General features: G+C 68.2%; 56 protein-coding genes (2 of these 56 running past the window's edge). 22 read left to right on the top strand and 34 right to left on the bottom strand.

Going from position 1 to position 55,344, the window contains the following annotated elements; all coding sequences use genetic code 11:
• The 3 genes from ACV22V_RS02915 to ACV22V_RS02905 all read left to right on the top strand — a co-directional run.
• Positions 1-2 carry a 2-nt sliver of a BPSS1780 family membrane protein gene (locus ACV22V_RS02915; RefSeq protein WP_059531507.1) on the top strand. 808 nt of this gene lie to the left of the window's left edge, so only 2 of the gene's 810 nt are visible here; its start codon lies off the left edge, out of view; its stop codon straddles the left edge of the window (only 2 of its three bases are visible, at positions 1-2).
• Positions 3-166: 164 nt separating this feature from the next.
• On the top strand, positions 167-619 hold the full coding sequence (locus ACV22V_RS02910; RefSeq protein WP_448012940.1) for a MarR family winged helix-turn-helix transcriptional regulator: 453 nt from the start codon (positions 167-169) through the stop codon (positions 617-619).
• A 155-nt stretch (positions 620-774) separates the two neighbouring features.
• Positions 775-1,194, top strand: coding sequence for an organic hydroperoxide resistance protein (locus tag ACV22V_RS02905; RefSeq protein WP_031399791.1), 420 nt, complete (start codon positions 775-777; stop codon positions 1,192-1,194).
• Between the two features lie 108 nt (positions 1,195-1,302).
• On the opposite strand, the gene ACV22V_RS02900 is transcribed toward ACV22V_RS02905, so the two are convergent.
• Together ACV22V_RS02900 and ACV22V_RS02895 are read right to left on the bottom strand one after the other, a co-directional pair.
• Complete coding sequence (locus tag ACV22V_RS02900) at positions 1,303-1,479, bottom strand: DUF3563 family protein (protein WP_006753395.1); 177 nt, start codon at positions 1,477-1,479, stop codon at positions 1,303-1,305.
• An 81-nt stretch (positions 1,480-1,560) separates the two neighbouring features.
• Positions 1,561-2,670 (bottom strand): extracellular catalytic domain type 1 short-chain-length polyhydroxyalkanoate depolymerase, encoded by a 1,110-nt coding sequence (locus tag ACV22V_RS02895; protein WP_059689613.1) that lies wholly within the window; start codon positions 2,668-2,670, stop codon positions 1,561-1,563.
• 249 nt (positions 2,671-2,919) lie between these two features.
• Between ACV22V_RS02895 and ACV22V_RS02890 the strand changes: the two genes are divergently transcribed.
• The 4 genes from ACV22V_RS02890 (at position 2,920) to ACV22V_RS02875 (ending at position 6,052) form a co-directional block, all read left to right on the top strand.
• Entirely contained in the window at positions 2,920-3,618 is a 699-nt protein-coding gene (locus ACV22V_RS02890) for a phosphatase PAP2 family protein (RefSeq protein ID WP_059531515.1), read from the top strand.
• Positions 3,619-3,758: 140 nt separating this feature from the next.
• Entirely contained in the window at positions 3,759-4,556 is a 798-nt protein-coding gene (modA, locus tag ACV22V_RS02885; RefSeq protein WP_059531518.1) for a molybdate ABC transporter substrate-binding protein, read from the top strand.
• A 10-nt stretch (positions 4,557-4,566) separates the two neighbouring features.
• The gene (gene modB / locus ACV22V_RS02880) at positions 4,567-5,244 is read left to right on the top strand and encodes a molybdate ABC transporter permease subunit (RefSeq protein WP_059700565.1); all 678 of its coding nucleotides are present in this window, start codon (positions 4,567-4,569) and stop codon (positions 5,242-5,244) included.
• Positions 5,245-5,350: 106 nt separating this feature from the next.
• Positions 5,351-6,052, top strand: a complete 702-nt coding sequence (locus ACV22V_RS02875) for a sulfate/molybdate ABC transporter ATP-binding protein (RefSeq protein WP_059531521.1) — start codon at positions 5,351-5,353, stop codon at positions 6,050-6,052.
• A gap of 173 nt (positions 6,053-6,225) precedes the next feature.
• Here the strand turns inward: ACV22V_RS02875 and ACV22V_RS02870 are convergent, their stop codons facing one another.
• The 3 genes from ACV22V_RS02870 to ACV22V_RS02860 all read right to left on the bottom strand — a co-directional run bounded on the left by ACV22V_RS02870 (position 6,226) and on the right by ACV22V_RS02860 (position 9,271).
• Positions 6,226-7,071, bottom strand: coding sequence for a TOBE domain-containing protein (locus ACV22V_RS02870; RefSeq protein WP_059531524.1), 846 nt, complete (start codon positions 7,069-7,071; stop codon positions 6,226-6,228).
• 48 nt (positions 7,072-7,119) lie between these two features.
• A complete protein-coding gene (locus ACV22V_RS02865) occupies positions 7,120-8,748 on the bottom strand; it encodes a CHAD domain-containing protein (protein WP_448012939.1) in 1,629 nt (542 codons plus the stop codon).
• 139 nt (positions 8,749-8,887) lie between these two features.
• Positions 8,888-9,271, bottom strand: a complete 384-nt coding sequence (locus ACV22V_RS02860) for a tautomerase family protein (RefSeq protein WP_448012938.1) — start codon at positions 9,269-9,271, stop codon at positions 8,888-8,890.
• A 108-nt stretch (positions 9,272-9,379) separates the two neighbouring features.
• Here ACV22V_RS02860 and ACV22V_RS02855 point away from each other — a divergent pair, with 108 nt between their 5' ends.
• The 5 genes from ACV22V_RS02855 (at position 9,380) to ACV22V_RS02835 (ending at position 14,072) form a co-directional block, all read left to right on the top strand.
• Entirely contained in the window at positions 9,380-10,237 is an 858-nt protein-coding gene (locus tag ACV22V_RS02855; protein WP_448012937.1) for a LysR family transcriptional regulator, read from the top strand.
• A gap of 41 nt (positions 10,238-10,278) precedes the next feature.
• On the top strand, positions 10,279-11,202 hold the full coding sequence (locus ACV22V_RS02850) for a DMT family transporter (protein WP_448012936.1): 924 nt from the start codon (positions 10,279-10,281) through the stop codon (positions 11,200-11,202).
• Between the two features lie 67 nt (positions 11,203-11,269).
• Positions 11,270-12,049: a sensor histidine kinase gene (locus ACV22V_RS02845; protein WP_059531540.1), complete on the top strand. Its 780-nt coding sequence runs from the start codon at positions 11,270-11,272 to the stop codon at positions 12,047-12,049.
• Between the two features lie 75 nt (positions 12,050-12,124).
• The gene (locus ACV22V_RS02840) at positions 12,125-13,465 is read left to right on the top strand and encodes a hemolysin family protein (protein WP_059689595.1); all 1,341 of its coding nucleotides are present in this window, start codon (positions 12,125-12,127) and stop codon (positions 13,463-13,465) included.
• Between the two features lie 22 nt (positions 13,466-13,487).
• Positions 13,488-14,072: a thiamine phosphate synthase gene (locus tag ACV22V_RS02835; protein WP_448012935.1), complete on the top strand. Its 585-nt coding sequence runs from the start codon at positions 13,488-13,490 to the stop codon at positions 14,070-14,072.
• Positions 14,073-14,109: 37 nt separating this feature from the next.
• Here ACV22V_RS02835 and ACV22V_RS02830 read toward each other — a convergent pair whose 3' ends face one another.
• A complete protein-coding gene (locus ACV22V_RS02830) occupies positions 14,110-15,759 on the bottom strand; it encodes a DUF3459 domain-containing protein (RefSeq protein WP_448013015.1) in 1,650 nt (549 codons plus the stop codon).
• A 302-nt stretch (positions 15,760-16,061) separates the two neighbouring features.
• Here ACV22V_RS02830 and ACV22V_RS02825 point away from each other — a divergent pair, with 302 nt between their 5' ends.
• Entirely contained in the window at positions 16,062-16,772 is a 711-nt protein-coding gene (locus ACV22V_RS02825; RefSeq protein WP_448012934.1) for a class I SAM-dependent methyltransferase, read from the top strand.
• 54 nt (positions 16,773-16,826) lie between these two features.
• Here ACV22V_RS02825 and ACV22V_RS02820 read toward each other — a convergent pair whose 3' ends face one another.
• Positions 16,827-17,480, bottom strand: a complete 654-nt coding sequence (locus ACV22V_RS02820; protein WP_059531549.1) for a DUF1345 domain-containing protein — start codon at positions 17,478-17,480, stop codon at positions 16,827-16,829.
• A gap of 136 nt (positions 17,481-17,616) precedes the next feature.
• Here ACV22V_RS02820 and ACV22V_RS02815 point away from each other — a divergent pair, with 136 nt between their 5' ends.
• A complete protein-coding gene (locus tag ACV22V_RS02815) occupies positions 17,617-18,342 on the top strand; it encodes a metallophosphoesterase (protein ID WP_059531552.1) in 726 nt (241 codons plus the stop codon).
• 90 nt (positions 18,343-18,432) lie between these two features.
• Here the strand turns inward: ACV22V_RS02815 and ACV22V_RS02810 are convergent, their stop codons facing one another.
• Together ACV22V_RS02810 and ACV22V_RS02805 are read right to left on the bottom strand one after the other, a co-directional pair.
• Complete coding sequence (locus ACV22V_RS02810; RefSeq protein ID WP_059818752.1) at positions 18,433-19,131, bottom strand: RES family NAD+ phosphorylase; 699 nt, start codon at positions 19,129-19,131, stop codon at positions 18,433-18,435.
• Between the two features lie 2 nt (positions 19,132-19,133).
• Positions 19,134-19,553: an MbcA/ParS/Xre antitoxin family protein gene (locus tag ACV22V_RS02805; protein WP_059531557.1), complete on the bottom strand. Its 420-nt coding sequence runs from the start codon at positions 19,551-19,553 to the stop codon at positions 19,134-19,136.
• Positions 19,554-19,788: 235 nt separating this feature from the next.
• Here ACV22V_RS02805 and ACV22V_RS02800 point away from each other — a divergent pair, with 235 nt between their 5' ends.
• Complete coding sequence (locus ACV22V_RS02800) at positions 19,789-20,571, top strand: ABC transporter substrate-binding protein (RefSeq protein WP_059689542.1); 783 nt, start codon at positions 19,789-19,791, stop codon at positions 20,569-20,571.
• 978 nt (positions 20,572-21,549) lie between these two features.
• Here ACV22V_RS02800 and ACV22V_RS02795 read toward each other — a convergent pair.
• Both ACV22V_RS02795 and ACV22V_RS02790 read right to left on the bottom strand, forming a co-directional pair.
• On the bottom strand, positions 21,550-23,022 hold the full coding sequence (locus ACV22V_RS02795; protein ID WP_059531561.1) for a sigma-54 dependent transcriptional regulator: 1,473 nt from the start codon (positions 23,020-23,022) through the stop codon (positions 21,550-21,552).
• 438 nt (positions 23,023-23,460) lie between these two features.
• Positions 23,461-24,378, bottom strand: a complete 918-nt coding sequence (locus ACV22V_RS02790; protein WP_059690183.1) for a metal-dependent hydrolase — start codon at positions 24,376-24,378, stop codon at positions 23,461-23,463.
• A 582-nt stretch (positions 24,379-24,960) separates the two neighbouring features.
• Between ACV22V_RS02790 and ACV22V_RS02785 the strand changes: the two genes are divergently transcribed.
• On the top strand, positions 24,961-25,302 hold the full coding sequence (locus tag ACV22V_RS02785; RefSeq protein ID WP_059531564.1) for an FKBP-type peptidyl-prolyl cis-trans isomerase: 342 nt from the start codon (positions 24,961-24,963) through the stop codon (positions 25,300-25,302).
• Positions 25,303-25,328: 26 nt separating this feature from the next.
• Positions 25,329-26,096 (top strand): helix-turn-helix domain-containing protein, encoded by a 768-nt coding sequence (locus ACV22V_RS02780; RefSeq protein WP_448012933.1) that lies wholly within the window; start codon positions 25,329-25,331, stop codon positions 26,094-26,096.
• A gap of 4 nt (positions 26,097-26,100) precedes the next feature.
• Here ACV22V_RS02780 and ACV22V_RS02775 read toward each other — a convergent pair whose 3' ends face one another.
• Positions 26,101-26,571: a winged helix-turn-helix transcriptional regulator gene (locus tag ACV22V_RS02775; protein WP_059532386.1), complete on the bottom strand. Its 471-nt coding sequence runs from the start codon at positions 26,569-26,571 to the stop codon at positions 26,101-26,103.
• Positions 26,572-26,727: 156 nt separating this feature from the next.
• Here ACV22V_RS02775 and ACV22V_RS02770 point away from each other — a divergent pair, with 156 nt between their 5' ends.
• Complete coding sequence (locus tag ACV22V_RS02770) at positions 26,728-27,960, top strand: MFS transporter (RefSeq protein WP_448012932.1); 1,233 nt, start codon at positions 26,728-26,730, stop codon at positions 27,958-27,960.
• Positions 27,961-28,105: 145 nt separating this feature from the next.
• Here ACV22V_RS02770 and ACV22V_RS02765 read toward each other — a convergent pair whose 3' ends face one another.
• The 10 genes from ACV22V_RS02765 to ACV22V_RS02720 all read right to left on the bottom strand — a co-directional run bounded on the left by ACV22V_RS02765 (position 28,106) and on the right by ACV22V_RS02720 (position 41,008).
• Positions 28,106-29,272, bottom strand: a complete 1,167-nt coding sequence (locus ACV22V_RS02765) for a glycosyltransferase family 4 protein (protein ID WP_059531574.1) — start codon at positions 29,270-29,272, stop codon at positions 28,106-28,108.
• The gene (locus ACV22V_RS02760) at positions 29,272-30,456 is read right to left on the bottom strand and encodes a glycosyltransferase family 4 protein (RefSeq protein WP_448012931.1); all 1,185 of its coding nucleotides are present in this window, start codon (positions 30,454-30,456) and stop codon (positions 29,272-29,274) included. Before ACV22V_RS02760 ends, ACV22V_RS02765 begins: the two co-directional genes overlap by 1 nt.
• Positions 30,453-31,919, bottom strand: coding sequence for an O-antigen ligase family protein (locus ACV22V_RS02755; RefSeq protein ID WP_059531583.1), 1,467 nt, complete (start codon positions 31,917-31,919; stop codon positions 30,453-30,455). The genes ACV22V_RS02760 and ACV22V_RS02755 overlap by 4 nt, the downstream gene beginning before the upstream one ends.
• Positions 31,920-31,929: 10 nt before the next feature.
• Entirely contained in the window at positions 31,930-33,066 is a 1,137-nt protein-coding gene (locus tag ACV22V_RS02750) for a glycosyltransferase family 4 protein (protein WP_448012930.1), read from the bottom strand.
• A gap of 127 nt (positions 33,067-33,193) precedes the next feature.
• Positions 33,194-34,153 carry a glycosyltransferase family 2 protein gene (locus ACV22V_RS02745; RefSeq protein ID WP_059531589.1) on the bottom strand — a complete coding sequence of 320 codons (960 nt, stop codon included), beginning with the start codon at positions 34,151-34,153 and terminating at the stop codon, positions 33,194-33,196.
• A gap of 62 nt (positions 34,154-34,215) precedes the next feature.
• Complete coding sequence (locus ACV22V_RS02740) at positions 34,216-36,441, bottom strand: polysaccharide biosynthesis tyrosine autokinase (protein ID WP_059531592.1); 2,226 nt, start codon at positions 36,439-36,441, stop codon at positions 34,216-34,218.
• Positions 36,442-36,491: 50 nt separating this feature from the next.
• Positions 36,492-37,670 (bottom strand): polysaccharide biosynthesis/export family protein, encoded by a 1,179-nt coding sequence (locus ACV22V_RS02735; RefSeq protein ID WP_059531595.1) that lies wholly within the window; start codon positions 37,668-37,670, stop codon positions 36,492-36,494.
• Complete coding sequence (locus tag ACV22V_RS02730; protein WP_059531598.1) at positions 37,664-38,107, bottom strand: low molecular weight protein-tyrosine-phosphatase; 444 nt, start codon at positions 38,105-38,107, stop codon at positions 37,664-37,666. The genes ACV22V_RS02735 and ACV22V_RS02730 overlap by 7 nt, the downstream gene beginning before the upstream one ends.
• Before the next feature lie 40 nt (positions 38,108-38,147).
• Complete coding sequence (locus ACV22V_RS02725; protein ID WP_059531601.1) at positions 38,148-39,563, bottom strand: UDP-glucose dehydrogenase family protein; 1,416 nt, start codon at positions 39,561-39,563, stop codon at positions 38,148-38,150.
• 71 nt (positions 39,564-39,634) lie between these two features.
• The gene (locus ACV22V_RS02720; protein WP_059532388.1) at positions 39,635-41,008 is read right to left on the bottom strand and encodes an undecaprenyl-phosphate glucose phosphotransferase; all 1,374 of its coding nucleotides are present in this window, start codon (positions 41,006-41,008) and stop codon (positions 39,635-39,637) included.
• A gap of 427 nt (positions 41,009-41,435) precedes the next feature.
• Between ACV22V_RS02720 and ACV22V_RS02715 the strand changes: the two genes are divergently transcribed.
• Complete coding sequence (locus ACV22V_RS02715; protein WP_448012929.1) at positions 41,436-42,962, top strand: mannose-1-phosphate guanylyltransferase/mannose-6-phosphate isomerase; 1,527 nt, start codon at positions 41,436-41,438, stop codon at positions 42,960-42,962.
• Between the two features lie 120 nt (positions 42,963-43,082).
• Here the strand turns inward: ACV22V_RS02715 and ACV22V_RS02710 are convergent, their stop codons facing one another.
• The 9 genes from ACV22V_RS02710 to ACV22V_RS02670 form a co-directional block, all read right to left on the bottom strand.
• Positions 43,083-44,024: a transposase gene (locus ACV22V_RS02710; protein WP_448012928.1), complete on the bottom strand. Its 942-nt coding sequence runs from the start codon at positions 44,022-44,024 to the stop codon at positions 43,083-43,085.
• 723 nt (positions 44,025-44,747) lie between these two features.
• A complete protein-coding gene (locus tag ACV22V_RS02705; protein ID WP_448012927.1) occupies positions 44,748-45,329 on the bottom strand; it encodes a DUF3501 family protein in 582 nt (193 codons plus the stop codon).
• Positions 45,330-45,373: 44 nt separating this feature from the next.
• Positions 45,374-46,711: a heterodisulfide reductase-related iron-sulfur binding cluster gene (locus ACV22V_RS02700; RefSeq protein ID WP_059532391.1), complete on the bottom strand. Its 1,338-nt coding sequence runs from the start codon at positions 46,709-46,711 to the stop codon at positions 45,374-45,376.
• Positions 46,712-46,834: 123 nt separating this feature from the next.
• Positions 46,835-47,257, bottom strand: coding sequence for a rubrerythrin family protein (locus ACV22V_RS02695; protein ID WP_059466550.1), 423 nt, complete (start codon positions 47,255-47,257; stop codon positions 46,835-46,837).
• A 303-nt stretch (positions 47,258-47,560) separates the two neighbouring features.
• Positions 47,561-48,829: an RNA polymerase sigma factor gene (locus tag ACV22V_RS02690; protein WP_059531613.1), complete on the bottom strand. Its 1,269-nt coding sequence runs from the start codon at positions 48,827-48,829 to the stop codon at positions 47,561-47,563.
• Positions 48,826-49,242 carry a VOC family protein gene (locus ACV22V_RS02685; protein WP_448012926.1) on the bottom strand — a complete coding sequence of 139 codons (417 nt, stop codon included), beginning with the start codon at positions 49,240-49,242 and terminating at the stop codon, positions 48,826-48,828. Before ACV22V_RS02685 ends, ACV22V_RS02690 begins: the two co-directional genes overlap by 4 nt.
• A gap of 35 nt (positions 49,243-49,277) precedes the next feature.
• Complete coding sequence (locus ACV22V_RS02680) at positions 49,278-49,697, bottom strand: YciI family protein (protein WP_448012925.1); 420 nt, start codon at positions 49,695-49,697, stop codon at positions 49,278-49,280.
• A 125-nt stretch (positions 49,698-49,822) separates the two neighbouring features.
• Positions 49,823-50,176: a YciI family protein gene (locus ACV22V_RS02675; RefSeq protein ID WP_059689518.1), complete on the bottom strand. Its 354-nt coding sequence runs from the start codon at positions 50,174-50,176 to the stop codon at positions 49,823-49,825.
• A 584-nt stretch (positions 50,177-50,760) separates the two neighbouring features.
• Positions 50,761-50,970, bottom strand: a complete 210-nt coding sequence (locus ACV22V_RS02670) for a hypothetical protein (RefSeq protein ID WP_448012924.1) — start codon at positions 50,968-50,970, stop codon at positions 50,761-50,763.
• Here ACV22V_RS02670 and ACV22V_RS02665 point away from each other — a divergent pair.
• From ACV22V_RS02665 to ACV22V_RS02655, 3 genes are all read left to right on the top strand, one after another.
• Positions 50,969-51,355 (top strand): DUF883 family protein, encoded by a 387-nt coding sequence (locus ACV22V_RS02665; RefSeq protein ID WP_059531622.1) that lies wholly within the window; start codon positions 50,969-50,971, stop codon positions 51,353-51,355. The genes ACV22V_RS02670 and ACV22V_RS02665 overlap by 2 nt on opposite strands.
• Positions 51,356-51,419: 64 nt before the next feature.
• The gene (locus tag ACV22V_RS02660; RefSeq protein WP_448012923.1) at positions 51,420-52,004 is read left to right on the top strand and encodes a BPSL1445 family SYLF domain-containing lipoprotein; all 585 of its coding nucleotides are present in this window, start codon (positions 51,420-51,422) and stop codon (positions 52,002-52,004) included.
• 231 nt (positions 52,005-52,235) lie between these two features.
• Positions 52,236-53,288 (top strand): AI-2E family transporter, encoded by a 1,053-nt coding sequence (locus ACV22V_RS02655; RefSeq protein ID WP_059531628.1) that lies wholly within the window; start codon positions 52,236-52,238, stop codon positions 53,286-53,288.
• Positions 53,289-53,297: 9 nt separating this feature from the next.
• Here ACV22V_RS02655 and ACV22V_RS02650 read toward each other — a convergent pair whose 3' ends face one another.
• From ACV22V_RS02650 to ACV22V_RS02640, 3 genes are all read right to left on the bottom strand, one after another.
• Entirely contained in the window at positions 53,298-53,801 is a 504-nt protein-coding gene (locus tag ACV22V_RS02650) for a thioesterase (protein WP_448012922.1), read from the bottom strand.
• Positions 53,802-53,967: 166 nt separating this feature from the next.
• Positions 53,968-54,984 (bottom strand): NADP-dependent oxidoreductase, encoded by a 1,017-nt coding sequence (locus ACV22V_RS02645; protein ID WP_448012921.1) that lies wholly within the window; start codon positions 54,982-54,984, stop codon positions 53,968-53,970.
• A gap of 34 nt (positions 54,985-55,018) precedes the next feature.
• Positions 55,019-55,344 carry the final stretch of an SDR family oxidoreductase gene (locus ACV22V_RS02640; RefSeq protein ID WP_448012920.1) on the bottom strand. The gene runs 463 nt beyond the window's last position, so only the last 326 of its 789 coding nucleotides appear in the window; its start codon lies off the right edge, out of view — the gene reads right to left on this strand; the stop codon is at positions 55,019-55,021.

The raw sequence follows: 55,344 nt of genomic DNA, 5'->3' as shown, positions 1-55,344 counted from the left end.
GAGTCGGGCCGTTGACGCAGACTCGGCCGGCGCACGCCGCCGGCCGTCCATCTCCCTTCCCGGCCCCGGCGCCCCAACCTTCGCGCCGCCCCCTGTTCAATCGAATCCGTTGCGCGCAAAATAATTTGCATGCAAATCGTTAGCGCGTCCGCCGCGCCCCCGAATCATGGACCGCCTCCCCCCGCTGCCCCAGACGCTCGACGAGCAACTGTGCTTCGCGCTCTATTCGACTTCGCATGCGATGACGAAGGCGTACAAGCCGCTGCTCGACAAGCTGTCGCTGACCTATCCCCAATATCTTGCAATGCTCGTGCTGTGGGAGCGCGACGACATCGCCGTGAAGGACATCGCCGCCCGCCTCGACCTTGACCCTGCTACCGTCACGCCGCTGCTGAAGCGGCTCGAGGCGCTCGGCTACGTCGAACGCGTGCGCAGTGCGACCGACGAACGCGTCGTCAACGTGCGCCTGACCGCGGAAGGCCGTGCGCTGAAGCTCAAGGCGCGCTCGGTGCCCGCCGATCTCTTCTGCGCGATGCAGCAAACGCCCGAGTTCCTGGTCCGGCTGCGCGCGGATCTCCAGCAATTGCGCAACGCGCTGGCGGCCGCCAACGAAGGCTGACGGCACATCGATCTCAAACAAGCCCGACGCTGCCGGGCTTTTTCTTCAAAATTTCATTTGCACACAAATCATTTGTGTTCTATATTTCGTTCGTGGCCGGCGACACCCCGTCCGACCGGACCGCTTCCTACCACTCTTCCGACAGGAGCTGCACCATGAACATTCTGTACAAGACCAGCGCCACGAGCACGGGCGGCCGCGACGGCCGCGCGGTATCCGCCGACAACAAGCTGGAAGTGAAGCTGGCCGCGCCGCGCGAGCTCGGCGGTACGGGCGCGGAAGGCACGAACCCGGAGCAGCTGTTTGCCGCAGGTTACTCGGCTTGTTTCCTGAGCGCGATGAAGTTCGTCGCCGGCCAGAACAAACAGGCGCTGCCGGCCGACACGCAAGTGACCGCGGAAGTGGGCATCGGCCCGAACGATGCCGGTGGCTTCGGGCTCGACATCGAACTGCGCGTGTCGCTGCCGGGGCTCGACAAGGCCGACGCACAGGCGCTGGTCGACAAGGCGCACCATGTGTGCCCGTATTCGAACGCGACGCGCAACAACGTGCCGGTGCGCCTGACGGTCGTCTGACGCAACGCGCGGCGCCGAATGCAAAAAGGGCGTGTGCGGCTGCTTGCCACACACGCCCTTTTGCGTGATTCGCCGGACCGGCTGGTGAGCCGGCCCGCGCTGCGCTGCTTAGCGCGAGCCGAACGAGAACGGACGGTTCATCGCCGCTTCGCGATCGATCTTGCGCATGCGGAATTCGAGATCGTAGATGTCGGTTGCTTCGGACAGGTACGCATCGGCGCGCTCTTTCGCGGCCTTTTCAGCGTTCTTGGTCAGCATCAGGAAGAGGTGGCTCAGCAGGTACATGGTCGATCTCGCAATCCAAAGGTTCTTTGACTAGGGTTTTCCCGGATTATAGGGAAAACCCTAGCCTTTGACCAGCGTCGATCAGACGGTGCGTCGTTCGGTCGCCACAGTGCGCCGATTCTCTTCGAAAAAGGACCAGATCATCGCGCTCGCATCGGGGCCGACCGCCGCATGAAACGGCACCGCTTCGTCGCCGCCCGCCCATGCGTGTTCGAGCCCTTTCACGTGACAGAGCCGCACGATCGACTCGCCGTCGCGACGCACGTCGGTGATCTGCGCGCCTGCCTCGCGCGTTTCCACGCGCTCGCCACCGCGCAGTGCGCCGCGGCTGTCCGCGAGCCCGTTCAGGCGCATGAACTGCACCATCAACTGGTCCGCATTCTTCGGCGCGACGACATGGTCCCGGTCGCCCTGCACGATCAGCACGGGCATGCCCGGATACGCGCCAGCATCGACGACCGTGTCGACCACCGCGGCCGGATTCTGCCGGAGGCCGCGCCGCATCACGTCCATCGCGCTGATCCCGGAATTCGCCTCGCCGAGCGCGGGGCCGGAGTGCAGCGCCACCGCCGCGAAGCGATCCGGGTGGTGCAGCGCGAGCAGTGCCGCCAGGCCCGCGCCGGCCGACAGCCCGGCGACGTAGACGCGCGATGCGTCGAAGCCGTGCTCGTCGACGAGCGCGTCGACGAGCGACGCGACCGCATCCGCCTCGCCGCGGCCCGCGCGGTCGGTGTCTTCGTACCAGTGCCAGCAGCCGTGCGAGTGCGCGCGGACCGACTGCTCCGGATACAGCACGGCGAAGCCGTACTTGTCGGCCAGCAGGTTCATCCGGGTGCCCTGCGCGAACTCGTCGACCGATTGCTGGCAACCGTGCAGCATCACGACGAGCGGTATCGCACCGCGCCGCCGGCCAGGCGGAACGTACAGCCCGTAGGCGAGCTGCTGGACCAGGCGGCCGAGCGCGGGCGCCATCGGGTGTTCGCCGCGCGTCCACTCGCCGGCCGCCCATGCAGCCGCGCGCGGCCGCACGCGCGACTCACGCGGCGGGGACAGATCGGTCGCGGCGGGCGACGCCGCAGCCTCGAGCGTATCGCGCGCGATACGCTGTGCATCGCGCGCCGCACGTTTGGCGGCCGGAGACAGCATACGTTTCATGCCGCCCAGCCATACCTTCGTCAGACTTTTGGTCATCGATCGGGCTCGCAGTCAGGAAAAATAGGGGGACACCACTCGGTGCATCGTTCGACTTTGTGCAATGCACCATAACATTGTTTCTGGGATTTTTCCTGCGCGCGGATAGTTCCGCCGCGCGGCAAAAAACGGGCCTCGAGCATACGCGGCGCTATACTGGGGTTTAGCCGCTTGTATCCGTTGTAGTCGTTCTTCCCGGCTCGCGCGTTGATTTAAGCATTCGTCCCGCCTCTGCTCGTTCCCCTCCCGATGTTCGACCTGCCCTCTCACCTGTGGATCATGATCACCGCGTTCGGTGGCGCCGGCCTGACCTTGCCGCTCGCGATCACGATCGCCGTGTGGCTCGCGCTCGGCTACTCGTGGCAGCGCGCGGCCGCGTGGCTCGGCGTGCTCGCCGTCGCGATCGGGGTCGTCGCGCTCACGAAGATCGCGTTCCTCGGCTGGGGCGTCGGCATCCGCGCATGGGACTTCACGGGATTCAGCGGCCACGCGATGCTGTCGACGTCGGTCTATCCCGTCGCGATCTTCCTCGCGCTGATCCGTACGCGCACGCCGGTGCGGATCGCCGGCATCGCGCTCGGGCTCGCGGCCGGCATCGCGGTCGGCGTGTCGCGCGTCGCGCTCGACGCGCATTCGCCGTCCGAATCGATCACCGGCTGCATCGTCGGCGCGATCGCCGCGCTGGCATTCATCGCCGGCTCGTGGCACGCGGTGCCGCACCGCTGGTCGGTGCCGGCGGTCGTCGTGAGCCTCGCGCTCGTCACCGTCGCGCTGCACGGCATCACGGTGCCGTCGCACCGCTGGGTCACCCGGGTCGCGCTGGAACTGTCGGGGCACGAGCGGCCGTTCGTCCGTGCCCGCTGGAAAGCCAATCCCAACTACCGGCCGGCATCGCAGCCGTCGTCGCTGCACCGCACCGGGTCGCCGCCGCCGTTGATGCACGCGTGACTGGGCGCCCGCACATCCTTCCCGTCGCCTTCCAGATCTGAAGATTTCATGCGCGCCGGCGCATGAACGGTATGCCGAGCGTTATAACCCGCCCTATATTACGATTACGGTTTCAACCATTCCATTCGAACGACCAGACCATGCGCCCAACCGTCCGCCCGCTTCGCCGCACCCTGCTCCGCCTGCTGCCGCTCGCCGCGCTTGCCGCGGGCATCGCGTTCAGCGGGCCGGCTTCCGCTGCCGACGAGCTGGTCGTGTCGGCGGCCGCAAGCCTGACGAATGCGTTCAAGGCCGTCGGCGATGCTTATCAGAAGCAGCATCCGGACACCAAGGTGCTGTTCAACTTCGGCGCGTCGGACGTGCTGATGCAGCAGATCGCCAAGGGCGCGCCGGCCGACGTGTTCGCATCGGCCGACCAGAAGGCGATGGATCGTGCGATCAGCGAAAAAGTCATCGTGCCGGGCACGCGCCGCGATTTCGCGGCGAACTCGCTCGTGCTGATCGTGCCGGCCGACAGCCACGCGGCCGCGCCGACGTCGCTGAACGACCTGACGGCGCCCGGCGTGAAGCGCATCGCGTACGGCGACCCGGCGTCGGTGCCGGTCGGCCGCTACACGGAAGGCGCGCTGCGCGCGGCTGGCGTATGGGACGCCGTCAGCGCGAAGGGCGTGCTGGCCGCCAACGTGCGCCAGAGCCTCGATTACGTCGCGCGCGGCGAAGTCGACGCGGGCTTCGTGTTCGGCACCGACGCGGCGATCATGCCGGGCCGCGTGAAGGTCGCGCTGACGGTGCCGACGCAGACGGCCATCACCTATCCGATCGCGGTGGTCAAGGACAGCCGCCATGCCGCACAGGCGCAGTCGTTCATCGACTTCGTCGCGTCGCCGCAAGGCCAGGCCGTGCTGGCGACGTTCGGCTTCAAGCCCGCGGGCAAGTGAGCGCAGCATGATGCAGGACGCCTGGGTGCCGCTGCTGTTGTCGCTGAAGGTCGCCGGCTGGGCGACCGCGCTCGACATCGTGCTCGGCGTCACCGCTGCCTTCATGCTCGCGCGCTGGCGCTCGCCGATGCGCGACGTGGTCGATTCGCTGCTGACGCTGCCGCTCGTGCTGCCGCCGACGGTGCTCGGCTATTACCTGCTCGTGCTGCTCGGCCGACGCGGCGTGTTCGGCGCGTGGCTCGACAAGCTCGGCATCGAACTCGTCTTCACGTGGCAGGGCGCGGTGATCGCATCGATGGTCGTCGCGTTTCCGCTGATCCTGAAATCGGCGCGCACGGCGTTCGAAAGCGTCGATCCGCATCTCGAGCGCGCGGCACGCACGCTCGGGCTCGGCGAAGCCGCGGTGTTCTTCCGCGTGACGCTGCCGCTCGCCACGCGCGGCATCCTGGCCGGCGCGCTGCTCGCCTTCGCGCGCGCGCTCGGCGAATTCGGCGCGACGCTGATGATCGCCGGCAACCTGCCCGGCCGCACGCAGACGCTGTCGGTCGCGATCTATGCGGCGGTGCAGGCCGGCGACGACAACACGGCCAACTTCCTCGTGCTGGTGACGTCGATCACCTGCGTGCTCGTGCTGCTCGCGACCGGCTGGCTCGTGCCGTCGCGCGCCGGGCGGAGCCAGCCGACATGACGTGCCGGCCGCCTCCGCATCGCCGCGCCTCACGGGTCGCGGCAAAACGCCTTCCCGTCGCGCAAGCGGCTTCCCGCACGCGCGGCGCGGCACGACGGAGGCCCGCATGAGCGTTGCCGTCGACATCCGCAAGACCTACGTGAACGCGGAGCGCCGCTTCACGCTCGACGTGTCGTTTACGGCCGCCACGCAGCGCGTCGTGCTGTTCGGGCCGTCCGGCGCGGGCAAGAGCATGACGCTGCAGGCGATCGCCGGCCTGCTGTCGCCCGACGAAGGCACGATCGCGCTGAACGGCGAACCGCTGTTCGATTCCGCGCGCGGCATCGACGTGCCGACCCGTGCGCGCCGCGTCGCGTATCTGTTCCAGGACTATGCGCTGTTTCCGCACCTGAACGTGCGCCAGAACATCGCGTTCGGGCTCACGTCGGGCCTGCGCAACCCGCGTGCGAAGACGGTGCCGCCCGAAGTCGCGTACTGGCTGCAGGCGTTCGAACTCGACACGCTCGCCGGGCAATTCCCGTCGCAGTTGTCGGGCGGACAGAAGCAGCGCGTCGCGCTTGCGCGCGCGCTCGTTGCGCAGCCGCGCATCCTGCTGCTCGACGAGCCGTTCGCGGCGCTCGACGGCGCGATGCGCCAGCGCATGCGCCACGAGCTCGCCGAACTGCAGGCGCGGCTCGATATCCCGATGGTGCTCATCACGCACGATCCCGACGACGTCGCCGCGTTCGGCGACCAGGTCGTGCAATTGAGCGAAGGACGCGTGCAGGCCGCCACGCCGCACGCCGAGTGGCCGACGCGCGTCACCTGATTGCGCGAAGGCGGTGGCCCGAGCGGCCACGTTCGACCTGAGAGAAGCCGCCTTGGCGGCACAAGCTGAAAACGGGATCGAAGCCGGCGCCTCGCGTACGTTGGGCGGCGCCGGTTTCGCCTCGTCCGCCCACGGTCAGCGCCGGAAACGGCTCACACCGCCGTCGCGCGCGATCAGCCCGTCACCGCGAGAATCACGCTCGATGCCTTGAACAGCGCGATCGCACGCCGGCCGGCGTCGAGCTGCAACGCCCCGACGCTGTCGTTCGTGACCACGGCCGTGAGCGTCCCGCCGCCGTCGAGCGCCAGCGTCACCTCGCTGTTCACCGCGCCCGCCGCGACGGCGTCGACCGTCCCGCGCAACTGGTTGCGCGCGGATACCTTCAGAGACGCTTCGGCGCCGCCTTCGTCGTCAACCGCCAGCACGACCCACGACGCCTTCACGAGCGCGCACGCATCCGCGCCCGGCTGCAGGCCGAGCGCGTCGGCGCTTTCGTGCGTGAGCACCGCGACGATCACCTGCCCGCCGGGCAGCACGAGCGTCACCTCGTCGTTTACCGTGCCGCGCACGATCGATTCGACCTTCCCGAACAACTGGTTGCGCGCGCTCGTCTTCATCCCGATCCGGCCGATCAGCGCCCAGTCGACGTCGAAACCGGACACCGCCGCGCTCGCGGCGTCGATGAAGCGGCGATGCTCGCGCTCGATCGTGCGGAACGCGGCGATCAGCGAGGTCGCGCGCGGCGTCAGCGTCGTGCCGCCGCCGCCCTTGCCGCCCGTCGCGCGCGTCACGAGCGGCTCGCCGGCCAGGTTGTTCATCGTATCGATCGCGTCCCACGCGGCCTTGTAGCTGAGCCCGACGGCCTTCGCCGCGCGCGTGATCGACCCGGTGTCGCCGATCGCCGCGAGCAGCGCGATGCGGGTGGCGCCGCCGAGCGTCTGCCCGCCCGCGCGCAGCCACAGTTCGCCGCCCAGTTCGAGCGGTCCGGCGGAAGAGGAAGGAGGCGACGCGTCGCTCATCGGTCTGTCTGAAGAAATCGGGTGGCCATTATAGTGAGCGCGCGAGGCTCAACGCGGCTTGCCATCCAACTTCGGCGGACGCAGGCTCGCGAGCAGCGTCTCGGCGTCCCTCGCCGCGCGTTGCTCGAGCGCGGCGCCGTAGCCGCGCACGAAACCCAGCTGGTAAGCGGGCGCCGCCAGTTGCTCGAGATGATGCAGCGCGACGATCGTGTCGTTCGCCTCGCCGAGCACGCTCTGCACGCGCGCGAGCGTCTTGACCGTCTCGTTGCGCGTGCGGCGCGAGGCCAGCGACGCGAAGAATTCGAGCGCATAGCGCAGCCGCTTTGCGTCGATCCGCACCTGGTGCCGCGCGGCCGTGTCGAGCGACGTGAGCGACGGCGATGCATACAGGTGACCGAACAGCCGCCGCACGCGCTTGGTTGCATGCCGCCGCAGCGACGGTGTGTCGTCCGCGTCGGTCGGCGGCAGCGCGAGCCCGCACAGCCACTCGAGCCAGCCGAGCGTCAGTCGCGCATAGCGCGCCGAATGCAGCGCCTGGCGCAGTTCGACGCGCGCGGCCAGCGCCTGTACGCGCGCGGCGTCGAGCGTGCCGTCCCAGTCGGCGCTGCCGCCGTCGGCCGCGATCAGCGCGGGCAGGCTCTCGGTCGAGAACACGTCCCAGTCGCGCACCGAGCCGAGCAGGGCCGCAAGCCAGCGCAAGTCGACGCCGAACGTGTTCTGCCATTGATCGTCCGCGAAACGCGGAAAGAAGCGCATCAGCGTACGCAGCCGCCGCAGCGCGACGCGCATCTGGTGCACGAATTCGGGATCGTCGCGGTCGAGCACGCCGCGCTCGTTGCCGAGCCATTGCGCCGCGATGTCGCCCGACAGCGCGAACAGCGCGGCCCGCTGCGTGCGGATGCCGGTGAGGTCGACGAGTTGCGCCTTGACCGGCCCGGCGACGGCAGGCTCGCCCGCGCACGCGCGATCGATCACGCTGGTCAGCTGCACGAACGCGGGCCATGCGCCGCTGAGCTCGCGCGCGGCGGCAAACAGCGCGCGCAGCGCGGCCGTGCGTGCGGCGGCGGTTTCCCAGTCGGGCGCCGCGAGGCGCAGCTCGACATGGCGGCGCGGCGGTTCGGTGCCGCCGTGCAGCGTGACGTCGTCGAGCGTCATCTCGACCACCACGCCGCTGTCGTCCGCCCAGCGCCCGCGCCGCCGCTCGCTGACGAGCCGCGGCGGTGCCGGCGCCGACGATGCGGCGACCGCCGCTTCGTCAACGTGGCCGGGCACGACGCGGTCGCCGTCGCCCGCGGCCTCCGCCGATTCCGTATCGGCAATCGGCCCGGACGCCGGCGCGGCCACGACGATGCCCGCATGCTCGGCATCGAACAACTCCCGCTCCACGACGCCGGGCGCGAATGCCTTCGTGCGCGACGCGACGACCCGCCGCCCCTGCGCGTTCGACTCGATCCACGTCCACCAGCATTCGCCGGGGTTCGGTTCGGCCTCCTCGACCTGGCACGGCTCGATCGTCACGCGCTCCTGGCCGCGCCGCATCCGCACCTGCGGACAGATCCGCCACGCCCGGACGAGTTCGGCACCGAAGTCGCGCTGCTCGCCACGGGCGCGGCTTCCCGTCTTGACCGGCCAACCTTCCAGCGACAGGCACAACACGATTTCCAGCACACGCGACATGGAGGCTCCTGCACATGAAGAATCGCCGGCGCATCCTTCGCACCGGCGTCGCCCGTGAAGCAGCTTCCATAGTACACGCCGCGAAAACGCGCGTGAAACGATCTGGCCCTGTCGCGCCTGTCGCGTGTCAAACGACGTATCAGACGACGTATTGCGCGATGCCGTTGCCGAACGACCAGTCCTCCTTCAGCACTTCGACGAGACTGATGAATACGTCCTGCGGCCGCAGGCCGGGCTGCCGCGCGAGGTTTTCGGCGATGGACCGGTACAGCGCCTGCTTCTGCTCGAGCGTGCGCGTGTTGTTCGCCGTGATCTGGATCATCACGAGATCGTCGCTGCGTTCGATGTCGAGGTAATGGCGGCCAAACACGAAGTTCTCGGCCGAATGCTCGGTCACGACCATGAAGATGTCGTCCTCGGGCACGTTGAACGTGTGCATCAGCGCGCGATGCACGCCGTCGACGAGCGCCGCGCGGTAGGCGGCCGGTTTGCCTTCGCGCACTGCGATACGGGTGAACGGCATGGTCTGCTCCTTTCGGTGACGTTGAAGAGTGGAAACGCCACGCCAGATTAGGCGCGTAGAACTATAATGAACAGTCATCAATCCATATTTCATTCATTTTCATCTGAAATGAAAGTCCTCGACCTCGATGCGGTGCGCGCGTTCGTGCTGGTCGCCGATCTCGCGAGCTTCACGCGCGCCGCCGACGCGCTCGGCACCACGCAATCGGCCGTCAGCCTGAAGCTGAAACGGCTCGAAGCGCACCTCGGCAGGCCGCTGCTCGCGCGCACGCCGCGCGTCGTCAAGCTGGCCGCTGACGGCGAAAACTTCCTGCCGGCCGCCCGCGCGCTGCTCGACGCGCACGACCAGGCGCTCGGCGCGATTTCGGCCGGCACGCATCGCCTGTCGCTCGGCGTCAGCGAGCACGTTGCGGTGCCCGACCTGCCGGCCGTGCTGACGAGCCTGCACCGGCAGGATCCCGGGCTGTCGCTGGAAATGCATCTGGGAATGTCGGCGAGCCTGCTCGCGCAATACGACGAAAGGCGGCTCGACGCGGCGATCGTGCGGCACGAACCGGGCGAGGATCCGCCGCGCGACGACGGCACGCTGCTGTTCACCGAGCCGCTCGCGTGGCTCGCCGCGCCCGACTGGACGCCGCGCGCCGGCGAGCCGCTGCCGCTCGCGGTGCTGGCCGGGCCGTGCGGCGTGCGGGCCGCCGCGCTGCGCGCGCTCGAGCATGCCGGACGCCCGTGGCGCGAGCGCTTTACGGGCGGCGGCGTCGCGGCGGTCACGGCCGCCGCCGCGGCCGGGCTCGCGGTCTGTCCGCTGGCCCGGCGCGTCGCGCCGCGCACGCTGGTCGACGTCGGCGCGAAATTCGGCTTGCCGCCGCTGCCGCACTCGCAGGTCGTGCTGTATTCGCGCGTGCGCGACGCCCGCGCGGCAGCCGCACTCCGAAGGTTTTCCGACAGCCTTGCAATCTCGGCGTAAACTGAGCGGTTTCGCCGTTCGCAATCTTCCGAAGAATTCCGATGAAGCCCGAAGCCCGCAAGCACCTCCGCGCCAACCTGCTGATGCTCGCCGCCGCCGCGATCTGGGGCTCGGCGTTCGTCGCGCAACGACTGAGCCTCGACGTGATCGGGCCGTTCCTGTTTACGGGGCTGCGCTTCCTGCTCGGCGCACTTGTTCTGATCCCGCTGCTGACGTTCAACGCGGGCTCGCGCGCGCAGCTCGCGGCGATTCGGCGCGAACCGGCGCTCCTCGCGCCGGGCCTCGCGCTCGGCGGGCTGCTCGCCGTGTCGATCTCGCTTCAGCAGTTCGGCCTGCAGTACACACGGGTCGCGAACGCGGGCTTCATCAGCTCGCTGTACGTCGTGATCGTGCCGCTGATGGGCGTGTTCGTCCGCCACCGGATCGGCGCCGGCACGTGGTTCGGCGCGCTGCTCGCGGCGATCGGCCTGTATTTCCTCAGCATCGACGAGCATTTCTCGGTGCTCTACGGCGACTGGTTCCAACTCGTGGGCGCGGTGATCATCGCCGCGCACGTGATGGCCGTCGGCCATTTCGCGAAGCGGCACGATCCGCTCGTGCTCGCGTTCCTGCAGTTCGTCGCGTGCGGCGCGCTGTGCCTCGCGGTCGGCCTCGTGATCGAGCCGGTCAGCGTCGCGATGCTGCGCAGCGCGCTGCCGACGCTGCTGTACGGCGGGCTGCTGTCGGTCGGCGTCGGCTATACGTTGCAGGTCGTCGCGCAGCGCGATGCGGCGCCCGCGCACGCGGCCGTGATCTTCAGCATGGAAGGCGTGTTCGCGGCCATCGCGGGCTGGGCCGCGCTCGGCGAGACGCTGACGCTGCGCGCGCTGGTCGGCTGCGCGCTGATGCTGGCCGGCCTGCTCGCGTGCCAGTTGCTGCCGAACGGCGACGCCCGGAAAAAGGACGAGGACGCGCTGCCGGCGTGACACGCGCGATCCCTATAATGGCGGTTCGCGTGTTTTTCATGCCAACCGCTTCCGACAGGCCAGCTCCGTGACGCCCCATCCCGTCGATCCCGCCGCCGACCTCCTGCGCGAACGCGCAGCGCACTATGCCGCCGAGGCCGCGCTGTTCCTGCGCGACCAGGCGCTGTCCACCGCATCGCACGACCTGCGCAGCCCGCTGAACGCGATGCACAGCTGGGCGTACGTGCTTGAGCGCCAGCTCGCCAGCGCCGACCCGAACCTGCAACGCGCGCTCGCGGGCATCCGCGCGGGGATCGACCAGCAGGTCGCGCTGATCGACGACGTGCTCGACGCGCCGCGCGCGGCAACGCGCACGCTCGCGATCGCCGTACAGCCGTTCGCGCTGCGCCCGTTGCTCGACGACACGCTCGCACTGGTGCGCTTCGCGCTCGCCGACGCGCGGCAGGTGACCGTCGACGCGACGCTGCCCGACGGCGAACCGTCGCTGAGCGCCGATCGCGAACGCATCGCGCAGGCGCTCTGGACGATGCTGACGACGGCCGTCGAAACCAGCGCCGCCGGCAGTCGCGTGACCTTCACATGCACGCGCGACGGCGCGCTGTGCGTCGCGCACGTCACCTGCGACGTGAGCGCCGACGCCCTCGCCGATCCCGCGCTGCCGCACGCATTCGAACCGTTCGCCCGCAGCGAGATGCTGCGCGCGCGCGACGCGAAGCGCGTCGCCTGGACGCTCGCGTTGTGCCAGCGTGTCGCGCTCGCGCACGGCGGTACCTTCACCCACACCCCGTTCGCCGACGGCTCCGCCGTCACCCTCTCGCTCTCCGTCCCCTGCGAGGCGCCGGTGTAATCGATCGGCGCCCGAATCATTACATTTCCCTTTCCGGCCCTATACTGATGGGCCTGTCATGACTGGAGCGATTCTTTGTTACAGATCTTCGCGCTCATCGGCGCGTTGTTCCTGGTGGCCCTGAACGGGTTTTTCGTCGCGGCCGAATTCGGCCTCGTCAAACTGCGCGCGACGCGCGTCAAGACACTTGCCCGCAAGCACGGCCTGCGCGGCCGCATCCTCGCCGTCGTGCACGGCCGGCTCGACGCGTATCTGTCCGCCTGCCAGCTCGGCATCACGCTCGCGTCGCTCGGCCTCGGCTGGGTCGGCGAGCCGGCGTTCGCGGAACTGATCGGCCCGCTGCTCGACCTGATCGGCGTGCAGTCCGAACGCATCGTGCACCTGATCTCGCTCGTGTTCGCGTTTTCGCTGATCTCGTTCCTGCACATCGTGGTCGGCGAGCTCGCACCGAAATCGATGGCGATCCGCCAGTCCGAAAAGGTCGGCCTGTGGGTCGCGCTGCCGCTCTACGCGTTCTACTGGGCAATGTATCCGGCGATCTGGGTGCTCAACAGCAGCGCGAACGCGGTGCTGAGGCTTGCGGGCCTGTCGGCCGACCACGGCGGCGACGCGCATTACTCGACCGACGAACTGAAGCTGATCCTGCGCAGCCGCCGCAGCGCGGGCAACGCGGCCCAGCCGGCCCGCGGCACGTACACCAACGACGAATGGAACACCCTCGCGCATTCGCTCGATTTCTCGTCGATGACCGTGTCGGACCTGATGCGGCCGGCACATGAAATGATCGGCCTGCGCCGCGACCTGCCGCTGCCCGACAACATGGAGATCGTCGCGCGGCACCGCTTCAGCCGCTATCCGCTGTTCGAGGATGCGTCGCGCGAACAGGTGAGCGGGCTGATCCACCTGAAGGACCTGCTGCTCGCGCGTCATGCCGGTGCGGCGCTCGAGGATCTGTCCGACTACGTGCGCCCGGTGCAGTACGTGAAGCCCGACATGCCCGCGCTGGAGCTGTTCCGCCGCTTCCGCAAGGGCGCGCCGCACTTCGCGCTGGTCGGCAACAAGGGCGAGAAGCCGATCGGCTTCCTGACGCTCGACAACCTGCTCGGCGCGCTGGTCGGCCAGATCCACGACGAGTTCCGCCAGGGCGATGCGGACTGGAGCCGCCTCGACGACGGCACGCTGATGGGCAAGGGCAGCCTGCCCGTCGTGTCGCTCGAGCAGGCACTCGGCATCGACATCGACGAAGGGCGCGCGGAATCGGTCGGCGGCCTCGTGATCCAGGCGCTCAGCGATTTGCCGACCGAAGGGCAGCGCGTGTCGTTCGATCGCTTCGACGTCGTCGTGAAGAAGATGAACGGGCCGCGCATCGTGCTGGTGCGTGTCTATCCGAAGATCGCGAAGGAGGCCGACGAATGACGGCCGCCGCTCGCCGCACGCGATGACGCCCACGCTGCCGCGCTGCTGCGTGATCACGCCGGAGCCGGCGTCCGCGTCGGCCGCCGATTGCCACGCATTCCTCGACAGGCTGTCGGCCGTGCTCGCGCGCGGCGAGACGCTCGTGCAATTGCGCGTGAAGTCGTTCGATGCGGACGCGTTCGCGCGGCTGGCCGCCGATGCGCTCGCGCGCTGCGACGCGGCCGGCGCGCAACTGATGCTCAACGGACCGATCGACGCGGCGGGCGTGATGCAGCTCGACGGCGCGGGCTGGCACCTCGACGGCGCCGCCCTGCGCGCCGTCGCGCAACGGCCGCTGCCGGCCGCGCGCCGCATGTCGGCCGCATGCCACGCGGCCGACGATCTCGTGCTGGCCGCGCGCGCGGGCGCGGATTTCGTCACGCTGTCGCCCGTGTTGCCGACGCTCAGCCATCCCGGCGCGCCGACGCTCGGCTGGACGCGATTCGCCGCATTGGCCGCGCAGGCCGCGATGCCGGTCTATGCGCTCGGCGGCATGACACGCGCGGATCTCGACGACGCGCGCCGCCACGGCGCATACGGCGTCGCGGGCATTCGCGGCTTCTGGTAAGTGCGGCCGGGCGCGCTAGCGCCCGGCAGTCCGGACATCATGCGCCCGGAACGGGACGCATTGCGCGCCGTGCGCTGTCGTCGATCCGGCGCACGTCGTGCGTCAACGCGTAGCGGTTGACGTCACCCGTCAGCCACGCAACGAGCGAATACGGCGGCAACTCCCCTTCATCGACCCGGTCGCGCGCGCGTGCCGGCGTCTCGAACACGACCTGCCCGCTCGGCGCATCGAACGGCACCGCGTCGGGCGACAGGTTCAATGCGATCGTCAACGTCTCGTCATCGGCGAGCCACCATGATGCAAGCAGCGCATCGGCATCGCCGTCACCGCTCGCCTTCAGCGCATGCGCGTCCTGCGGCCGGCAATCGGTCAGCCGCGGCGCAATCAGCTTCGCGCGCACCGCGAGCGCCGACTGCACGAAATGCGCACGATCGATATCGCGCGCGGTTTCGTCGAAGATCAGCGGGATCTGCGGCGTGAGCAGCGACAGCGCAAGCGCCGCGAGGCCGGGCGTCTGCTCATGATCGCCATGCTCGCTCTCGCGCCATGCGCCATCGGACAGCACCAGCGACGTGAGCGACAACCCTTCGGCGCATGGACCCTCGCCCGCCGTGGCCGGCTGGAATGCCGCGCCTGCCGCGGTCAGCGCGCGCGCAAGTGTATGGATCGACTGGTGAGGCGAAATCCCTTCGTGTGCCGACACGTCGCGCCCCGTCAGCCGATGCAGCGCGCGTTCTCCGCAACCGTTCCACTGTGCATCGAAATGCGTGTCGGCCAGATGCACCGGATGACGCTCGCTGCCGAGCACGAGATGGATCATCCGGTCGGCCGGCACGGCCGCACGCACGCGGTCGGCGATCTCGCGCAGCCACGACGTGCCGATCCGGTCGGCCTCGCGCAGCCGCAAGCCATCGCAACGGTATTCGTCGATCCAGTACAGCGCGTTGTCGCAGAAGAAGTCGCACACCTCCGGATGATCGAGCGCGAGCGGCGGCACCTGCAGCGGATCGTCGCGCGTGTGGAAGAACGGCGCCGCGTAATGACGCAGCGCGTCGGTGCCGCTGCCGAAGCGCGCGTAGTCGAGTTCCAGCAGCACCGCGAGGCCGTAGCCGTGCGCATCGTCGATCAGCGCCTTCAGTCCGTCGGGGCCGCCCTCCGACGCGAGCGGCGCGAACGGCAGGCTGTCGTGCGGCGACGCGAGCAACTCCAGCGCGGTCACGCCGAGACGGGCAAGCTGAGGCAACCGGCGGCGCACGCCGTCGAAGCCGCCCACCGCGTGCGGACGAATTGCGTACAGCGCAATGTCTTCCCACGCACGTCCGCGCCAGAACGTGTTGCGCCACGTGAACGCGCGCGGATCGACGACCTCGCTCGGGCCGTTGAGCCCGTCGGGTTGCGAACGCGATGCGGGGTCGGGAATCGACGTGACGTCGTCGAGCCGATAACGGTAACGCGCGCCCGCACCGCATTCGACGAACGCTTCGAACCAGTGCGGGCCGGCCGCCGTCATCGGGACGAGCGTCGGCCCCAATCCGGTATCGAGTTCGAGCTGGACATGCGTGCTGCCCGGCGCCCACACGCGGAAATGCGTGCGCGGCGACGTGCCGAGCGCGCCGCAGGGCTGCGCGCCGGACGGCAGGCAGTGAATGTAGTGCTGCGCATACGGATCGTGCGGACAATCTGACATCATGCGCTCCTCGTGCGTGCCGAGCGGCATGGCCGCGCGGTCGGCGCGGCGCATCGTGGCCCGGCATGCGACGGCCAGGCAGAGGGGGAGAAAAGTATGCGCCGGTTTCACGGCCGCGATGCATCGAATCCTCACATTTTTAAATGCGAATCGACCCCGCCAACGTTTGCGCGTATCGCGCGCCGAATCGGGTAGTCCGCATACCGGAATGTCCGCTCGCCTTGTTGCGCGGCTGGCCCGCGCTTACGCTCCGTGCGATGCGCGTGGGCACCCCGTCCGCGCCCGAACCCGAGGAATCCGCCATGTCGCTCCCCGCCAGCGCCGCGAAGTTCGATCCGGCACGCGCGCACGAATACGCCGAACAATCCCGCATCGCGCTCGCCGGCTACGACGCGTGCCACGAGCTCGCCGCGTGCATGCTCGCATCGGCGATCGGCGTGCCGGAGGCGCGGCTCCTCATCGTGGGTGCGGGCGGCACCGGGCAGGAAATCTGCGTACCCGCGGCGCTGGAACCCGGCTGGCAGTTCACGGCCGTCGATCCGTCCGCGCCGATGCTCGCGCTCGCGCGTGCCAACGTCGAAGCGGCGGGTTTCGCCGCCCGCACGCAATTCGTCGAGGCCGGCGTCGACGCGCTGCCCGATGCGCCCGCCTTCGACGGCGCGACGTTGATCGGCGTGCTGCATCACGTCCCCGGCGACGCGGCGAAGGCCGCGCTGCTGGACGCGATCGCGCGCCGCCTGAAGCCCGGCGCGCCGCTCGTGATCGCGGGCAACTATCGCCGCTACGCGGACCACCCTCGCCTGCTCGACGCGTGGCAGCAGCGCTGGCGGATGAAGGGCGCATCGCCCGACGCCGTGCGTGCGCAGCTTGCGAAAATCCTGCAGGGCGCCGACCCGCCGGTTGCCGAAGAAGCCGTGTTCACGTTGCTGCACGATGCGGGCTTCGATGCGCCGCTGCGTTTTTTCTCGAGCCTGTTCTGGGGGGCGTGGATCGCGGTGCGGCGCGGCGCGTGACAACGCGCAACGCCGTGAAGCGGCGGTCTCCACGAGCCGCTCGGGTCACCCGCGTCAGCTCAACAACCCTGCCGCGACGTTGATCGACAGCCCGAGCACGGCCATGTTGAAGTAGAACGACAAGATCGACTGCGCGAGCACCGCGCGCCGAGCGGAGCGGTTCGCGAGCGACACGTCGGCCGTCTGCGACGCGACCGCGAGCGTAAACGCGAAATAGAGGAAATCCCAGTAATCGGGCTCGGGGTTGCGGTCGGGGAACCGCAGTGCGCGATCGCTGCTCGGCGAGCCGTAATAGAGCCGCGCATAGTGCAGCGTGAAGATCGTCGGAATCAGGAACCATGCGCCGAACAGCGTCGCGCCCGTGACCGCGTAATGGCCGAGCCCGGCACGAAAGCCGACGTTCTTTGCGGTGGCGAGTTCGATCGCGATCGCGGCGACGCTCGCGACCGTCGCGATGCAGATGACCGTCAGCACGGTCGTCGCGTTCTCGTCCTCGCGGATCGCGATCTCGCGCACCTGATGATGATGCGCGGTGACCATGCGCACCCACATCAGCACGAGATACAGCCAGATCGTGCAATCCCAGCCGATCAGCGCGCGCGCGGTCGGCCTCAACTGCAACGGCAGCAGCACCGCGCACAGCACGCCCGCGGCGAGGGCGGCGACCATGCGCGGCCGATTGCGTAACACCTGCGGATAAAGCGTCATCGTACGATTCCGAAAGCGGATGGAAAGGATTCGGCCGGCGTGCGAGCGACCCGCTGCGCCGCGCCGGGCGGTACCGCCCCGATTATCGCCATTCCTGCATGACGTTGCGATGGGCGTGAGCGCCTAAGATATCGGGATGACTCCCGTCCTCTGCCATCATCCCGCGAACGCGGCCGGCCGCGACTTCGTCGTCGGCGATCTGCACGGTTGCGTGGATGTGCTGCGCGCGCTGCTGCACGACATCGGCTTCGACCCGGCTCGCGACCGGCTGTTTTCGGTCGGCGATCTCGTCGATCGCGGCCCCGCCTCCGAAACCGCGCTCGAGTTGCTCGACCGCCCGTGGTGCCACGTGGTGCGCGGCAATCACGAAGAAGTGCTGAGCCTCGTGTCGCGCGGCAAGCTGTCGCCCGACGCGTGGCGCGGAATCGGCGGCGACTGGGGCGCCGATCTTCCGCCGGAACGGCTGCACGCGCACGCGGCACGCGTCGACGCGCTGCCGCTCGTGCGCGTGATCGGCGACGGCCCCGCGCGCTTCAACGTGCTGCATGCGGAATTCTTCGGCCCGGACGCCGAACTCGACGCGGGCAGCTATTCGCCCGACGTGCGCGAGCGGCTGATCTGGGGGCGCGACCTGGTGCAGGGGCTCGCCGACCCGGCCCGGCAGGCCGGCCTGTCGCTGACCTGCACCGGCCACACGCCGGTGCGCGCGCCGCAGCGCATCGGCGCGCAATGGTTCATCGACACCGGCGCGTTCGCACCGTCCGGACGCCTGACGATCGTCGAGCCGCGCACGGGCGAGACGTGGTCGCTCACCCAGGCCGACGCGCGCGCACGTCACGCGGGCGACCTGCCGCTGCCTTGAGGCCTGTTCACGCCGATAACGGACCTGAGGCCCGCGGCGTTCATGGCGTGCCCCACCCGCACGCGTTTGCGTGCGCGAGCACCGTGCGAGCTAACCGACCTGGTTCAATTCGAACACCGCATCGATCGCGGAACCGTTCCAGTTGTATTCGAGATACGCCGCGTGATGACAGTCGCGCAGCACCGTCGTGCGGAACGCCGCGAGACACTCGCCGCGCGGGTCGCGCACCGACGGATAGACGATCCCCGCGCCGCCCGCGCTGCGCACTGCACGGCCGAACGCCTGCCCGGCGCTGTAGTCGAGCGGATCGAGCAGCCCCGGGCTGCGCTGCGGCCACGTGCGCACGTCGGCGACGTCGCCCTGCGCGTACACCGTGTACAGCCGCATCTGCTGGCGCATCGGCGCCTCCTTCGTCGCGGCCAGGAACAGCCCGCTGTGATAGCGCGTCTCGGCGATCGCCGTATCGCGCGACCGCCCGCAGTAGAACACGCCGTAGCTGCCGTCGGAAAAGCGGCTGCCCTGCGGATTCAGGTGCGTGAACGCGGCCATGATCGGCCCCCAGCCCTGGCCGTAGCGGCGCTCGGCCGGCGGCACGAGTTCGAGCGTGCCGACTTCGTTGCGGATGCGGTCGTTGGTCAGCGATTCGAGCGCATACAGCGCGTCGAAATCCTCGGCGGACGCGACGCGGTCGAACAGGTTGATGGCCGGAAAACGGGTGGGAATCACGCGATAGGCAGGTGCCCAGTCGACAACGGTCGTGGGCCAGTGTTGGACTGCTTCGATCGGCATCGTCACGCCCAGCCACCCCGCATCGCGTCGAGATATTGACGCACGGCCACCAGGTCGCCGACGTTGCCGGCGAGCATGCGGTCGAGCGCGCGCTTGCCGCCAAACGGCGCGGCGTCGTTGGGCCGCTTGACCCAGGTGTCGGCCGCGGCCGGCTGCGGCAGCAGGATCTGCAGCGCCTTGTAGATGCCGAGCAGCAGCGATAGCCGCTCGAGCGTATCGCGCGGCAGGCGCGCCGATTCCGGCGCGGCCTTCCACTTGAAGAACGTCGAGCGGCCGGGCGACCCGAGCAGCACGATCTGTTCGTCGATCGTCAGCTCCCAGTCGCGCGCGATGTTGAAGAATGCGCGCAGACCGGCCGCCGACATCTGCGCGACCGAGGCCTGCCGCGGGGCGGAATGCGGATCGAAGGCGGGCTGTGACATGATCGTTAGTCTCGAAACGAATTTACTAACAAGATTAGTCCATTTTCGTATTTTTGCAAGGGTCGTCCCCCCACCGCGTCGGCATTCCGTCCGAAGGATCGATATTTTTTGTCCATTCTGGACTGCGATTTTATTTTCTGCGTTAATGACCGTGCGGACGGCGCACCGGGGACGCGGTGCGTCCCCGCAGCAACCGTGTCGCCCAGAACCGGATAGACCACGCCAAGGAACCACCATGAAGAGACTGATTGCCGCCGTTTCGATCGCCCTGCTCGCGGTATCGGCAGGCCCCGCCGTCGCGAAGGACTGGACCACGCTGCGCTTCGGCACCGACGCCAGCTACGCGCCGTTCGAATCGAAGGCGCCCGACGGCAAGCTCGTCGGCTTCGACATCGACCTCGGCAACGAGATCTGCACGCGGCTGAAGGCGAAGTGCGTGTGGCTCGAGAACGATTTCGACGGGATGATTCCCGCGCTGAAGGCGAAGAAGTTCGACGCTGTGCTGTCGTCGATGTCGATCACGCCGCAGCGCGCGGAACAGATCGGCTTCACGACGAAGATCTACAACCAGCCGACGCGGCTCGTCGTGAAGAAGGGCTCGCCGCTGCTGCCGACGGCCGAATCGCTGAAGGGCAAGTCGATCGGCGTCGAACAGGGCACGACGCAGGAAGCGTATGCGAAGGCCTACTGGGCGAAGCAGGGTGCGAACGTCGTGTCGTACCAGAATCAGGACGGCGTATATGCGGACCTGACGTCGGGCCGCCTCGATGCCGCATTGCAGGACGAGGTGCAGGCCGCGATCGGGTTCCTGAAGTCGCCGCGCGGCGCGGGCTACCAGTTCGTCGGGCCCGAACTCGTCGACGAGAAGGTGCTCGGCATCGGCGCCGGCATCGGGCTGCGCAAGGAAGACACCGACCTGAAGGCGAAGATCGATCGCGCGATCCTCGACATGGTCAAGGACGGCACGTACAAGCGGCTCGCGTCGAAGTACTTCGACTTCGACATCTACGGCGGCTGAAGCGGTGCCGCGCGCGCACGGGTGCGATGCCCGTCGCGCGCGGCCTGACCGCCCCTCCCCTGCTCGCCGGACGGCGACGCCTCCCTGACGTTCGCCGTCGCGCCGGTTCGTCGTCCGTATCGCGCATCCGGACGCGGCACGTCATTCGCATTGCAAACGGATCACCTGCGCTGGCGACCGCAGGCGCTCGACGTCGTCAATAAGCGAAGATCGGGCGCCGGGGGACCGGTGCCCGCGTGCACATCCCCATGCGGATCGGGTTGGCGAGCGAGAAAGCGCCGGCCCGGCGCGGATGACCGGGTATCAGCCGGATCCGCCTCGCACCGGGCGCGGAGAGATGGCCTGTCGACGCATGCCGGCCGGCAGCAAGATGCGCGGTCGACCGGCGATGGGTCGAATCACTGCGATCGCGGCCTGCCGGCCGCGGCGTGTGGCGATCGTTCGTCATTTTTCTACCCCGTATTCGATCCGTAGCTTGTACCGGCAACCGGACAATGCCGGCGCCCCGACGATCCGTCGACGACGGCCCATGCCGTTCGGAGCAGGGCTGTGCTGCCCGTCCGTCCGGTCATCCCCCGGACTGCGTCCTTGCCGGTCCTCGCATGGTTCGCTGCCGAACCGGCCGGACGCCACGTCGTCGACTTTCGCACCTCAAACTTCGCAAGGAGCGGGCCAGCTTCGTTCCGGGCCGGCCGCACAAGGCTTTCGTCGGACAAGCCCGCGGCCGGAACGGGCGGGACAGGCAGGACGTTGCGAAACTGAAACATGGCGGGCGCAGGCGGGCGCGCCCGTGTGACGGCGACGCCTTGCCGGACAAGGCGCGCGGACGATCCGGAAAATTTTCCCGGCGCGGGCGGCACGCCGCCGCGGGCGTTTGCGGGGGCGATTTTGGCGGCCGCCGGCAGGAAACGTTTCACGCGCTTTACATGGCGCCGGCCGCCCGCGCACGGGACGACCGCGGACGCTTCCCGCCGCCGTTCAGCCGACTCGCTGATGGTCGGCGTCGTCCGGCGGCGCGCCGTCCTTTCCGCCGTTGTCGCCGTTGTTGTCGTGGTCGTTGAGCCCGTGCTCGATCATCATCCGGTAAAGCGTGACGCGCGAGATGCCGAGTTCGGCGGCGGCCTTGTTGATCCGGTGATCGTTTCGCAGCAACGCGTTTTCGATCGCGGTGCGCTCGGCGAGCGAACGCGCCTGTTCGAGCGTCACGGGCTCCGTTTCGCCCGGGACATCGAGCCCGAGATCGTGCGGCGTCAGCAGCCGGCTCTCGGCCATCACGATCGCGCGGCGCACCCGGTTGATCAGCTCGCGCACGTTGCCGGGCCACTCGTAGCGGCGCATCGCGTCGAGCGCGGCCGACGTGAAGCCGCTGATCTTGCGGCCGCTGTCGGCCTTGTATTTCTGCAGCACGTAATGCGCGAGGATGTCGATGTCCTTGCCGCGCGCGCGCAGCGGCGGCTCGTGAATGCGCAGCACGCAGAGCCGGTGATAGAGGTCCGCGCGGAAGCGTCCGGCTTCGACCGCGCCGTCGAGATCCACGTGCGTCGCCGAGATGATCCGCACGTCGACCGGAATCGATTCCTGGCCGCCGAGCCGCTCGATCTTCCCTTCCTGCAGGAAGCGCAGCAGGCTCGCCTGGCTTTCGACCGGCATGTCGCCGATTTCGTCGAGAAACAGCGTGCCGCCGTTCGCGGATTCGATCCGGCCCGCGCGCCGCTGGTTCGCCCCGGTGAATGCGCCGCGCTCGTACCCGAACAGTTCCGACTGCAGCAGGTGATGCGGAATCGCGCCGCAGTTGATCGCGACGAACGGCCCCTTGCCGCGCGCCGAGCGCTCGTGGATCGCGAGCGCCGTCAGCTCCTTGCCGGTGCCCGACTCGCCGGAGATGAACACGCTCGCGTCCGTTTTCGCGACCTTGCGGATCGTGCTGAACAGCTGCTGCATCGCTTCGCAGTTGCCGATCATCCCGTGCTCGCCGATCGACGCCGCGTACGCCGCGCCGTCGACGCGATCGAGCGCGGCCATCCCGCGCGCGTGGCCGAGCACGTGCGAAATCCATTCGTACGGCAACGGCAGCGTCACGTAATCGAAACAGTAGCTGCGGATCAGCTCGCGCACGGCAACGCCGATCGTGATGCCGGCCTGCGCGACGGAAATCCAGCCGATCGCCGGCTGGCTGAGGCACGCCTTCAGCGCGGGATAGTCGCGCGACGTGAAGCCCGAGAAATCGACGAGCCCGGCGGCGACGTTCACGCCGGACGTCATGTTCTGCGCGGCGCCGGCCGTCTTCGCGACGGAGATGTCCCAGCCGAGCTCGCGCAGTTGCGCCAGCAACGGCTCGTCCGGCGAACGCATGATCACGAACAGCTTGCGTCCGGCCTCGGGAGCGGTAACGGACACGAGCGGCATCTCGGACGCCGTCGTCCCGCTTGCGTCGGGTGACCTTGCAACCATCGTTGTTCCCCGCTTGGCGTTGGTATCGTGCGCCGGCTCGCCGCCGCATCCGAAGGACCTCGATCGAACCGACATATTGGCCGCATTTCCGTCCGAATAAAATCCCCCCGGGCAATAATCGCGCGCCGGGCGGATCCTTTCATGAACGGTATATCGGTGCCGCCGACGCGCGGCTAGATGGGTGATATCCCGGTGGCGCGGCGGGTGCGAAGCCACGGCCGTACGGGTAGCGGGCGCGCGAAGCCGCGCCGGTGCGGGCGCGCCGGTGCGCCACGCGACGCCGGGCACGAGGAATCGGACCGGCGGCAGGCGCCGGCGCGGCCGCGGCGGCCGTACCGGCGCCCGCTCGCGCAACCGTTTTCCGCTTGACGCCAGTCAATCGTCGGAAGAAGTGGGGTTGATGCACGAACGCAACACGTGCCGCGTGGCGCGGCGGCGTCAGCGCCCCGATGCGAGCGGCGCGAGTGCGTTGGCGCGGCCGCGTCCGGCCGACGCGCCGTCGTGTTCGCCGTAGGCGGCGACGAGCGCGTCGACGCGCGCGAGGTGGTGGCGGTTGTCGTGGTCCCACGGATGGAAGCCCGGCCGGAAAAAGCTCAGCCATTCACCCGCGATGCGCGGAAACAGCCCGCGGCGCGGCCCGTACAGGAATGCAATCATGCGCAGCATGCCGCGCACGCGATGCCTGATGTCGCGATCGCGCGACAGCAGCGTCACGTGCATCAGGAACACGGTCGGCCAGAACGTCAGCGTCGTCACCAGGTACACGCCGACGCGGATCAGGTAGCGGCGCGGGCCCGGTTTCATCACGGCGTTCCACACGTCGTAGGACACGGCCTTGTGCTCGGTTTCCTCGAGCGCATGCCACAGCCACATCTGCCGGTAGCCTTCGACCGAGCCGTCCAGGCGCGTCGGGTCGCGCAGGAGCCAGTCCGCCAGCATCGCCGTGTAGTGTTCGGCGGCGACCGTGTGCGCGAGCTGCACCGAATGCGGCAGCGTGCGCTTCACGAAGCCGAGCACCGTCCACACGCGCTTGTCGAGCTTGCGCGCGGGCAGGCGGTTGGCCTGCATCAGCTCGTTGTATTCGACGTGCTCGCGCGTATGCATCGCCTCCTGGCCGATGAAGCCGAGCACCTGCCGCTTGAGCACCGGGTCGTCGATCCGGTCGCGATAATTGCGCACCGAATCCATGAAAAAGCGCTCGCCGGCCGGAAACAGCAGCGACAGCGCATTGAAGAAGTGGGTCACGTGCGGGCCGAGCCCATGCCAGTCCTTCGCGCGTTCGACCGGCAGGTCGAAGCGCAGGTCGCGGCGCACCGGCATCACCTCGGCGGCGGTGGCGGAAGCGGCTGACTTCATGTTCGTCGTTCTCCTGGTTTTCGGGCGGCCCGGCAGCCGTCGCGGCCTTGTCGGCGCGGGTCCGGGCAGCGCGTCGCGCGACGCCGAAATCTTGACATCGATAACTGTAAAGATAGGCGCCGGCCGGCGCCGCGCGCAAGCCGCGCGGTAGACGCGCGCTTCCAAACAGGGCACGGTCGGCAGCGCGGAAAAAGCGACGTTCGAGCGGCGTTCGCGCGTGCCGCGATTCGAACGCGCATGCCGGTAAGGGACCGCCAGCCGGGCGGCGCGCGCACGCGCCGAAATCGGCACGAAAACGCCGCGCGACGGGCGTTTCACGGGATCGCGCGGTGGCGCTCGACGTGACGCCGAGCAGCCGGGTGGCACCGATTCATACGCGTGCCCCGTTCGCGCGGTGCAACCCCGTCGCTCCGGTTCGCAAAAAATTCAAACGCGCGTTCCATTGGCGTATCGGGCGGGTTATGCGAAGACCGCCGCGACCAATCCGCGATCGGCACGCGGACGGGCGCTCGCCACGTACGGCGGCCCCCTCCCCGCTCGCCTACAATAGCGGTTTTACCCACCCCCTTTTCAGGAGAAGTCATGTCCGTCACCACGACCGCATCGGGCCTCAAAATCGAAGACCTGACCGAAGGCACCGGCGCACAGGCGCAAGCCGGCCAGACCGTCAGCGTCCACTACACGGGCTGGCTGACCGACGGTCAGAAATTCGACTCGAGCAAGGACCGCAACGACCCGTTCGCGTTCGTGCTCGGCGGCGGCATGGTCATCAAGGGCTGGGACGAAGGCGTGCAGGGCATGAAGGTCGGCGGCGTGCGTCGCCTGACGATCCCGCCGCAACTCGGCTACGGCCCGCGCGGCGCAGGCGGCGTGATCCCCCCGAACGCGACGCTCGTGTTCGAAGTCGAACTGCTCGCCATCTGACGACGCCGCCGGCCGACGTCCTTCAGATGGAACGCATCCCGTCTCCCGCCATCGCGCTGCGCCGTTACGACACGTGCGAAGCATCCGACGTGCACGACTTTCACCAGATCGTGATCGGCGTCGACGGCGCGATGGTGATGGCGGTGGATGGCGTCGGCCAGCGCATCGACCGGCACGCGGCGTGGCTGATTCCGGCCGGCGCGCGCCACGATTACGCGGGCCTCGGCGACAATCGCCAGCTCGTGCTCGACTTGCCCGCCGCGTCGCTCGCGGTGCCGCGGCGGCTGTTCGACAGCGCGCGTGCCGTGTCGATCGCCCCGGCGCTGACGTCGCTCGTCGCGCAGGTCGCGGCGGCGGCCGCGCAACTCGACGGGACGGCCGGCGACACGCGGCGCGCGCATCGCTTCCAGTGGCAGGCCGCCGCGCGACTGTGCGACGCGCTGCTCGACGATGCCGGCCTCGCCGCGCCCGCGGCGGGCCTGGATTTCGCGCGCATCGACCGCTGGCTGCGCGCGCGGCTCGCGGAACCGCTGCGCATCGCCGATCTCGCCGCGCACTGCGGCTACGGGATGCGCCGCTTTCATCAACTGTTCGTCGACGCGTTCGGCGAAACCCCGCATCGCTACCTGCAGCGGCTGCGGCTCGACGCCGCCGTCGTGCTGCTCGCGGACGGCCGCCATCCGCTCGTCGACATCGCCGGCATGGTCGGCTTCGCCGACCAGAGCACCTTCACGCACGCTTTCACGAAGCGCTTCGGCGTCGCGCCCGGGCGCTGGCGCGGCGAGCGGCACTGAGCGCTCACGCGCGCGTCCCGCCCCCCTCGTCGCCCACTTTCCGCACGACCGTCTCCGCCGCCTTCAGCGGCCGGCCGTCGTCGTGCCGAAGCGCGAGCTTGCGGATCGCGCGGCCGGTCTTGCGCTCGACCAGCACCGAATGCGGCTCGCCGCGCTCGAACAGGTTCGCCTCGCCCCACTGCCGCAACATCACGATCACCGGAAACAACCCCTCGCCCTTCTTCGTCAACGCGTATTCCTGATACGCGCTGCCGTCCGACGCGGGCACGACTTCGAACACGCCGGCGTCCACCAGCATCCTGAGCCGGTCCGACAGGATGTTGCTCGCGACGCCGAGGCTCGCACGGAAATCGCCGAACCGGCGCACGCCGTCGAACGCGTCGCGCACGATCAGCAACGCCCAGCGATCGCCGACGATATCGGTCGCCCGTGCCACCGGGCACGGCGAATCCGCAAGACTTTTCTGCCTGGCCATATTGCTCTCCGCTGTCGCGCCGGCGCCTTCGCGGGCCGCCGGCCGTCCGTGCGCGGGCCCGTCGCCCGCCGTCACACAGGTTGCATTTTAAAACCACTTTTCCTACACTCACACTGGTTTCACATTGCAACTACTTGAGTGAGCGTGAGGCCCCCCATGGAATCGTCCTGTTCAGGAACGGTCGCGTCGAACGCGACGTCACGCGCCGCTCGTCCGGGCGCCGTGTCACGCGTGCCGACGGCGCTCGTCGCGCTGCTGGCCGTGTGCTGCGCGGCGAGCGTCGCGAACGTGTACTACGCACAGCCGCTGCTCGACTCGATCGCACATGACTTCGGCGTATCCCAGGCGGCGGTCGGCGGCGTCATCACCGCGACGCAGCTCGGCTGCGCGCTCGCGCTGCTGTTCGTCGTGCCGCTCGGCGACCTGCTGAACCGCAAACGCCTGATCGCCGTTCAACTTCTGCTGCTGACGGCGGCATGCATCGGCGTGGCCGCCTCGTCGACGCGCATCGCATTGCTGGCGGGCATGGTCGCGGTCGGGCTGCTCGGCACCGCGATGACGCAAGGGCTGATCGCCTGCTCTGCCGCGCTTGCGGGCGCCGGTGAGCGCGGCCGCGTGGTCGGCGCGGCGCAGGGCGGCGTCGTGATCGGCCTGCTCGCCGCGCGCTCGCTCGCCGGCGTCGTCACGGATGTCGCCGGCTGGCGCGCGGTTTATCTGGTGTCGGGCGCGCTCGCGATCGCGATGCTGATCGCGCTGGCGCGGCTGTTGCCCGATGCCCACGCGCCGCGCGAGCGCATCGGCTACGCGGCGCTGCTCGGTTCGATGGTCACGCTGCTGCGCAACGAGCGCGTGCTGCGTGTGCGCGGGGCAATCGCACTGCTGATGTTCGCGGCGTTCAGCATCTTCTGGAGCGCGCTCGTGCTGCCGCTGAGCGCGCCGCCGCATGCGATGTCGCATACGCAGATCGGCGCATTCGGTCTGGTCGGCGCGCTGGGTGCGGCCGCCGCCGCGCGCGCGGGCCGGCTCGCGGATCGCGGCCTCGGCGAAGCCACGACCGGCGCCGCGCTCGCGCTGCTCGCGCTCTCGTGGCTGCCGCTCGCGTTCGCCGGTACGTCGATCGCGCTGCTGGTCGTCGGCATCGTGCTGCTCGACGTCGGCGGGCAGGCCGTCCACGTCGTGAACCAGAGCATGATCCTCGGCGCGCGGCCCGATGCGCATGCCCGCCTCGTCGGTTGCTACATGCTGTTCTATTCGGTCGGCAGCGGGCTCGGCGCGATTGCGTCGACGATGATGTATGCGCATGCCGGATGGATCGGCGTCTGCGGGCTCGGCGCGGCGGTCAGCGGGGTTGCATTCGCCGTCTGGGCCGTGACGCTCAGGCGTGCATGACGCGTGGCGACGTGTCGAACGCGGAGCGCGGCGTGCCTCGCACAGAACGAAAAAAAACCGGCTCGCCCCGTTCGGGCGGCCGGCATGCGGACCGGACGCATGCGCGTGCGCCGGCCCGACCGTCGCGGCGGCGTGCCGCGTTCGCTTACCCCGCCGCCTGGATCGCCTCTTCGTACACGCCGGCGACGCGTCGCGCGATCACCGCGTTGTCGAAATGGTCGCGCGCGTAGCGCTTGCACGCGGCCTCGTCCGGCAGCGTGATCGCGCCCGACAGCGCGCCGCCGAGCCCTTCCGCGATCGCATCCGCGCCCGTCGACGGCAGCACGAGATCGCTGGACAACCCGGCCACCGCCTCCGGCAGCCCGCCGACCGGCGTCACCAGCACCGGCGTGCCGGACGCCAGCGATTCGACCGTGATCAGCCCGAAGCCTTCGAGCGCGACCGTCGGCACCACGCTGACCGTCGCCGCGCGGTACAGCGCCGCGAGATGATTGTCGGGCACGAAGCCGAGCAGCTTCACGTTGTCCTGCAGCCCCGCGTCGTCGATGCGCTGCTGCAGTTCCTCGCCGATCTTGCCCTTGCCGGCGATCAGCAGCAGCACGTCCGGGTGACGGTGCTTGACGAGACCGATCGCGTCGATCAGGTCTTCCAGCCCCATGCGCCGCACGAGCCGGCGCACGGCCAGCACGATCGGCCGGTCCTGCGGCAGTTGCAGCTTGTGCCGCGCCTCGGCCGGCGTGAGCGGCGTATCGAACTGCGCGGTATCGACGCAGCCGGGAATCACGCGCACGCGCGACGGATCGATGCCGTAGCGGTTCGTCAGGATCTGGCCGAACGCCTGCGACAGCACGATCAGGCGCGACGAGCGCGTATAGACGGCCTGTTCGAGATAGCGCTTCGCGCGCTGCCCGAGCGACGCGGCGCCCTCGACCTGGCTTTCGTCGGCCCACGGCCCCTGGAAATGCGACACCTGCGGAATCCCGCGTGTCACGTCGAGGCCCGGAAACGTGTACAGCGCGAAGTGCGACGAAATCACGTCCGGCCGCTCGCTGCGGATCTCGTCGCGCAACGCGCGGCGCGCGGCGAGCATGCGGCGCGCGAGCGGCTGCGACGCGGGCCCGAAGCCCTGGATCGCGCCGCCCGTGTCGTCGGCGACCTTCGGCGAGCCGGCGACGAGCCCGCGCACCTCGACGCCCGCACCGGGCAGCGCGCCGACGAGCGAGTAGTACATCCGGTCGAGGCCGCCCGCGCGTTCGGGGAACCAGTGCATGCCGATCTGCAACGATTTGATCGGCCGGGAAGATTGGGACATTACGACTGCTCCTGCGTAACCGCATGCTCGACCCGCTCGAACGCGGACGGCTGCGAGGGTTGGCCGATGCGCCGGTAGAGCGCGACATACTGGGCGCCCATGTGGGCCCAGCCGAAACGGGTCATCAGTTCGCGGGCCGCGTCGCCCATCGCGCGGCAGGTGTCGCGCGACGCCGCGAGCGAGCCGATCGCCTGCGCGAGCGCGGCCGGATCGTCGGGGTCCTCCAGCACGATCCCGCAATCGCGCGTGATGATTTCCGCGCCGCCGGCGGTGCGCGCGGTGACGACCGGCAGCCCGGCCGCCATCGCCTCGAGCAGCGACAGGCTCATCGCTTCGTAGCGCGACGGAAACACATACGCGTCGACCGAGCGCATCAGCGTCGGCATGTTCTTCACGAGACCGAGGAAATGCACGCGCGAATCGATGCCGAGCGCGCGCGCCTCGTCCGGATACGGGCTGCCGGGCAGATAACCGGCCACCGCGAGATGGACGTTCGCCGGCAGCTTCGTCAGCGCCTTCAGCACGGTGCCGAGGTTCTTGCGCGGCGTGCGCAGATCGCCGACGAACAGCAGCAGGAACGCATCGTCCGGCAGCTTGAACGCCGCTCGATCGGCCTGCGCGCGCGCGAACGCGCTGCCGTCGACGCCGTTGTAGATCACGCTGATCTTGCCGCTGTCGATGCCGAGCCCGGCGATCTCGTCGGCCACCTTCTGCGACACGGCCGTGATCGCGCGCGAACGCCGGTACGCCCAGCGCTCGAGCGCCGTATTCACGCGCGTGTAGACGTACTGGTACGCCGACCACAGCCCCTTCGTCAGCCCGAACGGGTAATACGGGCTCTTGAACCAGCCGCCGTGCACGAAGTGCGCGGTATTCACGTCGGCCTTGATCCACGAAATGAAACCGTTCACGTGCAGCACGTCGTACTCGCCGCGATGCGCGCGCAGCCACCACGCGCTCTTCAGCGCGAACACCTGCTGCTTGACGAGATTCGACGGCCAGAAGCCGCCGACCTTCACCGGCACCCAGCGCACGCGCGGGTCGGCCAGCAACTCGGGCGCGACATGCGACGCGACCAGCGTGACCTCGTAGCCTTCGGCCAGCGCCGCGCGCGCGATTTCGTAATTGACGCGGCCCTGCCCGTCGTTATGTCGCACGACGTGCGTGACGATCGCGATTCTCAATGGTCGCCTCCCCGTGAACGCGCGGCGGCCAGCAGGCGCTGTGCCTTCTGCCAGTGCGCCGCGGATAGTATTGAAAAAATGGCCGTGAACAGCAGCAGGCCACCCGTGCCGATCAGCGAGTTCGTGAACACGAGCATCGCGAACACCGACAGGCACAGGCTCAGGCATGCGCCGACGAACTTGTCCTTGCGCAGCTTGAACGCCGCGCGCAGCGTGCGGGCGAGCAGCATCACGACGCCCGACAGGTACAGCAGCGTGCCGGGCCAGCCGAGCACGAACGGCACGTTCATCACGCCGCTGTCGAAGCTGCCGTACTTGCCGAGCTCGCCGCTGTCGCTCGACAGCTTGGTGGACGCGCCGGTCGCGCCCATCCCCTCGCCGGCGACGTCGGTGAACGCCGTTTGCGCGAAGGTCGCGTAGAACTTGTTGCGGTCGTCGTAGCTGCGGTCGTCCTTCAGGTTCGTGATCGACTGCAGGCGCGCGCCGAGCCGGTCGGCCACCGGCCCGACGGTCAGCAGCGGCACGCACAGCCCGACCAGCACGACACCGCTGATCAGGATCCGCATCCGCACACGGTTGCTCGACTGCACGAGCTGGATCGCGAGCGCGATCACCCAGCCGCCCCAGGTCGAGCGCACGAGACACAGCGCGAACGACACGAAGCCGGCGGCGCCCGCGAACCAGCGGACCTTCTGCGGCGCCGCGAACACGAACACCAGCGCGCCCATGATCGCGAACGCGAACGGCCCCGACGAGTTCATCGTGCTGAAGACGCGGACGCCGTACGGCACCGGCTCGCCCTGCGAGCCCATGTCCGAGCCGATCATCCACAGCACGTCCCACTGCGGCATCACGAAGTACTGCACGACCCCGTACACGCCCATCACGAGCATGCCCCACATGAACGTGGACAACAGCACGTCGCGGTACTCGGGATAGTCGCGCGAGTTGACCATGATGTGAAAGCCGATCAGCACCGGGTACACCCAGTTCGCGAGGTCGTAGGTCGCGGCCATCACGCCGCTCGACACGATCCCGACCAGATACGCATACGTGAGCCCGAACAGCATCAGCAGCACGGGAATCCCGCGCCGCTGCGCGAGCACGCGGTAATGCCTGAGCAGCCCGAATCCGGCGATCATCGTCACCGCGAGCGGCGCGACCTGGATCAGGCTCGTCGGCGTGAACGCGCCCTTCGACCAGTCGGCGAGACGCCGCACTTCGGGGCTCAGGAACCACACCCACCACATGAAGCCGACGTAGCGCGCCGGGCTCTTGAAATACAGCCAGATGCCGACCGCGATCGCCAGCACCGGAAACGCGAGCGTCAGCACCTTGCCCTGGTGAATGGCGATCAGCGCGGCGGTAAACGTCCACAGCCCGGCCTGCCCGACCCAGTGCTTCGGTTCGGGCAACCGGCTGCGGCTGCGCGACGGTGCGCGTTCGGCGGCAATCGTACTCATCGATCCGCTCTCACCGCGACGACGGGCGCGAATCCGCGAGCGGCATCGCGAGACCGGCCGCCGCCGGCGTGCGACGCTGGCGCAGCATGTCGCGCGTGATCCGCACGTGCTGTTCGGCGAACGCCTGCGTGGTCAGGTCGCGCTCGCGCAGGCACGCGGCCGCGGCACGCGCGCATTCGAGCGCGGCGACCGGATCGGCCACGAAGCGATCGGCGGCCTGGCGCATTGCCGCCGCATCGAACGCCGGCACGTAGGCGGCGGTGTCGTGCGGGAAGTAGTCGCTGAGCCCGCCGACGTCGGACACGATCATCGGCTTGCCGACCGCCGCCGCCTCGAGCATCACGGTGATGCCCGACGCGTGGAAGTTCGGCCGCAGCGGCACGACGATCACGTCGGCCCACGCGTACAGCTCGTGCTGCTTCGCGAGGCCCGAGGCCGAGCCGATCTTCACGTTCGGCGCATGCCACTCGCGCGGCACGCGGCGCCGCGTCGCGAGCCGCACGTCGTAGCGCTCGTCGCCACCGAATGCCGCGAGAAACGTGCGCCAGTCGCGATCGCGGTCGTTGCCGATCGCCGCGATCCGCAGCGGCCGGTTCGGCTGCCACTGCCGCGGCTCCGTCGGCGGGAAGTCCTGCGTGTTCAGCCCGTAGTAGACGAACTCGGCTTCGCGCCCGAGAAAGCGGCGGCACAGCTCGGCGTTGTCGCGGGCGAGCGTCGTCAGCGCGTCGGCGCGCGCGAGCAGCTTGCGGTACAGCCAGCGGCGCGGGCCGCCGAACGTGTTCCACTTGTCGAACAGCCACACGCTCTGCGCGAGCAGCAGCGGACGCTTGCCCTGTGCGCCGGCGAGCTTCAGGATCAGCGCGGCGGCGAGATGCTCCTGCTCCGTGTGCGTCCAGATCACGTCGGTGCTCAACAACGCGGCGCGATTGCGCCACGCATGCACGACGTCGAAGCCGAGCGCCGCCTTCAGCGCACGGCGCGCGAGGCTCGCGACGCGGTTCTCGCGCCGGTCCTGCGAATAGGTCAGCCGGAATTCGTCGGATTCCGCGTGGTGATAGCCGTACAGGCAGCCGATGTTCTCGCCTTTCCGGTAAGTACGCGGATCGGCGCCGTAGAACAGGTGGACGTGAACCTTCGTGGAATTCATGCAAGCCTCCGCCGGGCCGCCCCAAGGATGCTGACCGTCCCCTCGGGGGACAGCGAACAAAGTGAGCGTTGGGGTCGTACCATTTCAAGCCCTCCGGGGATGGCCGCGCGTCGTGCGCGCAGCCCGTTCAAGACGTCACCGGCGGCATCGCCGCACGATGGGGGGCAAGGTCGGCGCGGCGCGCATCGCGTGCGCCGCGGCGCACCGCGCGCCAGTGCTCGCGCACGCGCTCGCGCCGCGCGGTATGCAGCGACAGCAGCACATGTGCGAAGCCCGGATAGACGCGCGTGCCGATCAGCGTCCACCACCACCACGCGATCTCGCGCCGCACCGGCGGCAGATGCTCGCGCAGGATCAGGTGCAGGTTGTACGCGCCGTTGCTGATCGCATTGAGCGATGCGGCGTCGCGCCGGTCGTCGTCGAAACGCTCGGCCGGAAAATGATCGACCGCGATCGCCGGATCGTAGACGAGCGTCCAGCCGTCACGCTGCACCTGCATGCTGAAACCCATGTCGTTGTGCACCTGCGCGCCCGCGCCGCGCAGCCGCGTGTCGAAGCGCAGACGTTCGATCGCGGCGCGGCGGTAGCTCATGTTCGCGCCCTTGAGCATGTCGACTTCGCGCGCGCCGCCGACGCCCAGATGATGGTTGCCGATGATCTTGCCGGACAGCGTGAGCTGGCCGACGAGCTCGCGCGACTCGTCGAGCACGCGGCCCTTCTCGTGCACCCAGTCGCGGCCGCCGACCGCGCCCACGCGCGGGTCGGCCAGGAACACGGCCTCGATGCGCGCGAGCCAGTCGGCGCGCGGCGCCGCGTCGTCGTCGGTGATCGCGACGACGTCGCCGTTCGCCGAGTCGAGCCCCTTGTTCAGCGCGGCGACCTGCCCCGGCACGTCGACCGGCACGATCCGCAGCGGCAGCATGCCGCCGACCGACGGGTCGGCGAGGCGCTCGTGCGTGGCATCGTCCTCCGGGCGCGCGACCACGATCACCTCGTCGGGCAGCCGCTGCTGACGCTGCAGCGCCAGCAGGCAGCGCGCGAGGTCGGCAGGACGCCTGTAGGTCGGAACGAGCACGGAAATTTTCATCGAGGGTTCTCCAGTCGGCCGGGCCGGCGCTGCGCACGCCGGCCCGGTTTCGTGCAATGCCGTCAGGCGCTCAGGTATTCGTGGACGGCCGCATAGCCGCGGCCGTAGCCGCGCGCCTTCGGCGGCACGCCGTTGAAGATCCCGCCTTCCAGATCGACGCCCGCGGTACGCAGGCGCTTGATCGCGTCGGCGATCTCGCCTTCGGTATGCATGCCCGAGCGCAGCACCATGAAGGTCGCGCCGGCCATGCGGCCGATGATGGTCGCGTCGGTCACCGCCAGCACCGGCGGCGAATCGATCAGCACGACGTCGTAGCGCTTGCCGAGCCCTTCGAGGTATTGCGGCAGGCGCGTCGACATCAGCAGCTCCGACGGGTTCGGCGGGCGCGTGCCGGCCGAGATGAACGACAGGCCCTGCACCGGCGTCTCGCGGATCGCCTCCTCGAGCGGCGACTGATCGCTCAGCAGTTCCGACAGGCCCGGCTGCGCGGTGAGGCCGAAGTAGCGGTCGAGCATGCCGCGGCGCATGTCGGCGTCGATCAGCAGCACGCGCTTGCCCGAATGCGCGAGCAGCACCGCGAGGTTGACCGTCAGGAAGCTCTTGCCGATGCCCGGCGTCGGACCGGTCAGCACGACCACGCGATTCTTCGCGTCCATCATCGCGAACTGCATCGCGGTGCGCAGGCTGCGCATGCTTTCGACGCTCAGGTCCTTCGGACGCAGGCTCGCGAGGATCGGCCGCGCGCGGCCGCCGCCCTTCTCGGCCATGGCGTCGAGCTTCACCTGCTCGGTGCTTTGCGGCACCAGCCCGTACAGCGGCAGGTTGAAGGTGCGCTCCACGCGATCCGGATCCTCGATCCCCTGGAACAGGTTGCGGCGCAGGAACACGACGCCGGTACCGAGAATCAGCCCGAGGAACACCGCGGCCGACAGGATCAGCACCTTCTTCGGCTTGACCGGGTCGCCCGGGCGCAGCGCGGAATCGACGAGGTGGATGTTGCCGCCCGTGCCGGCCTTCTGCACCGACAGTTCCTGCACGCGGTTCAGCAGCAGAACGTAGATGTCCTCGGCGACCTTCGCGTCACGCTGGAGCTGGACGGCCTTCACTTCGGTCGCCGGCAGGCTGCGGAAGCGGTTGCTGAACTTGTCCTTCTCGCCCTGCAGCTCCGCGAGCTGCTGCTTCGCGGCGATCACCATCGGATGCGAATCGGTGAAGCGCTGCGCGAGCGACGCGAGTTGGAGGCGCTGAGCCGCGATCTGCTGCTCGTACTGCACGCTGCCTTCGAGGTAGACCTTCGCCTCGTCGCTCGCGTTGATCGAGCCGGACGTGCGCTGATACTGCGTCAGCGCGGCTTCCGCGCGCTCGAGGTCGGACTTCAGCCGCGGCTCCTCGCCCTTCAGGAAGTCGAGCATCTTGGTCGCTTCGGCCTGCTTCGCGATCACGTGCTGGTTCAGGTACGACTGCGCGAGCGCGTTCGCGATCGCGGCGGTCTGGTCCGGGTCCTTGCCTTCGAGCGAGATCTGCACGACGCCCGTCTGCTTGCCCTGCTCGGACACCTGGATGCCCGACTGGAAGCCGGTGATCGCGTCGAGATCGTTGTAGCGGACCACGGTGAACTGCGTGCCCGGACGCGCGACCAGCTTCTGCACGAGCAGCGTCACGCCGCCGCCCTGCTCCGATTCGCCGACACGGCCCGACAGCAGGCGGTTGCCGTTCGGTCCGACCAGCGTATACGTGCCGTTCGGGCCGGCCGTCAGCGTCATCTTCTTGCCTTCGAGCGCGGGCACGACGTTGATCGTGTCGACGTCGGCGACTTCGCCGCCCCATGCGTACGACCGCAGGCCGAACCACGCGCGCGACGGCTCGCCGGGCGTCGCGACGCGCGCGGACAGGCTGCCGAGCAGCGGAATCGTCTTCGGCACGACCGAGAAGTTCAGCTTGAACTGCTCGACGACCGGCGTGACGACGCCGCGGCTCTTGATGATCTCGATTTCCGCGTCGGTCTGCGCCTGCTGCGGGCCGCTGTTGATCGTCGCCCCCGTCTGCGTCTGCGTGAGCGCCTGCGACGTGTTGTCGTTGCTCTCGACCCGCACGTGTACGTCGGCCTGGTACACCGGTTTCGCGATGTAGCAGTAGAGGCCGGCGAGCGCGATGACGGTCACCGCGATGCCGAGCAGCAGCCAGATGTCGTCCATCAACACCTGGAGCAGCTGGCCGAGGACGACGTCCTCTTCCTCGGTTTTCGCGGTCAGATCCGCGTAGGCGTGTTTTGCTTGCGTGTTCACCATTCGTTCCCGCTTGAGTGGTGCCGGGGCGGAGGCGCCGCCCCGGCGGGCTATCAGCGCGTGATTTGCCGCATGTAGAAGATCGTCTGGATCGTCGGCAGCACTTGCTGCAGCACACGGTTGAACTGCACCGAGCTGGCCGTGCTGACGTAGACGACGTCGAGCGGCTGGAGCGGGAAGCGGCTCGACAGCATCAGCGCATCCGGCTGCGTCATGTCGAGACGGAACACTTCCGGCTTCGTCGGGTTGTCACGCATCCCGCGCATCACGTAGATCTTGCGCGGGTTCGCATCGGTGTCGAGGATGCCGCCGCCGGCCGTCAGCGCGTCGGCGATGGTCAGCCGGCCCTTGAGCATCGGCACCGTGACCGGCGTCTTGACCTCGCCCATGATGAACACGCGGCTGTCGCTGCGGTCCGGCACGTTGACGATGTCGCCCTGCTGCAGCATCACGTTCTGCTTCACTTCGCCGCGGTCGAGCACGCCGTTCGCATCGAGCGTGTAGAGCTTGCCGTCGCGCGTCAGGCGCACGCGCTGCAGGTCGGCCTCGGCGGTCGAGCCGCCCGAGCGCGAGATTGCATCGACCAGCGTCAGCGGCACGTCGCTCATCGCGAGCGGGCCCGGCGTCTTCACCTCGCCCGTCACCTGCACCTTCTGGCTGCGGAACGACAGCACGCGCACGTCGAGCTGCGGATTCTTCACGTAGCGCGCGAGGCGCGTGGCCAGCTCGTCGCGCGTCTGCGCGATCGTCTTGCCCGCCACGTGGATGCGGCCGACGAACGGGAAGAAGATCGTGCCGTCGGCGGCCACGGTCTGGCCGTACGGATCGGCCTGGCCCGGCAGCGACGACGAATACGGCTGCTGCAGCGCGCCCGCGATCGTCTGCGTCGTGTTGCCGCCGCTCGAGAACGACTGGCCCTGCGGCGTCGTCAGCTCGGGGTGGTCCCACACGGTGACGCCGAGAATGTCCTGCGGGCCGATGCGGTAAACGTATTGCGACGGATCGGTGTAGCGGCCCGGCGGCAGCGGGTGTTCGACCTGCTGCTTCTGCAGCTGATCCATCACCAGCTTCGCGTCGATGTAATGAACCGGATAGGTTTCGGTCTGGCCTTGCCGGCCTTCGTCCTTCAGGTTCGACGAGTCGAGATAGTTGCCGGGCGCGGTCGCGCACGCCGACAGGAATGTCGTCATCGCGACGGCGAGCGCCAGCGGGCGCATGGGACGTTTCAGCATAGTTTTTGCAGCCATCCTTGAACCAGACGTTCGATCAATGAGTAGCTCTCGCGATAGTCGGCCTCGGGGCCGCCATGCGGATCCGCGATCTCGGCGTCCTCCCACTTGCCCAGCAGGTGGACCTTGCCGCGCGCGAACGGATCGACCGATTCGACGGCCTTGATCTGTTCGCGCTCGCTGACGAGAATCAGGTCGGCGTCGCGCACGATCCGGCGCGACAGCCGCCGCGACCGGTGCGTCGTCGCATCGACGCCGCGCTCGGCGAGCAGTTGCCGCATCACCGGATCGATGCCGTCGCCGTCGTTCGCGCGCACGCCGGCGGAGTGGAACGTCACGCGCGGGCCGCCACGCGACGCCGCGTGCGACTTGAACAGCAGTTCCGCCGCCGGACTGCGGCAGACGTTCGCGTGACAGACGATCAGGATGTTCCGGAACATGGCGTCTCGATTCGGGTTACGGGTAACGGCGACGCGCGGATTACGCGTTGGCGCGCGCAGCGCCCGGCACGCGGGCGGCGACGGCCTGGCGCGAGCCGGGGCGGCCGATCGGGTGATATTCGATGCCCTGCTCGCTCATCGTCTCCGGCTCGTACAGATTGCGGCCGTCGAAGATCACCGGCGATTTCCATTGACGGCCGAGCGCGACGAAATCCGGGCTCTTGAACGCCTTCCATTCGGTGACGATCACGAGCGCGTCGGCATCGCGCGCGGCCTGCGCCTCGTCGTCGACGAAGGTGAGGCGCTCGAGCCAGCTCGGGTGATCCGCGAGATCGAGCGCGAGCACGCGGCGCGCTTCCTGCTGCGCGACCGGGTCGTACGCCGCGATGCGCGCGCCGCGCGACAGCAGCTCGGCGATCAGCTCGCGGCTCGGTGCCTCGCGCATGTCGTCGGTGTTCGGCTTGAACGCGAGACCCCAGATCGCGAACGTGCGGCCCGTCAGGTCCTCGCCGAAACGCGCGACGATCTTGTCGGCGAGCACGCGCTTTTGCGTCGCGTTGACCGACGACACGGCCTTCAGGATCTGCAGCGACTGGCCGTGCTCGTCGGCGGTGCGGATCAGCGCCTCGACGTCCTTCGGGAAGCACGAGCCGCCGTAGCCGCAGCCCGCATACAGGAAGTGATAGCCGATGCGCGGATCGGAACCGATCCCGCGGCGCACGGCCTCGATGTCTGCGCCGAAGCGGTCGGCCAGGTTCGCGAGCTCGTTCATGAACGAGATGCGCGTCGCGAGCATCGCGTTCGCCGCGTATTTCGTGAATTCGGCCGAGCGCACGTCCATGTACAGCGTGCGTTCGTGGTTGCGGTTGAACGGCGCGTAGAGCTTCTTCATCAGCTCGCGCGCGCGCTCGCCCGGCACGTCGTCGTCGCAGCCGATCACGATGCGGTCCGGCCGCGTGAAATCGTCGACCGCCGCGCCTTCCTTCAGGAATTCCGGATTCGACACGACCGAGAACATCGGGGCGTCGCCGCCGCGCTTCGAGAGTTCCTCGGCCACCGCCGCGCGCACGCGCTCGGCCGTGCCGACCGGCACCGTCGACTTGTCGACGATCACCTTGAAGCCTTTCATGTAGCGGCCGATGTTGCGCGCCGCCGCGAGCACGTATTGCAGGTCGGCCGAACCGTCCTCGTCGGGCGGCGTGCCGACCGCGATGAACTGCACGTCGCCGTGCGCGACCGCGGCCTCGATGTCGGTCGAGAAGCGCAGGCGGCCGGCCGCGCGGTTGCGCGCGATGACTTCCTTGAGGCCCGGCTCGTGGATCGGCACGCCGCCGTTGTTCAGGACGTCGATCTTCGCCTGATCGACGTCGAGACAGAACACGTCGTGCCCGATGTCGGCGAGACAGGCGCCGGTGACAAGACCTACGTAACCGCTGCCGATGATAGTCAGATTCATGATGTGTCGGACCTCGTGACCAATGATTCGAAATTCGTGAAACCGGAGTGTCTGCGCGGGATGAAACCGCGTCAGTACGCGTTGCTGCCGGTGAAGCCTTTCCAGAGCGTCAGCACGACGATCTTGATGTCGAGCCAGAACGACCAGTTCTGCATGTAGTACAGATCGAGCTTCACGCGTCCCATCATCTTCTCGATCTGGTCGGTCTCGCCGCGAAAGCCGTTGATCTGCGCCCAGCCGGTGATGCCCGGCTTGATCCGGTAGCGGAACATGTAGCCCTTCACCAGATCCTTGTAGATGTCGTCGTGCGCGAGCGCATGGGGCCGCGGGCCGACGACCGACATCTCGCCCTTCAGCACGTTGATGAACTGCGGCAGTTCGTCGAGGCTCGTGCGGCGCAGGAAGCGGCCGACCGGCGTCACGCGCGAGTCGTTCTTGGTCGCCTGCGTGACCTGTCCGGCGACTTCCTGATGCACCTTCATCGAGCGGAACTTGTAGATCTCGAACTCGTGGCCGTCGATGCCCTTGCGCTTCTGGCGGAAGAACACCGGCCCGCGCGACGTGAGCTTGATCAGGCACGCGATCAGCACCATCGCCGGCGCGAGCGCCGTGAGCGCGGCCAGCGCGAACAACCGGTCGAACACGAACTTCGGCAGGATCCGCACGTCGGTGATCGGCGACGCCGCGAGGTTGATCGCCGGCACGCCGAGCACCTCGACCACTTCCTGGTTGAAGAACGACAGCGTGCGCACGTCCGGAATGAAACGGATATTCACGAAGTCGTGGCGGAACACCGTCACGATCTGGTGAATCCGGCGCTCCTCCGTGATCGGCAGCGTGAGCCACAGCTCGCTGATCGCGCGGCTGCGCACCAGCCACACCAGCGATTCGAACTGCCGCTCGATGCGCACGTCGTCGAGCGCGACTTCGCCCGGCACTTCGCTTTCGTCGTACACGCACACCGGGTTGAAGCCCGCTTCCGGACGCGCCCGCATCTGTGCGATCAGCCGCCGCGCCGCCGGCGTGCCGCCGACGATCGCCACCGCCTTCAGGTTGTAGCCGCCGCGGCGCAGTTGCCGGAGCACGACGTGCACGCAAGCCTTGGAGCCGGCAAGCAGCGCCATCGTCACGAGCGCCCAGTAGCCGAGCCACAGTCGCGACAGGTCGCCCGACTGGTGGAAGCTGAAGCTCATCAGGATGCCCGCGAGCTCGACCACCAGCCACGCGAACGCGACGCGCCCCACCAGCCCGACGAGGCGCTTGCCGCGCCACGACTGGTAAATGCCGATCGCCGGAAAGAACACGACGACCAGCAGGCAGTCGAACAGCACCGTCGTGCGCTGCAGGTCGTTGAGCCAGATGCTGCCGCCGTGCAGCGCGGCGGCGATCAATGCCCCCAACACGACCATCGCAATATCGATGACTCTCGCCAGCACGCTCAACATGTCCGCTTCCTCTTTGAACAGGCGTTTGCCGAACAGCTCCTCGTGCAGCCCGTGCCGCACCTTCGATTCAAACGTTGCATGACGCTATTGAAGCGACAAGAAAATCGCGCCTCAAGCGCTCAAGTATTTCGAAAAATAATCGGAAATTCTTGCCGCGCGATTCTTGAATTAAATCGGCACGTTTTCCCGAATCGGTCGTGAATCGGGATTTTTTCGAGAACTTTGCGACCCCCGCCAACCCTTTGCAGGATGGGGCCCCAGCCCGATTGATCGAATTATTTTTTATTTTTTTATTTGCATCGCGTGCGATAGGGGAAAAATTTCCATGACGCATGCGCGCCGAATATCGCGCATATCGCCCGGTTTTATTGTCGATTTACTTCATGCTACAAAACAGGCACTGACTTCAATCGAGGAGAGTGTCATCATGAATGCTCCGGCCGTGGCAGCCGATACGCGCCCTTCTTCTTCCGCCGCAACCGACGCCGCGACGCGTGTCGCGGTGCAGCCGGTGATCCTTGCCGGCGGTTCGGGCACGCGTCTGTGGCCGATGTCGCGCGAACACTATCCGAAACAGCTGATCGGCCTGCTCGGCGATCATTCGCTGCTGCAATCCACCGCGCTGCGGCTCGACGGCCTCGCGACCGGCCATCCGCTGAACGACGACGTGCTGATCGTGTGCGGCGAGGATCACCGCTTCACGACCGCCGAACAACTGCGCCTGACCGGCAAGCGTGCATCGATCATGCTCGAGCCGCTCGGCCGCGACACCGCGCCCGCGCTGACGCTCGCCGCGCTGCGGATCGTCGCCGGCGGCGGCGATGCCGTGATGACCGTGATGCCGGCCGACCACGCGGTGGCCGACCAGCCGCGCTTTCATGCGGCCGTCGCGGCCGGCGTGCACTGCGCGGCCCAGGGCAAGATCGCGACGATGGGCATCGTGCCGGGCCGCGCCGAAACGGGCTACGGCTACATCCGCGTCGGCGCGCCGCTCGGCGACGCCGCCACCGGCAACCTCGACGTGCGCCGTCTCGACCGCTTCGTCGAGAAGCCGCATCTCGAACTCGCGCAGCAGTACGTCGCATCCGGCGAATACTGGTGGAACAGCGGGATCTTCATCGTGCGCGCGTCGGTGTGGCTGAACGCGATCCGCCAGCTCGAACCCGAGATCCTCGCGGCCTGCGAGCAGGCCGTCGCACGCGGCAAGGACGACGGCGACTTCTTCCGCGTCGATCGCGACGCGTTCGCCGCGTCGCCGTCGAACTCGATCGACTACGCGGTGATGGAGCGGCTCGTGAACCTGCCGCAGCTGTGCGAAAGCGTCGTCGTGCCGCTCGACGCGGGTTGGTCGGACGTCGGTTCGTGGGACGCGATCTGGCAGATCCTGCCGAAGGACGAAGCCGAGAACGTCGGCCGCGGCCACGTGCTGTTCGAAAACGCCGAATCGACCTTCGCGCATTCGGAAAGCCGGCTCGTCGCGTGTGTCGGCACGCACAATCTCGTCGTCGTCGAAACGCCCGATGCCGTGCTCGTCGCCGACAAGTCCCGCGTGCAGGACGTGAAGAAGATCGTCGGGCGCATCAAGGCCGAACGCGGCGCCGAAGCGACCGATCACCGCAAGGTCCATCGCCCGTGGGGGCATTACGACTCGGTCGACATGGGCGAGCGCTTCCAGGTGAAACGCATCGTCGTGAAGCCGGGCGCGCGACTGTCGCTGCAGATGCACCACCACCGCGCCGAACACTGGATCGTCGTGCGCGGCACCGCGCGCATCACGCGCGGCGACGAAACCTTCCTGCTGTCCGAAAACGAATCGACGTACATCCCGCTCGGCGTGTCGCACCGTCTCGAGAACCCGGGCAAGATGCCGCTCGAACTGATCGAAGTGCAGTCGGGCGCGTATCTCGGCGAGGACGACATCGTCCGCTTCGACGATACTTACGGACGCCAGTGACGCGATGTCCGCCGGGCGCGCCGTCTCGACGGTGCGCCCGGCATCGCGGAAATGACGAACAAAAAAAACGCGCGGGCGTCGTGACGGACGACGACCCGCGCGTTTTCGTTCGGACGACGATCAACCTACGCGATACGCGTATTCGCGGCGGTCCGCTTGCACCGGGTCGTTGCGGCCCTCGGACAACGCGCCCGCACGACGCTCGGCGATGAAGCGCTTGATGTCCGACTCGGCACGCGCCAGCGCGGACAGGCCGGCCAGCACCTCGCTTTGCGGCGCACGCACCGGTTCGTCGCTCGCTCCATGGCGATCGATCCACTGGCGCGCCCAGTCGAGCGCGTACTGCTCCGCTTCCTCCGCATCGGTGAAGCGCGGGCCGATCAGGCCCGAGCGCTCGACGCGCCGGTCGTCCTGCATGATCTCGGCCCACGCGCGGTACATCAGGTTCTGCACCGGCTGCGCGCTGCCGCTGATCGTATAGCCGCGGTATTCGTCGACTTGCGGCTCGGCCGCGGCGAAGCTCGCGGCGGACTGACGCCCGTGACGCAGCCCCGCGGGCTGCGCGCCCGGCACCGCGAACGACGCACCGGACGATGCTTCGGCGGCGCCGTTCGGCATCGCGGTCAGCGAAGCGCCCTCGCCATCCCAAACGTTTGCCTGCGCGACCGGCAGTTGCCACGACTCGGGGTTCTGCCAGAACACGCCGCGCAGACGGTCGTTGTCGGGCACGGGCTCCGCACGGCATGCCGGCGCGACCGGCGCCGGCGGCGGCGGCACGTACGCGAACGTGCGCCCGCTGAACTGGGTCAGCACGTCGATCATCTGCAGCAGCGTGCCGTTCGCGAGCCACTCCTCGTAGCGGCGGCGGCACGTCGGCCCGGACGGATAGCGCCCGGGTAGTTTCGACCACGCTTCACCGGTCGTCAGGATCCAGAGAACCGCGTTGGCGACGACGCGCGGTTCGGCTCGCGGACGGCCTCGACGGTTCAGCCGAATGGGTTCATCGGCGATCAGCGCTGAAAGTCGAAACCACTCTTCATCGTTAAGCTCATCGAAGAACATAGTCGATTTCTCCACGCAGCCAGGCCGGGGCTGCGATTGTCGGCGCCGTCGTCACGCATCGCGTCACGGGGCGGCCCGGTTGCACATTATGGTTATCCGATCGTTGTGCATGCCGGTGCGACACCGCACTTTCACGGTGCCGCCATTCACGGCTATGGCGCACAAACTACGGTCTCACTCCAATGTGGGAATTTTTGTGCACGAAGCATACCATCCTCAGGGTTTATCTCAATATGACAATGACTTAATGTTACGCACTGAAACAACCTGCCATGGATGCGCAATCAATTTACGCTTGAATTTTTTTACGCGATCCTTATGCGAGATGCTGGGAAGCCCCGTCTGGCGGGGCTCTGCGAGGGCCACCAGGCAGCCCTCCGGCGTTGTTCCGACCCTTACCCGCAACCATCCCGGGAATCGCCTCCGAAAATCGGTAAATCAGGGAAAAATTCGTAACAAGATATTCACGGATCGGTAATTCGTTCAAATTGCATTCGACTGAATTTTCCCCTCGCACAATCTTGTTATTGTTTCTCCGCGAGTAATGAAAGCGCTCTGAGGCCGATGCACATCGTTTCCCGGCATGCAAGCGTCGACGGGCCTGTTACATCTCGCCGTAGCGGACAGCCAACGGCGGCGGGCGCGACGATCGGGCGCTGCGTTTCGGGTCGGAACGATGTGGGGAATCCGCGCGATACGGGAAGCGGCGCCGGGCCGCGCGCGTCAGCGCAAGTCGCCGGCCAGCGACGCGGCGACGTCCGCGTCCACGCGTTGCGGCGGCATCGTATAGGCCGGGTGATCGCAGCCGATCGACAGCGTCGCGCCGCCCTTGAGCGCCGCGCGCATCGGCCCGTCCAGTTCGAAGCGCACGAAATGCACGGCCGAGGTCTTCTCCGCGTTGTCGCGATCGAGATCCTCGTCGGCGATCGCATAGACCTCGGGGTGCCCGTCGACGCGCAGGTACACGCGATCCTCGACGCCGATCAGCCGCGCGAGCGCCGCCCGCCGTTCGGCCTCGTGCTCGTATTCGATCTGCAACGTCGCCTTCAGGTTGGTGCCGTCGGGCACGAGCGGCAGATAGGCTTCCAGTTCGCCTTCGATGCCGGCCTCGTCGAAGATCTTCTCGATGTGCAGCATTTCCTGGATCTGGTAGCGGATCGTGGTCTCGTCCTCGAACAGGAGGCGCAGATGGTTGCCGAGCGCCACGGCGCGGCGGCGCTTGTACGCGACGAGCCGCGCGTGTTCGGCCTTGCGGATCTTCGCGTACGCTTCGAGCGTCAGCAGCGAGTCGCGGGTCAGCGTCATGGCGTGTCCTTGGATAGCGTCGATGTCTTCGTGGAGCGGCCGGTTCAGATGCCGTACGCGCGGCGCAGCAGCGTCAGCGGATGCGCGAGCGGCGCGGCGGGCAGCCCTTTCTCGTCGATGCCCTGCACGATGTGATGGCCGGCGAGCGCGCAGTCCGACGACACGACGTCCGGCTTCGGCTCGGCCATCGCCTTGAACACCGGCGCACCGATCCGCATCGCGTCCGCATGAAAGGCCTTCTTCACGCCGAACGTGCCCGCATGCCCCGAGCAGCGCTCGACGACGTTCACGCGCGTATCGGGTACGAGCGACAGCGTATCGGCCGTCTTGCGGCCGATGTTCTGCACGCGCGCGTGGCACGGCACGTGATACGACACGGTGCCGAGGCCCTGCTTGAAATCGGTCTTCAGCAAACCGTCGCGATGCCGCGCGATCACGTATTCGAACGGATCCCAGAATGCGTCGGCCACCGCGCGCACGGCGTCGTCGCCGGGAAACATCAGCGGCAGTTCGCTCTTGTACATCAGCACGCAGCTCGGGATCGCGCCGATCAGCGCGTAACCTTCGCGCGCATAACGCTCGAGCACCGGAATGTTGACGGCCTTCTTCGCGGCGACACCCGCGAGGTTGCCCTGCTCGAGGAGCGGCATCCCGCAGCACGCTTCGCGCGTGACCAGCTCGTACGGGATCTCGTTGTGCGCGAGGATCGCGAGCAGGTCGTGGCCGATGCCCGGCTCATTGAAGTTCACGTAGCACGTCGCGTAGATCGCGACCTTGCCGGGCGTGCGTTCGCCGTCACGTACCGGCGGGCCGTCCGAGCGTTTCGCGGCACGCCGAAACTTGCGCGGCGCGAACTCCGGCAGCCATGCGTTGCGATCGACGCCGAGCGCCGCTTCGAGCGCGTGGCGCGCGGGCGGCGTGCGATTCACCGCGTTCACCGCCTGCGTGACGATCGGAATGCCCGCGAAATGGCCGAGCGCGTCGGTGTTCGACAGCACCTTGTCGCGCAGCGGCGCCTCCCCGCGCTTGTAGCGCGCCGCCTTGCCGCGCAGCATCAGGTGCGGGAAGTCGACGTTCCATGCGTGCGGCGGCACGTACGGGCATTTCGTCATGTAGCAGAGGTCGCACAGGTAGCACTGGTCGACGACCTTGCCGAACGCGTCCTTCGGCACTTCCTCGATGTCGCCCATCGGCGTGTCGTCGACGAGATCGAACAGCGCGGGAAACGCGCCGCACAACGACACGCAGCGCCGGCACCCGGCACAGATGTCGAACACGCGCGTCATTTCCGCATCGATCGCGGCCTGGTCGTAGAACGCTTCGGACTGCCAGTCGAGCGGATGCCGCGTCGGGGCTTCGAGACTGCCTTCCTTGTGTGGCATGGGGCGCTCCAGCGTGGCGCGCATGCGCGCGGACGCGCCACCCGCGTGACGCGGGCAGCGATCAACGCACGGCCGGCCGCAGGATGTCGGGCCGGGCCGTGCTGCCTTGCTGCCGGACTCGCGTCAGTCGACGAGTGCGTCGAGCGCCTTCGTATAGCGGTTGGCGTGGCTGCGCTCGGCCTTCGCGAGCGTCTCGAACCAGTTCGCGATTTCGTCGAAGCCTTCGTCGCGCGCCGTCTTCGCCATGCCCGGATACATGTCGGTGTATTCGTGCGTCTCGCCGGCGATCGCCGATTCGAGGTTCAGCCGCGACGAACCGAACGGCAGCCCCGTCGCCGGATCGCCGACTGCTTCGAGGTATTCGAGGTGGCCGTGCGCGTGGCCCGTTTCGCCTTCGGCAGTCGAGCGGAACAGCGCGGCGACGTCGTTCTGGCCTTCGACGTCGGCCTTCGAAGCGAAATACAGATAGCGCCGGTTCGCTTGCGATTCGCCCGCGAATGCGGCCTTCAGATTCTCTTCGGTCTTGCTGCCCTTGAGTTGAGCCATTTGCGCCTCCGTTCGAGTCGGCGCGGCCGCGTGCGAAGCCGGGCCGATGATGTATGTGGGGAACGAAGCGCAGGCCGGACGCGCACGCTTCGTGCCTTTTAATCTAGGCGCTGGCGTTCGCATCCCCCAATAGGCTTTTTCAATCCGCGCGATAGCGGAGGGCGGGAATGAGGGACAGTTGACGGGCGGGAGCGGGATGGGTCGCGTCGCCGGTGGGTCGGCGTTACGCTCGGGATTCGGCTTCGGGCTTCGGGCTTCGGGCTTCTGGCTTCTGGCGCGACGCCCGGTGCGCTTGCACCGGCGTCACGCATCCGTCGCGCGCTTCAACAACAATTCCCTTTCACGTTCGTTGCGGGTCAACTCCGCCGCACGACGGAACTCGACCTTCGCTTCGTCGGCGCGGCCAAGCTTCGCGAGCAGATCGCCGCGCACGCTCGGCAACCAGTGATAGCGGGCGAGCGCCGGATCGTCGCGCAGCACGTCGACGATTTCCAGTGCCGCGGCGGGCCCGAACGCCATCCCCACCGCCACCGCGCGATTCAGCTCGACGACCGGCGACGGCGCGACTTCGGCCAGCGCGTCGTAAAGCGCGACGATCTGCGCCCAGTCCGTTTCCGACGCATGCCGCGCGCGCGCATGGCACGCCGCCAGCGCGGCCTGCAGCGCATACGGGCCGCGCACGCCGCCGAGCTTCGTCGCCCGCTCGAGCGCGGCGAGGCCGCGCCGGATCAGCAGCGGATCCCAGCGGCTGCGGTCCTGGTCGAGCAGCAGCACGGGCCGCCCCTGCGCATCGGTCCGCGCGTGCATGCGCGACGCCTGCAGCTCCATCAGCGCGACCAGCCCGAGCACCTCGCTTTCGTCCGGCATGAGTCCGGCGAGCACGCGGCCGAGTCGCAGCGCCTCGTCGCACAACGCCGGGCGCGTCCAGTCGTCGCCCGCGGTCGCCGCATGGCCTTCGTTGAACACCAGGTAGATCACTTCGAGCACCGACGCGAGCCGCGCGGGCCGCGCATCGGCGGCTGGCACCTCGAACGGCACGCGCGCCGCCGCGAGCGTGCGCTTCGCGCGCACGATGCGCTGCGCGATCGTCGGCTCGGGCGACAGGAACGCGCGCGCGATCTCGCTCGTGGTCAACCCGCCGAGCAGCCGCAACGTCAGCGCGACGCGCGCATCGGTCGACAGCACCGGATGGCACGACGTGAAGATCAGCCGCAGCAGGTCGTCGCCGATATCGTCGTCGCTCGCATCGGCGAGCGCATCCGCGATGTCGGGGACGACGTGCGCTTCGAGCGCGTCCATTTCATGTCCGAGCTGGTCGCGCTTCGCCGCATGCAGCGACTCCTGCCGGACCCGGTCGAGCGCGCGCCGCTTCACGGCCGTCATCAACCATGCGGCCGGATTGTCGGGCACGCCGTCGACGGGCCAGTGCTCAAGCGCCGCGACGAGCGTGTCCTGCGCGAGTTCCTCGGCCACGCCGACGTCGCGCACCACGCGCGCGGCGCGGGCAATGATCTTCGGCGCCTCGATCCGCCAGACCGCTTCGATCGCACGGTGAGTCGCCTCACGCGTCACGACGCCTGCCCCTGGGTGGCAGCATCCAGCGGCATGGCCATCAGCTCCCATGCGTGGCCGTCCGGATCGTCGAAACCGTGGCCGTACATGTTCGGATACTCGCGCGGCGCTTGCGGCGCGGACCCGCCGGCCGCGAGCGCCTTCGCGACGATCTCGTCGACCTCGGCGCGGCTGTCGCACGACAGGCACGACAGCGCCTGCACCTGCGTCGCCGGATCGACGATGGTCTTGCCGGTGAAGGTCTGGAAAAACGGCCGCACGAGCAGCATCGCGAAAATCGTGTCGCTGATCTTGATGCAGGCGGCCTGATCGTTGGTATAGGCCGGTACGACTTCGAAGCCGAGTGCCTGGTAGAACGTCTTCGAGCGCGGCAGGTCGACCACGGGCAGGTTGATGAAAACCATCTTGTGCATGACGGATGCTCCGGTGAGATTGGATTCAGGCAGATTCAGGCGTGGGTGCGGCCGACGTGGAGATCGCGGAACCGCTCGACCGCTTCGCTCGGTGTGAGGTCGTCGAGCTCGAACAGCGGCCGCACCTCGATCTCGCAGTCCATTTCGGCGCCGAACGGTGCGGGAAACCGGCGCGTCCATTCGAGCGCCTCGTCGCGCGAGCGCACCTGGATCAGCGTGTAGCCGGCAATCAGCTCCTTCGTCTCCGCGAACGGGCCGTCGACCACCGTGCCCTTGCCGCCGGTGTACCGCACGCGCCAGCCGCGCGCGCTCGGCCGCAAGCCGTTCGCGTCGAGCAGCACGCCGGCCCTGGCCAGTTCCTCGTGGTAGACCGTCATCGCCTCGACCAGCCGGTTGTCCGGCAACGCATCGGATTCGCTGACGGCGTTCGCCCGGATCATGATCATGAATCGCATCGCTCACTCCTTGTCATCGGTGAAAAGGGGCGTCCGCTCATCGGCGCCTTATCCGGACGACGGGCGGCAGACCGCCGGATCGACGTGCCGCGCGACGAATCAGGGTAAATACCGAGGCGCAGCCGTCACAGAAAGCACGGGCCGACCGCGCGCACTTCGACCGTGCACCATTGCGCGGCCGGGCACTGGCGCGCGATCTCGATCGCTTCCTCGCGCGTGTCGACGTCGACGATGAAGAAGCCGCCGACCATTTCCTTCGCCTCGGCGAACGGGCCGTCGACGAGGCGCGTCTCGCCTTCGCGCACCTGCACGCGCGTCGCGCGCTCGGAGCGCTCCAGCGACTCGACGCCGCGCAGCACGCCGCGCGCTTTCAGCGTCTCCGCGAAATCCACCATTCGCGCGTACAACGCCTGCCCGTCTTCGAGCGTACGTTCGGCGCGCTGGCCGGTCGGTTCGACGATCAACAGCATGTAGGACATGGAAATCTCCTGTGGGGGCCGTGCGCGGACGCGTTCGGATCGCAGGCCGGAACGATGTGTCAGATGCGAAGCGTAGCAGCCCTGGCCGGCCCTGCCGTCATCGTTGGCCGTTCGGCACTGGCCTGATGGCCAATTCGATCACAACACGCGATTTTGCCGTCAGGATGCTTGCCCGACCCTTCGAATTTTCTTCCCGTGGAACGTTCCATGTCACGCCTGCCGCCGTTCATGCCCGCCGCGTCGCTTCGCCATTTTCGCCGCGCGCGCGTAAAGGCCGTGCATGCCTGACACACCAACGCCGCCGAGCCGATCGCGCTGCAATCCATGCCCGATTACAAAACCCCGGCGCAACGGGCCGCCTGTTACGCATCCGATGCATATCGCTCGTCGGGCCACGGTCCCGCCGTCATCGGCCTCGGGCTGGACGACGGCACCGCCTGAGGCCATCGCGGGCACAAACCCTGCTCCACGAAGAAATGGACGATTAGTGCAATTGCATCGGCACGGCACGTGCAATGGCACTATTTACCTGACGCATCGGGCGACGCCATATTTACCGGACTTTCACGTCGCGCAACGGCTCGCTACGTCGTTTCGCCCGAAGCGCGAAATTTTTTCAACCGCTGCCGCGCCCCGTCGCGCGGGGCTTCCCGGGAAACTTGCCGACGAATTGAAAATTTGTCTCGAAACTCAATTGGCTGATGTGAATCACATTGGTTGCTGGGATTCGTCTTATCTTCAAATGGGCCTGCAAATCCGGGCTGCAAATCAAATCCAAGGAGGATAAACATCATGGCGCTCACCGACTCGATCGAACACAAGCTGGACCGCGGCCTGTCCGATATCCGTCGCACCGGCCGGCGCGTGGGACGCTCGGCACGCTCGGCCGCCCGCGACCTGCATGCGGACGTGTCCGACGATCTGCGCGGGCTGGTCGATGAACTGGAAGACCTGCTGAAGAACGACGGCGACGGCGATATCGCCGCGCTGCGCAAGCGCGTGCAGTCGCGGCTCGACGAAGCGCGCAGCACGCTCGACTACGCGTCGGGCAGCGCGGCCGCCCGGCTGCGCGATTCGGCCGAGCGCGTGTCGCAAGCCGTGCACGACAACCCATGGCAGACCGCGGGCGTCGTCGCGGGCCTCGCGTTCGTCGCGGGCCTGCTGCTTGCCCGCCGTTGAACGGGGCTGCCCGCACCGCCGCCCGCCCCATCCGTTCTCAACCCGACAACGAAGGAGAAACGCCATGCAGAAGTCTCTCGCCCTGAAGGCCGCCGCCGCCGTCTTGCTCGGCAGTCTCGCCCTTGCCGGTTGCACCACCACGCCCGACAAACCCGACAACGCATCGGCCAGCGCGTCGAAACGCGAATCGATCGACGCGAGCGTGAATGCGACGCTATCGCGCCTCTATTCGACGGTGCCAGGCTCGCGTGAACTCGTCGCGAAATCGCGCGGCGTGCTCGTGTTCCCGAACGTGCTGCAGGCCGGCTTCATCGTCGGCGGTCAGTCCGGCAACGGCGCGCTGCGCGTCGGCGGCAGCACCGTCGGCTACTACAACACGTCGTCGCTGTCGGTCGGCCTGCAGGCCGGCGCGCAATCGAAGGCGATCGTGTTCCTGTTCATGACGCAGGACGCGCTCGACTCGTTCCGCAAGTCCGAAGGCTGGTCGGCCGGCGCCGACGCCTCCGTCGCGGTCGTGAAGGTCGGCGCGAACGGTGCGGTCGATTCCAACACGGCCACCGCTCCGGTCGAGGTGCTGGTCCTGACCAACGCGGGCCTGATGGGCGACCTGTCGGTCAACGGCACCAAGGTCACCCGCCTCCACATCTGACGAGCCGGCACGGCCCCAGGGCCGATTTGCTTCCCGGCAACGCCGCGACTCCGGTCGCGGCGTTTTCGCGTGCGCCGCGCGCAGCGGCTATGATGGCGGCACCTTTGCGGGCATACTGCCCATCGGGCCGCCCTGCGCGCGCTTCGCCGCGAACCCGTGACGTTCGCGAGCCGATCGCGCCCGAGGCAACGAAATTCAATCAAACCAGGCATCAATCTGCGCGAACCATCCATGGATAGCGGACACGATCACCAAAAATTCTTCTATTTCCTGCTGTTCGCGGTCACCGTCGGACTGTGCTGGATTCTCGCGCCGTTCTCCGGCGCCGTCTTCTGGGGCACCATTCTCGCGATCCTGTTCCAGCCGGTGCAGCGCTGGCTCGCCGCGCGCTTCGGCAAGCGGCGCAACCTGGCCGCGCTCGTGACGATGTCGCTGATCATCCTGATCGTGATCCTGCCGCTCGTGTTCGTCGCGGCGACGCTCGTGCAGGAAATCGCGTACGTGTACCAGGAACTCAAGAACGCGCAACCGAATTATTCGCAGTACTTCCATGACATCATTCACGCGCTGCCGACGTCGATCCAGAACCTGCTGCAGAAATACGGGCTGACCAACATCCCCGGCATCCAGAAGAAGCTGACCGACGGCGCCGCGCAGATCAGCCAGTTCGCGGCAACCCAGGCGCTCAGCATCGGACAGAACACGTTCCAGTTCGTCGTCAGCTTCGGCGTGATGCTGTACATGGTGTTCTTCCTGCTGCGCGACGGCGGCGAGATCGGCCGCCGCGTGCGCCGCGCGATGCCGCTCGACGAAGAGCACAAGAACCTGCTGCTCGCGAAGTTCACGACGGTGGTGCGCGCAACCGTGAAGGGCAACATCGCGGTCGCGCTCGTGCAGGGCGCGCTCGGCGGCCTGATCTTCTGGATCCTCGGGATCGAGGGCGTCGTGCTGTGGGGCGCGCTGATGGCGTTCCTGTCGCTGCTGCCGGCGATCGGCGCGAGCCTCGTGTGGGTGCCCGCCGCGCTCTACTTCCTCGCGATCGGCGCGATCTGGAAATGCGTGATCCTCGTCGCGTTCTGCGTCGGCGTGATCGGCCTCGTCGACAACCTGCTGCGACCGATCCTCGTCGGCAAGGACACGAAGATGCCCGACTGGGTCGTGCTGATCTCGACGCTCGGCGGGATGGCGCTGTTCGGCATCAACGGCTTCGTGATCGGACCGCTCGTCGCCGCGCTGTTCATGGCGAGCTGGGACATCTACGCGCGCGCCGAACAAGGGGAATGACGCAACGCGTCACGGATGTCGAATCCTGATCACGACGGGCGCCACGGCGCCCGTTTCCATGTCCGGCCCGGCGACCGTCAGCTCGCCGCCATACGGGCCGACACGATGCGCGCGCCCCGCTTCCAGCGGCACGATCCGATCGTCGCGCGCATCGCGCCATGTCGCGCGAACCTGCGCTTCCGCGGGCCGCGAAAGTGGCTGGCCGTCCAGTTCCACGAGCGCCACATGCGCGCCGGGCAGGCGCCGGCCATGCGCATCGAACCGGAGTGTCGCCGCGGTCGCGCTGCTTGACGCGCCGATCGACGGCGCGTCGAATCGCACGTCGTACAGATCGACGAGCGCGCCGGTGAATTGCACGATCCCATTCGCTTGCGCCTGCTCGGCCGCTGCCGCGCCCGACATCGCGAACGCGATGCCGAACCCGGTTGCGACGATCCGCAACCTTGTGCCGATGCACCGCTTCGTTCGATCACGCACCGCCGCCGGTGCCGCCTGCCCCGTCTTCGTTTGCATGTTTCGCCTCCCGTTTTGCCGTGCAAATGAAAAACGGCGGCGTGACGCGCATGTCACGCCGCCGTTTGCTGGCAATTACTTTAAGGAGAGCGGCCGGAACAATATATGGGACGAGTCTTAAATTGATGCCGGACGATGCAGACTCAACGCGCGCGCATGCCGCGGCTCATGCGTCCGGATCGACGCGCAGCACGAGCTTGCCGCGATGGTCGCCGTCGAACAGTCGATTCAGCACGTCGGGAGCGTTCTCGAGCCCGTCGGCGACGGTTTCCTCGGCCTTGAGCCGGCCGTCGCGCAGCCATCCGGCGAGCGTCTGCACCGCTTCGCGGCTCTTGCGGTAGTCGAGGATCAGGAAGCCGCGCATCGTGAGCCGCTTCGAGATCAGCACGCCGACGTCGTCCGCCGCGCGGCCGCTGTTGTAGTTCGAGATCACGCCGCACAGCGCGACGCGCCCGCCGATCACCATCCGCGACAGCACCGCGCGCATCACCTCGCCGCCGACGTTCTCGAAGTTCACGTGCACGCCGTCCGGTGTCGCTGCCTTCAGTTGCTCTCGGAAATCGTCGGCCTTGTAGTCGACGGCCGCGTCGAAGCCGAGCGTCTCGGTCAGGTAGCGGCACTTGTCCGCGCCGCCCGCGATCCCCACGACGCGCGCGCCGTGAATCTTGCCGATCTGGCCGGCGATCGAGCCGACCGACCCGGCCGCCGCCGACACGACGAGCGTCTCGCCGGGCTGCACCGGCGCGATGTCGGTCAGCCCGTAATACGCGGTCAGGCCGCTCATCCCGCACGCGCCGAGCAGCGTCGGCAGCGGCAGGCCCGACTGCGCGGGCAGCTTCACGAGCTGCGCGGTCTGGTCGGCCGGCACGACCGCATAGTCCTGCCAGCCGACCAGCCCCTGCACGAGATCGCCCTGCGCGAAACCCGCATGGCGCGACGCGACCACGCGCCCGATGCCGAGCGCGCGCATCACTTCGCCGATCGCGACGGGCGGCAAGTATTGCGGGACGTCGCTCATCCACACGCGGTTGGTCGGATCCATCGACAGATACAGCACGCGCACGAGTACTTCGCCGTCGGCGAGCGCCGGCACCGGCGTTTCGACGAGCGAAAAGTGTTCGCGGCCGACCCGCCCTTCCGGGCGCGTCTTCAGCAGCAGCTGGCGGTTCACGGGTGTCGACACGATGTACTCCTCCGGTTGTTGTCGTCGATGCGCGTCAGACCGCGCACATGCCGCCGTCGATCACGAGTTCGGCGGCCGTCACGAAGCGGCTTTCGTCGGATGCGAGATAGACGGCCGCATGCGCGACGTCGTCCGGATCGCCGAGCCGGCGCAGCGGAATGCCGCGTGCGAGCTTGCGCGTCGCATCGCGTTCGCCGAGCGACTGGAACAGCGGCTCGACGATCCCCGTGCGAATGAACGCCGGGTGAATCGAGTTGCAGCGCACGTCGAGCTCGCGGCGCGCGCAGTCGATCGCGACCGACTTCGTCAGCGACGCGACCGCGGCCTTCGACGCGTTGTACGCGGTGAAATCCGGTTCGA

The organism is Burkholderia sp. AW33-5 (genome assembly GCF_053427615.1).
The sequence above is the reverse complement of the archived record's forward strand: the minus strand, read 5'-3'. Positions and strand labels throughout refer to the sequence as shown.

Bases quoted from the DNA above. Each gene is read 5' to 3' on its own strand.
- ACV22V_RS02910 (WP_448012940.1), top strand. From the start codon at position 167: ATGGACCGCCTCCCCCCGCTGCCCCAGACGCTCGACGAGCAACTGTGC.
- ACV22V_RS02905 (WP_031399791.1), top strand. From the start codon at position 775: ATGAACATTCTGTACAAGACCAGCGCCACGAGCACGGGCGGCCGCGAC.
- ACV22V_RS02900 (WP_006753395.1), bottom strand. From the start codon at position 1,479: ATGTACCTGCTGAGCCACCTCTTCCTGATGCTGACCAAGAACGCTGAA.
- ACV22V_RS02895 (WP_059689613.1), bottom strand. From the start codon at position 2,670: ATGACCAAAAGTCTGACGAAGGTATGGCTGGGCGGCATGAAACGTATG.
- ACV22V_RS02890 (WP_059531515.1), top strand. From the start codon at position 2,920: ATGTTCGACCTGCCCTCTCACCTGTGGATCATGATCACCGCGTTCGGT.
- modA (WP_059531518.1), top strand. From the start codon at position 3,759: ATGCGCCCAACCGTCCGCCCGCTTCGCCGCACCCTGCTCCGCCTGCTG.
- modB (WP_059700565.1), top strand. From the start codon at position 4,567: ATGCAGGACGCCTGGGTGCCGCTGCTGTTGTCGCTGAAGGTCGCCGGC.
- ACV22V_RS02875 (WP_059531521.1), top strand. From the start codon at position 5,351: ATGAGCGTTGCCGTCGACATCCGCAAGACCTACGTGAACGCGGAGCGC.
- ACV22V_RS02870 (WP_059531524.1), bottom strand. From the start codon at position 7,071: ATGAGCGACGCGTCGCCTCCTTCCTCTTCCGCCGGACCGCTCGAACTG.
- ACV22V_RS02865 (WP_448012939.1), bottom strand. From the start codon at position 8,748: ATGTCGCGTGTGCTGGAAATCGTGTTGTGCCTGTCGCTGGAAGGTTGG.
- ACV22V_RS02860 (WP_448012938.1), bottom strand. From the start codon at position 9,271: ATGCCGTTCACCCGTATCGCAGTGCGCGAAGGCAAACCGGCCGCCTAC.
- ACV22V_RS02855 (WP_448012937.1), top strand. From the start codon at position 9,380: ATGAAAGTCCTCGACCTCGATGCGGTGCGCGCGTTCGTGCTGGTCGCC.
- ACV22V_RS02850 (WP_448012936.1), top strand. From the start codon at position 10,279: ATGAAGCCCGAAGCCCGCAAGCACCTCCGCGCCAACCTGCTGATGCTC.
- ACV22V_RS02835 (WP_448012935.1), top strand. From the start codon at position 13,488: ATGACGCCCACGCTGCCGCGCTGCTGCGTGATCACGCCGGAGCCGGCG.
- ACV22V_RS02830 (WP_448013015.1), bottom strand. From the start codon at position 15,759: ATGTCAGATTGTCCGCACGATCCGTATGCGCAGCACTACATTCACTGC.
- ACV22V_RS02825 (WP_448012934.1), top strand. From the start codon at position 16,062: ATGTCGCTCCCCGCCAGCGCCGCGAAGTTCGATCCGGCACGCGCGCAC.
- ACV22V_RS02820 (WP_059531549.1), bottom strand. From the start codon at position 17,480: ATGACGCTTTATCCGCAGGTGTTACGCAATCGGCCGCGCATGGTCGCC.
- ACV22V_RS02815 (WP_059531552.1), top strand. From the start codon at position 17,617: ATGACTCCCGTCCTCTGCCATCATCCCGCGAACGCGGCCGGCCGCGAC.
- ACV22V_RS02810 (WP_059818752.1), bottom strand. From the start codon at position 19,131: ATGCCGATCGAAGCAGTCCAACACTGGCCCACGACCGTTGTCGACTGG.
- ACV22V_RS02805 (WP_059531557.1), bottom strand. From the start codon at position 19,553: ATGTCACAGCCCGCCTTCGATCCGCATTCCGCCCCGCGGCAGGCCTCG.
- ACV22V_RS02800 (WP_059689542.1), top strand. From the start codon at position 19,789: ATGAAGAGACTGATTGCCGCCGTTTCGATCGCCCTGCTCGCGGTATCG.
- ACV22V_RS02795 (WP_059531561.1), bottom strand. From the start codon at position 23,022: ATGGTTGCAAGGTCACCCGACGCAAGCGGGACGACGGCGTCCGAGATG.
- ACV22V_RS02790 (WP_059690183.1), bottom strand. From the start codon at position 24,378: ATGAAGTCAGCCGCTTCCGCCACCGCCGCCGAGGTGATGCCGGTGCGC.
- ACV22V_RS02785 (WP_059531564.1), top strand. From the start codon at position 24,961: ATGTCCGTCACCACGACCGCATCGGGCCTCAAAATCGAAGACCTGACC.
- ACV22V_RS02780 (WP_448012933.1), top strand. From the start codon at position 25,329: ATGGAACGCATCCCGTCTCCCGCCATCGCGCTGCGCCGTTACGACACG.
- ACV22V_RS02775 (WP_059532386.1), bottom strand. From the start codon at position 26,571: ATGGCCAGGCAGAAAAGTCTTGCGGATTCGCCGTGCCCGGTGGCACGG.
- ACV22V_RS02770 (WP_448012932.1), top strand. From the start codon at position 26,728: ATGGAATCGTCCTGTTCAGGAACGGTCGCGTCGAACGCGACGTCACGC.
- ACV22V_RS02765 (WP_059531574.1), bottom strand. From the start codon at position 29,272: ATGTCCCAATCTTCCCGGCCGATCAAATCGTTGCAGATCGGCATGCAC.
- ACV22V_RS02755 (WP_059531583.1), bottom strand. From the start codon at position 31,919: ATGAGTACGATTGCCGCCGAACGCGCACCGTCGCGCAGCCGCAGCCGG.
- ACV22V_RS02750 (WP_448012930.1), bottom strand. From the start codon at position 33,066: ATGAATTCCACGAAGGTTCACGTCCACCTGTTCTACGGCGCCGATCCG.
- ACV22V_RS02745 (WP_059531589.1), bottom strand. From the start codon at position 34,153: ATGAAAATTTCCGTGCTCGTTCCGACCTACAGGCGTCCTGCCGACCTC.
- ACV22V_RS02740 (WP_059531592.1), bottom strand. From the start codon at position 36,441: ATGGTGAACACGCAAGCAAAACACGCCTACGCGGATCTGACCGCGAAA.
- ACV22V_RS02735 (WP_059531595.1), bottom strand. From the start codon at position 37,670: ATGCTGAAACGTCCCATGCGCCCGCTGGCGCTCGCCGTCGCGATGACG.
- ACV22V_RS02730 (WP_059531598.1), bottom strand. From the start codon at position 38,107: ATGTTCCGGAACATCCTGATCGTCTGTCACGCGAACGTCTGCCGCAGT.
- ACV22V_RS02725 (WP_059531601.1), bottom strand. From the start codon at position 39,563: ATGAATCTGACTATCATCGGCAGCGGTTACGTAGGTCTTGTCACCGGC.
- ACV22V_RS02720 (WP_059532388.1), bottom strand. From the start codon at position 41,008: ATGTTGAGCGTGCTGGCGAGAGTCATCGATATTGCGATGGTCGTGTTG.
- ACV22V_RS02715 (WP_448012929.1), top strand. From the start codon at position 41,436: ATGAATGCTCCGGCCGTGGCAGCCGATACGCGCCCTTCTTCTTCCGCC.
- ACV22V_RS02710 (WP_448012928.1), bottom strand. From the start codon at position 44,024: ATGTTCTTCGATGAGCTTAACGATGAAGAGTGGTTTCGACTTTCAGCG.
- ACV22V_RS02705 (WP_448012927.1), bottom strand. From the start codon at position 45,329: ATGACGCTGACCCGCGACTCGCTGCTGACGCTCGAAGCGTACGCGAAG.
- ACV22V_RS02700 (WP_059532391.1), bottom strand. From the start codon at position 46,711: ATGCCACACAAGGAAGGCAGTCTCGAAGCCCCGACGCGGCATCCGCTC.
- ACV22V_RS02695 (WP_059466550.1), bottom strand. From the start codon at position 47,257: ATGGCTCAACTCAAGGGCAGCAAGACCGAAGAGAATCTGAAGGCCGCA.
- ACV22V_RS02685 (WP_448012926.1), bottom strand. From the start codon at position 49,242: ATGCACAAGATGGTTTTCATCAACCTGCCCGTGGTCGACCTGCCGCGC.
- ACV22V_RS02680 (WP_448012925.1), bottom strand. From the start codon at position 49,697: ATGCGATTCATGATCATGATCCGGGCGAACGCCGTCAGCGAATCCGAT.
- ACV22V_RS02675 (WP_059689518.1), bottom strand. From the start codon at position 50,176: ATGTCCTACATGCTGTTGATCGTCGAACCGACCGGCCAGCGCGCCGAA.
- ACV22V_RS02665 (WP_059531622.1), top strand. From the start codon at position 50,969: ATGGCGCTCACCGACTCGATCGAACACAAGCTGGACCGCGGCCTGTCC.
- ACV22V_RS02670 (WP_448012924.1), bottom strand. From the start codon at position 50,970: ATGATGTTTATCCTCCTTGGATTTGATTTGCAGCCCGGATTTGCAGGC.
- ACV22V_RS02660 (WP_448012923.1), top strand. From the start codon at position 51,420: ATGCAGAAGTCTCTCGCCCTGAAGGCCGCCGCCGCCGTCTTGCTCGGC.
- ACV22V_RS02655 (WP_059531628.1), top strand. From the start codon at position 52,236: ATGGATAGCGGACACGATCACCAAAAATTCTTCTATTTCCTGCTGTTC.
- ACV22V_RS02650 (WP_448012922.1), bottom strand. From the start codon at position 53,801: ATGCAAACGAAGACGGGGCAGGCGGCACCGGCGGCGGTGCGTGATCGA.